This is a genomic window from Geomonas agri (assembly GCF_020179605.1).
Classification (GTDB): domain Bacteria; phylum Desulfobacterota; class Desulfuromonadia; order Geobacterales; family Geobacteraceae; genus Geomonas; species Geomonas agri.
In genome coordinates, this window is the sequence record NZ_JAINZO010000001.1 from 978,249 (window position 1) to 1,035,919 (window position 57,671).

Sequence of the window (57,671 nt, forward strand, 5' to 3'; positions counted from 1 at the left end):
GAAATGCAGCGGAGTCTGCTGGACACGAGGGCGAAACTGTTCGCGCTCATGGCCCTCCCGCCGACAGCGTCCCCGGATCTGAGCGGGACGTTGAACGGCAACGATGTTCGCCTCAAGGTGGTTGGGGACCTGAAGCAGGTCGCTATGCAGAACCGTCCCGACCTCAAGGCCCTGCATGCGGCGATGCAGAAGAGTGACGCCGAGGTCGAGCTCGCCAAGGCGGAAGGGATTCCCAGCCTTACCGTAGGGATCGCGTTGACCCGCGACACCTCATCCATGGAGATCGGTGGCGTCGAGGGGCGGGAAACCTCCTATACCATCGGGCTGAAGCTCTCGATGCCGATACCGGTGTTCGACCGGAACCAGGCCGGGCAGCAGGAGGCGCGGGCTAAACGCTCCAGCGCGGAGATCCGGCTGCAGGGTGCCACCGCGAGCGTGGAACGCGAGGTCGAGAGCGCCGATGCCAGCCTCGCTAACGCCGAAAAAGTGCTCTCTCTTTACCGTACTGACATCCTGCGCCAGCTCGATGAAAACCTGAAGCTGACCCAGGAAGCGTACCGGCTCGGTGAGGTCGGCATCCTGGCGGTGATCGAGGAGCAGAAGAAACATTTCGAGGTGAGCGACAGCTACCTGGCCGCGCTGCACGCCAGGCAGGTAGCTCTCAACAGACTGGAATCGGCCGTAGCCGCTGACATTAACGGAGGTGCGCAGTGAACAAGAAGGGAATCATCATAGGCTTAGTCCTCACCATCGCGCTCGGGGGCGGCGTCGCCTACCGGCTGATCAATACTCCCGGAGCGGGCGAGCATGCCGAGCATGCAGAAGCAGGACATGCAGAAGAGAAGGGCGCGCACGGCGAAGAGAAGGGCGGCCACGCCGAGGGCAAGGAAGAGAAAGGGCACGACGAGCACGGCGAGAAACTCGTGAAGATGGCCGTCGAGGTGCAGAAACAAAACGGGGTGACGCTCGCCGCGGCCAAGAAAGCGCAGATGCCTGGCGTCATCAGTGCGACCGGCAAGGTGGAGGCCAATGCCGACCGGATCGCGCACGTCTCCCCGCGCATTGCCGGGAAGATTGTGGCGGTGCGGGCATCGCTTGGCGACGGTGTAGGGGCAGGGCAGGTTCTGGCGACCCTCGACAGCGTGGAGTTGGGGGAGGCGTTAAGCCGCTACCACCAGTCCAAGACCAGGCTTGCCCTGGCCCAGTCCAACATGGAGCGCGTCAAGGCCCTGGTGGATAAGAAGATCGCCGCCAGAAAGGAGATCCTGCAGGCCGAGACCGACTACAAGACGGCCCAGACTGAACTGCATACCGACCAGGAGCGCCTTTCCCTCTACGGCGTGCCGGCCAGAGACCTGAAGGCGGACCGGAGGCCGCTGCTCCCGGTGCGCGCGCCGATAGCCGGCGTCATCACCGAGAAGCACGCCATCGTCGGCGAACTTTCCGACCCGGCCAAGAGCCTGTACACCATTGCCGACCTCTCGTCGGTCTGGGTGCTGGTGGACATCCACGAGAAGGACATCGCCAAGGTGCGCCGGGGGCAGAGTGCGACAGTTTCGGTTACCGCCTTTCCCGAGACCAAGTTCCGCGGCCGCATCACCTACCTGGCTGACGTGGTCGACGAGGCGACCCGCACCGTCAAGGCGAGGGTCGAGGTTGCCAACCCCGGCCGCAAGCTGAAGCCGGAGATGTTCGCAACCGTGGAGCTGGCTACCGCGGCGGATGCGGCGGCGGTGCTGGCCGTGCCCGAGGAGGCCGTCGTGGAACTGGAAGGGAAGAAGCTGATCTTCGTCGCGGAAGGGGACGCCGCGTTCGAGCCGCGCAAGGTGGAATTGGGGCGCGCTTCCGGCGGCATGGTTGAAATCCTCTCGGGCATCAAGGAAGGGGAGCGGCTTGCGGTGAAGGGGGGCTTCGTCCTTAAATCCGAACTGCAAAAGGGCGAAATCTCGGGGCACGACCACTAAGGAGACCAGCACCCATGCTTGAGAAAACAGTCGCATTCATGCTGAAGCAGAAGGGGATGGTCATCTTCCTTGCGCTGGCGATCGTCGTCTTCGGCTTCTATTCCTATCAGAAACTCCCCATCGATGCGTTCCCCGATGTCACCAACATCCAGGTCGAGGTGGTGAGCCACGCCGACGGCCTCTCCGCAGTCGAGATCGAGCGCAACGTTACCTATCCCATCGAGATGGCGATGCGTGGGCTCCCCGATATCGAGCAGCTACGTTCGGTGACCAAGTTCGGCCTTTCCATCGTGACGGTCGTGTTCAAGGACAACGTGGATATTTACTTCGCCAGGCAGCTGGTCTTCGAGCGCTTGGCCGAGGCGCGCGAGCAGGTCCCCAAAGGGGTCGAGGTTACCATGGGGCCGATCGGCACCGCCATGGGGGAGATTTACCAGTACACCTTGGAAGGGAAGGTGCCCCAGGAACCGGACGCAAAGCGGGCCTACCTGACCAACCTGCGCACCGTCCAGGAGTGGGTGGTGACCCCGCAGTTGAAGAGCGTCCCGGGCGTCAACGAGATCAACTCTTTCGGCGGCTACTTCAAGCAGTACCAGGTTGAGGTGTCCCCGGAGAAGCTGCTCAAATACCGCGTCACCGTGGCGGACGTGCACGACGCCATCGGCAGCAACAACAGCAACGTCGGCGGCAACGTGCTGGAGCGCGGCTCCGACCAGTACATCGTACGCGGCGTAGGGCTGATCCAGAGCACCGGCGACATCGAGAATATCGTCCTGAAATCCCAGGGGGGCACGCCGGTCTACCTGCGCGACGTGGCCCAGGTCAAGATCGGCGAGGCGGTACGCATGGGCGCCGCCGTCAAGGACGCCTCGGGCGAGGCGGTAGGGGGCATCGTGATGATGCTGCGCGGCGAGAATAGCCGCGATGTCGTCAAACGGGTGGCCGCGAAGGTGAAGGAGATCAACGAGAGCAACATGTTGCCCGAAGGCGTGAAGCTCGTGCCGTACTACGACCGCAGCGACATCGTCAAGGCGAGCGTGGGGACGGTGAACAAGGCGCTCGTCGAAGGCGCACTACTGGTCCTGGTGGTGCTCTACCTGCTGCTGAACAGTATCCGCGGCAGTATCGTGGTGCTCCTGGCGCTCCCCTTGTCCCTCCTGGCCACCTTCATCGTCATGAAGCTTACCGGCATCACCGCCAACCTCATGTCCCTGGGCGGTCTCGCCATCTCCATCGGCATGATCATCGACACCACCATCATCCAGGTGGAGAACGTGCAGCGCCACCTGAGTGAGGCGGGCGAGCGAGAGCCGAAACTGAAGACGGTGCTGAAGGCCGTGATGGAGGTGCGTAAGCCAAGCATCTTCGGGGAGTTGATCATCGCGCTCACCTTCATCCCCATCCTGACTCTGGAGGGGATCGAAGGGAAGATGTTCGGCCCCCTGGCCATCACCGTCGCCATCGCGCTGTTGGCGTCGCTGCTTCTCTCCATCTTCATAATCCCCGTGCTCTGCAGCATCATCCTGAAACCCCAGCCCGAGAAGGAGAGCCGCATCATGGCATGGGCTAAGGAACAGTACCTGCCGCTGCTGGAGTACGCGCTCAACCGCAGGAAGGTGGTGCTCGGCATCGCGGGGGGGCTGCTGGTCTTCTCGCTGTTCCTGGTCACCAGGCTCGGCACCGAATTCATGCCCATCATGGACGAGGGCTCCTTCGACATGGATATCGCCATGCTCCCCGGTGTCTCGCTGGCCAAGGCGCTGGAGGTGAACCAGCAGGCGACGGCGAAGCTGATGAAGTTCGACGAGTTGGATGTGGTGGTTGGGCGCATCGGCCAGACCGGCGTTGCCCTCGACACCCGCGGGCCCGACAAGACCGGTTACGTCGGCGTGTTCAAGCCCAAGGAGCAGTGGAAACGCGACATCTCCAAGGAGGAACTGACCAACGAGATGAGGGAGGCGCTGGAGACCATCCCCGGTATCAGCTTCGGCTTCAGCCAGCCGATCCAGTGCCGCATCGACGAACTGGTGGCCGGGACGAGAGCCCAGCTGATCGTGAAGCTGTTCGGCGACGACCTGGACGTGCTGCGCGACAAGTCGGCCCAGATCGCCAAGGTCCTCTCCACCGTGCGCGGGGGGACCGACCTCAACACGGAGAAGGTGTCCGGGCAGCCGTATCTCACCGTTGCCATCGACCGCGCCAGGATCGCCCGCTACGGGCTCAACATAAGCGACGTGCAGAACGTCATCGAGATCGCCGTGGCCGGCAAGGCCGCTTCCACCTTCTACGAGTCCAACCGCAGTTTCGACATCACGGTGCGCCTGCCCGAAGACAAGAGGAACTCGCTTGAAGCGATCCAGAACCTGCTTATCTCCACCAAGTCGGGGATGAACATCCCATTGGAGCAACTCGCCGAGGTGAAGATGGTGGAGGGACCGGTGCAGATCAGCCGCCAGGACGGGGTGAGAAGGATCGGCATCGAGATGAACGTGAGCGGCAGGGATATCGGGAGCTTCGTCGCCGAAGCCAAGCAGAAGATCAAGGACCAGGTCAAGCTCCCGTCCGGCTACTACCTCACCTGGGGCGGCCAATTCGAGAACCAGCAGCGCGCCATGAACAAGCTGATGATCATCGGCCCGGTGGCGGTCGGCCTCATCCTGCTGCTGCTCTACGTCACCTTCCGCTCGATCCGGTTGGCCCTGTTGGTGCTTTCGAACCTTCCCTTCGCGCTGATCGGCGGCATCTTCTCGCTGTTCCTGTCAGGCCAGTACCTGTCGGTGCCCGCCTCCGTGGGCTTCATCGTCCTCTTCGGCGTGGCGGTGCTGAACGGGCTTGTGTTGGTGTCGCGAATCGCGCAGTTGCGCGACGAGGGGCTCGGCCTAGGTGAGGCCGTGCGTCAGGGGGCGGTGGACCGGTTGCGGCCGGTGCTGATGACTGCATCGATTGCCATCTTCAGCCTCATGCCGATGCTCTTTGCCGGCGGGACCGGATCTGAAATTCAGAAACCCTTGGCTACGGTGGTGGTGGGGGGGCTGATTACCTCGACACTGCTTACCCTGCTGATCATTCCGGCGGTGTACGACTGGTTCGAGAAGAGATTGCCGGAAACAGAAATCTAGCTGGCAGTCGATAAGTTGAAAGATAGAAAGGGGACAGGCACCTGCGGAGCCAGTTCCTGTAGTAGCCGTATAAACAAGCTTATTGTCATGTAATTGTGCCGTGGACGACTCCTCCTCCGTCCACGGCACCTTTTTTTGTGCTCGCCAGATGTAATGATCGGAACTAGGCCCGCCTCGCGTATACGCTGCCCCTGCTACAAATTCAGCCGCTGTTTTAAAAATGACGACCTCAACGAAACATCCTCGGTCCCGCCGTAAAGTGGGGCCGTTTTTTGCCTTAATCAAAAGTTTAACGTTGCGAAACAGATTCAGCTGTTGTAAAGTGTCGCGCGGTCGAGGGTCAGGCCACTCATTAGAACCTCGGCTCTTGTTTTATTTTCGGCTTCGATTCCTTTTTACGAGAAGTAGCGCGTTTACCAATAGCTTGCTTATTTCCAAGTGCTTATGGTATACATCGTTAGCTATTCCTCTGTTTTATTTTGAGAAATTTTTAACCTTAGGTTTGCTCCCAGCAGCGGGATGCGGGCTTTTGGTCAGACAAATCCAGTCGGAAGGAAGTCGACATGTTCTTACAACAGCTAGTAAACGGCGTGGCCCTGGGGAGCGTCTACGCGCTCATCGCCCTCGGTTACACCATGGTCTACGGGATCATCACCCTGATCAACTTCGCCCACGGCGAGATCTTCATGGCGGGCGCCTTCATCGGCCTGCTGCTGGTCTCCGCTTTCAAGGTGAACGTGTTCGTCGCCATGGCAGGCGCCATGGTCTTCTGCATGATCATGGGTGTGATCATCGAACTTATCGCCTACCGCCCGCTGAGGAAGTCCTCCCGCCTTTCCGCGCTCATCTCCGCGATCGGCGTCTCGATCTTCCTCTCCTCGCTGGCGCTCATGGTGTTTGGCGCCGACGCCAAGGGTTTCCCCGACGGGGCTTTCCCTGTGCGGCAGATCAAGGTGGGTACCGCTGACATCTCCACCCTGCAGATCCTCATCATCGGCGTCTCCGCAGTCCTCATGATGGCCCTCGAGTTCATCGTCCAAAAGACCAAGATCGGCAAGGCGATGCGTGCTACTTCCGAGGACTACAACACCTCGGCCCTCATGGGTATCAACGTGAACCGCGTCATCTCCTTCACCTTCGCCCTTGGCTCCGCCCTCGCGGCCGCCGGCGGGGTGCTGGTCGGCGTACTCTTCAACGCGGTCTCCTTCAACATGGGCCTCATGGCCGGCCTCAAGGCCTTCGCCGCCGCCGTCCTGGGCGGGATCGGCTCCATCCCCGGCGCGATGCTGGGCGGCCTGCTGCTTGGCGTTTCCGAGGTCTTCGGCGTCGCCATCGGCTACTCGTCCTACCGTGACGCCATCGCCTTCACCATCCTGGTGCTGGTGCTCCTCGTCAAGCCGACCGGCCTCCTTGGTCAAAAAATCACAAAGAAGGTATAGATTCGATGGCAGACTTCCTGAACAGCTTGGTCGGCTCAGTCGACCCGTACATGTTGCAGATCCTCGTCAACGTCGGCATCGCTATCGTGCTGGCGCTGGGGCTTAACGTCATCACCGGCTTGACCGGCCAGCTCTCTCTTGGGCACGCCGCGTTCATGAGCATCGGCGCCTTCACCAGCGCCATGGTGACCATCAAGACCGGCCTTCCCTTCATCGCCAACCTCGCCGTTACCGGCGTGGTCACCGCCATCGTGGCCGCGGCGATCGGCTTCCCGATCCTGAGGCTCACCGGCGACTACCTGGCCATCTGCACCTTGGGCTTTGCGGAGATCGTCAAGGTCTTCTTCCTGAACTTCGAGCCTACCAACAAGGCGCTCGGCCTTACCGTGCCGCCGGCCAAGACCTCTATCCCGATGCCGATCTACGTCTGGGTGGTCGCCATCTTCGCTATCATCCTGGTCACCTTCGTGCAGAGCTCCCGTTTCGGGCGCGCGCTGAAGGCGATTCGCGAGGACGAGATCGCGGCCGACGCCATGGGTATTAACACGGCGCGCTACAAGATCCAGGCCTTCGCGCTGGGCTCCTTCATGGCAGGTATCGGTGGTGGTCTCTATGCCCACTTCCTGAGCTACATCAATCCCTCCGACTTTGGCTTCCTGAAATCGGTCGACATCCTGGCCATGGTGGTTCTGGGTGGCTTGGGCAGCGTCCCCGGCGCCGTGATCGGTTCCTCGGTGCTCGCCTCGGCTCCGGAGTTCCTGCGCTTCATGTCCCAGTACCGCATGCTGGTGTACGGCGCGTTGCTGGTGTTCCTGATGGTGTTCCGCCCCAACGGGCTCCTTGGTGGCGTCAACGTCACCGAACTGCTGCTGCGCGCGGTGGGCAGGAAGCCGGCTGGGAAGTAACTTACTCCAATAACTCACGAAACGAGAGTAACGCATGTCCATTCTGAAACTCGATAACGTCACCATCCGCTTCGGCGGTCTGGTCGCCGTAGACAAGGTAAACCTCGAGGTCGAGAAGGGGAGCATCATGGCCCTGATCGGGCCCAACGGTGCCGGCAAGAGCACCATGTTCAACCTGATCACCGGCATCTACACCCCGACCGAGGGGCAGATCTCCTTCATGGGTGAAAGCATCTCCGGCAAACCCGCTTTTAAAATTGCGGGTTCCGGCATCGGCAGGACCTTCCAGAACATCAGGCTCTTCACCCAGTTGACCGTGCTGGAGAACGTCCTGATCGGCGCCCATACCCAGGGGTCTTTCGACCTGACCGGTGCGGCCCTCAAGTTCCTCCCGTGGGTCCGTCGCGAGGAGAACGAGCTCAAGGAACTGGCCATGTCCTGCCTGAAGCAGGTGGACCTGACCCACAAGGCGTACGAACTGGCGGGGAACCTTCCCTACGGTGAGCAGCGTCGCCTCGAGATCGCCCGCGCCCTGGCCATCAAGCCGCAGATCATCCTCCTGGACGAGCCGGCTGCCGGCATGAACCCGCAGGAGAAGCAGGTCCTGGCCGAGATGGTCAAGGCGATCAGCGCCACCGGCGTCACGGTGTTCCTGGTCGAGCACGACATGAAGTTCGTCATGGGTATTTCGCACCGCATCGCCGTCCTCGACTACGGGGTCAAGATCGCCGAGGGCACTCCCGAGGAGATCAGGAAGAACCCGAAGGTCATCGAGGCATACCTCGGCAAAGGAGCAGCGGATGCTTAAGGTAGAGAATGTCAGCGTGAACTACGGCGCCATCAAGGCGCTGCAAAACGTTTCCTTCCAGATCAATCAGGGTGAGATCGTGGCGCTGATCGGTGCCAACGGTGCCGGCAAGACCACCATCCTGAACACCATCTCCAACATCGTCCCGTCCGTCGGCGGCAAGATCACCTACCTCGACAAGGAGATCACCAAGCTTCCGCCGCACGAGATCGTCAAGCTGGGCATCTCCCAGGTTCCCGAGGGGCGTCGCGTCTTCGCCAAGATGAGCGTGCTCGAGAACCTCGAGATGGGCGCCTACACGAGGAGCGACAACGAGGTCGCCTCCGACATGGAGAAGATCTTCCAGCGCTTCCCGCGTCTGAACGAGCGTAAGAAGCAGCCAGCCAAGACACTTTCCGGCGGCGAGCAGCAGATGCTGGCCATGGGCCGGGCGCTCATGTCCCGCCCGAAACTCCTCCTTCTGGACGAGCCCTCCATGGGTCTCGCCCCGATGCTGGTCGAGCAGATCTTCCAGATCATCCAGGAGATCAACGCCAGCGGCACCACCATCCTCCTGGTCGAGCAGAACGCCAACATGGCGCTCTCCATCGCCCACCGCGCCTACGTCCTCGAGACCGGCGAGGTGGTGCTGTCGGGCGATGCGAAGGAACTCGCCTCGAACCCCGAAGTGAGAAAGGCTTACCTGGGAGAGTAGGGTGTCTGACACCACAACCAAACCTTGGATCAACCCCTACCTGGCCATCCTGGTAGGGGTTTTTGCTGTCTCCTTCTCCTCCATCCTGGTGAGGGTCTGCACGGCTCCCCCCCTGGTGATAGCGGCCTACCGGCTCATCTTCACCTTCTGCTTCCTCGCGCCCTTCACGCTTTGGGGCGGCGCTCCTGCACTGCGCGGTATGACGGCGCGCCAGGTCGGCCTCTCCGCCGCCAGTGGCGTCTTTCTCGCGCTGCACTTCGTCACCTGGTTCATCTCGCTCAAGTACACCTCTATCGCCAGTTCCGTGGTGCTGGTCACCACTCAGCCGCTCTTTGTCGTGCTCGGTTCCTGGATCTTCTTCAAGGAGCGGGTGCCGCGCAAGGCGCTCTATGGATGCTTCCTCGCTTTCGTAGGAAGTGTCGTTATTGGTGCCACCGACTTCCAGGTGGGGGAGAAGGCTTTCATCGGCGACCTGCTGGCGCTTTTCGCGGCAGTCATGGTGTCCGGCTACCTGTTGATTGGCAGGAGACTGCGCCACGGCCTGCCGCTTACCGGCTATACCTTTGTCACCTACGGCGCCAGTGCCGTTACCCTAAGCGCCGCGGCTGCCGTCGGCGGTGTGCCGTTCTACCCGTACCCCGGGCAGGACTGGCTCATCTTTGTTGCACTGGCGCTGGTCTGCACCATCCTCGGGCACACCGTCTTCAATTGGGTGCTGCGCTACGTGCAGGCGTCCGTGGTTTCGGTGAGCATCCTGGGGGAGCCCTTGGGCGCCATCCTGTGGGCAGCGGTGTTCCTCGGCGAGAACCCGACCCTGCGCCAGACGATAGGTGGAACGATCATCTTCGCCGGGCTGTTCCTTTTCACGAGGGTGACAGCACAAGCTACAAACTTAAAACCTTTAGCCACGGAGAAAATCTGAGGACATCCGAGAGAAGCAAAACCTTTTAAGATTGCTCCAAACTTCTCAAATTTCTCGAACCTTCGCGCTGAGAGCGCTACGGCCCGCAAGCCTGGCCAATGGTTTGATTCTGACTTTGGAGGCAGCAATGGATTCATTTTTGAGTGGAAGCGCGAAACGGGTACAGGATGCACTGAACAGCTTCGGAATCGACTGCCGGGTCAAGGAGTTCGGCGAGAGCACCCGCACCGCGGTGGAGGCAGCGAACGCGGTCGGCTGCGAGGTCGGGCAGATCGTCAAGTCGCTGGTGTTCCGCGGCAAGGAGAGCGGTAAAGCGGTTTTCGTCGTGGCAAGCGGTGCCAACATGGTGAACGAGAAGGTGTTGGCTGCACTGATGGGCGAGAAGATCGAGCGGGCAACGCCGGACTTCGTGCGCGAGCAGACCGGCTACGCCATCGGCGGGGTTTCCCCGGTGGGACATCCGGCACCGCTCACCACCTTCATCGACGAGGACCTGCTCGGCTACCAGGAAGTATGGGCTGCCGCCGGCACACCTAACGCGGTCTTCGCGTTGACTCCGGAACAGCTCTGCCACATCACCGCAGGGCAGGTCGCCGCCATTAAAAAGTAGAGAGCAGTCGCGGCAATGCTGCCGCTAATTTACCAAGGGAAGTAGAGCAAAGGACACAGGCAACGACATGCAAAACGTAAAAGTAACCAAGGCACGGGACAGTTTCACCTCTGGTTTAGGAGTCATCGCTGCGACGCTCGGTTCGGCGGTAGGCTTGGGCAACATCTGGAAATTCCCCGCGCTGACAGGTCTCAACGGCGGGGCCGCATTCATCATCGTCTACCTGCTCTCGACCCTGATGGCGGGCCTCGTGGTCATGGTCGCCGAGCTCATGCTGGGCCGTCGCTCGAAGTCGGACGCGCTCACCACCTTCAAGGTGCTGCATCCCAAAAATGAGAGCTGGGCGCTGATCGGTGCGGCGGGCGTTCTTTCAGCTTTCCTGATCCTTGCCTTCTACACCGAGGTGGCCGGGTGGGTCTTCGCCTACATCTTCAAGGCGGCTTCCGGCAGTATCCTTTCCGCTGACCCGAAGGTCACCTCCGCCGGCTTCGAGAAGTTGATCACCGACCCGGTGCAGTCCGTATTCTGGCAGTGCCTGGTGCTGGTCTTCGTGGGCGCCATCATCATCGCCGGTGTTTCCAAGGGGATCGAGAAGACCACCAAGCGCCTCATGCCGGTGCTGTTCCTTATCCTGGTCATGATCGGCGTCAGGAGCCTGATGCTTCCCGGCGCCGCGGCCGGCCTTGAATTCCTGTTCCGCCCGGACTTCTCCAAGGTGACCGGGGCCGTCGTCCTGACTGCCATGGGACTTGCCTTCTTCAAGCTCTCCGTCGGCATGGGCACCATGATCACCTACGGCAGTTACTTCCGTGATGACCAGAACATCCCGATGACCGCGCTGCGCGTCATGCTGGCCGACCTCACCGTCTCCATCCTGGCCGGCATCGCCATCTTCCCGGCTGTCTTCACCTACGGCTTCAAGCCGGAAGCCGGGCCGTCGCTGCTCTTCATCACCATTCCGGCTGTGTTCTCCCAGATGCCGTTCGGCAACGTCTTCGTGGTGCTCTTCTTCGTGCTCGGCGCCATCGCCGCCACCGGCGCCATGCTTTCCATCCTCGAAGTTCCGGTTGCCTACCTGCACCAGCGCTTCGGCATGTCCCGTTTTAAATCCACCGTGCTCACCGTGGTCCTGCTGGCCCTGATTGGTTCCACCGCCGCGCTTTCCAACAGCACCCTGGCCAACTTCAAGTTGTTCGGCATGACCATGTTTGACCTCTATGACTTCGTGACCTCGAACTTCCTGATGCCGGTGGGCGGCCTGTTCATCTGCCTCTTCGTCGGCTGGGTCTGGGGCGAGGAGAAGGTGAGGGCGGCATTGTCCAACGACGGGCAGTTGCAAAACGGCGCCATCATCAGTATCTTCTTGTTCCTGGTGAAGTACGTGGCCCCCATTACCATTACCGTCATCCTGCTGCGTGGCCTCAAGGTCATCTAGGATCAAGTAGGTCACCCCTCGCCTCTGGTTCTAGTTCCCTTCCCTGGAGGGGGAGGGCTAGGGAGGGGGACGGGTGGCATCTTGCTAGCTTGGGTTTTCCCCCCTCCCAACCTCCCCCCTCCGGGGGGAGGAGTAGACGGTCCAAGGACATCTGGTACATGAGCAACCTTCCCGAAAATACTGAGCTCACTGCCGCACAAAAAAGCCGCCAGGGCGTCATCTACGGCCTGGCGGCTTACCTTTGCTGGGGCTTCTTCCCGGTCTACTTCAAGAGCGTCAAGATCGTCCCGCCCTTGGAGATGGTGTCGCACCGGATCGTCTGGTCGCTCGCTTTCCTCGTAATCCTCATTTCCTGGAAAGGCGCCTGGCCTGCGACCATCGAGGTGTTGAAACGCCCGAAGTCGCTGGCGGTTCTTTTTGTCACCACCATCCTCATTGCCACCAACTGGCTGGTCTTCATCTACGCCATCAGCGTAGGCGAGGTGCTTCAGTCGAGCCTCGGTTACTTCATCAACCCGCTGGTCAACGTGCTGCTCGGGTTTATTTTCCTGCGGGAGCGGCTGGAGCGCCCGCAGTGGATCAGTCTCGGCCTTGCCTTCACCGGCGTTCTCTATCTTGCCATCCAGTACGGCAGCATGCCGTGGATCTCGCTACTCCTTGCGCTCTCCTTCGGGCTCTACGGGCTGATCCGCAAGGTGCTGCACGTTGAACCGCTGGTCGGTCTCACCGTCGAGACGCTGCTCCTCATGCCGTTCGCGCTCTTCTACCTGGTGCAACTGAACCAGAAGGGGACCGGTATATTCCTCACTCACGGCCTTACGTTGGATATGCTGATCCCGATGTCCGGCGTGGTTACCGCTATTCCCTTGCTGCTCTTTGCCGCCGCCGGGAAGAAGCTGCGTCTGGCCACCATTGGCTTTCTGCAGTACATCACGCCCACCATGCATTTCCTGCTCGCCATCACCCTCTTCGGTGAGACCTTCACCCACACCCACCTGATCAGCTTCCTGTTCATCTGGGCCGGGCTGGCGCTGTATTCAGTTCACGCCTATCGCTCTATCAGGGGCTGATTCAGTACTCTGGTATTCCTTGTTGCATATTGAATGCATTTGTGCATAATGGTCGCCGGCGCTACTTTTGCCGGAGGTTTTTATGACTGAAGCTGTAACTGAGACGCTGGGATCACTCGATCTGGAGGAGATGGCGCGGCAGATGCGCGCTTTCCAGGACCTGACGCGGGAACTCGATGCCATCATCGACTCGTCCTCGGACGGGCTCTGGATCTGCAACGCTGACGCCGTGGTAATCCGCATCAATCCTGCGTCGGAAAGGATCAACAACATTACCGCTGCCGAGGTTATCGGCAAAAATATGCACGAGCTGCTGGACCAGGGCTTCATCGACCGCTCCGCTGCACTCGAGGCTTTGACCACGGGCAAGGTGGTGAGCCAGTTACAGAACCGGCAGGGGCGCAAGCTGATCTCCACCGGTACGCCGGTGCTGGATGCCAACGGCCAGGTGATCCGGGTCGTGGTCAGCGAGCGGGACGTCACGGAAATCGACAACTTGCAGCGCGAGCTGGAGGAGCAGGAGGCGCTTCGGGACCAGTTCCGCAGCCATATGCTGGAGATGCAGCAGGCGGATCTCGCCTCGCGCAGCGTCATCGCCCGCAGCCCGCTCATGGTCAACGCGTTGAAGCAGGCGCTCAAGGTGAGTGCAGTCAATTCGACCGTTTTGATCCTGGGTGAGTCCGGCGTCGGTAAGGGGCTCATCGCGGAGCTGATTCACAAGAATTCCAGTCGTGCCGATAAGCCGCTCATCGAGATCAACTGCGGAGCTATACCAGAATCCCTTATAGAATCCGAGCTGTTCGGCTACGAGAAGGGGGCTTTCACCGGTGCCCAGGTTAGCGGTAAACCGGGCTATCTCGAACTTGCTGACGGCGGGATCCTGTTTCTCGACGAGATCGCGGAGCTGCCGCAGGCCGCCCAGGTTAAGTTGCTCAGGTTCCTGGAAAACGGCCGCGTGGTGCGGCTCGGGGGGACCAAGGCCCGCACGCTCGATGTCAGGATCCTGGCGGCAACGCACCGTAATCTTGACCAGATGGTCAAAGAGGGTACCTTCCGGCTCGACCTGTACTACCGGCTGAACGTCATTCCGATCCACGTGCCGGCCCTCAGGGAGCGGCGCGACTGCATCCTGCCGCTGGTCCGGCATTACGTCGATCTGTTCGGCGCGCGCGATTCCATCCGCAAGCGTCTGACCCGCGCCGCCTCGGACGCGCTCCTTGCCTACGATTACCCCGGCAATGTCAGGCAGTTGATGAACATCTGTGAGAGGCTGGTGGTCATGACGGAAACAGACCTTATCGATGTCAAGGATCTGCCTGCCGAGATCGCCGCGGGCGGGGTGCAGGCTGTCGTGGCCGGCGGTATGTGGCACGATGAGGTGACCTTGCAGGAGACACTGGATAAGGTGGAAAAGGCTGTCCTCGAAAAAGCGCTCGCCACGCACGGCAACCAGGTGCGCATGGCGGAGGCGCTGGGGGTAAATCAGTCGACCATCGCCAGGAAGCTGAAAAAGCACGGCATTGCCTAGTAGTTAACTCCTCCCCCTTCACTAAACCTTCCCTCCCTCACCCTCCGGGAAGGGGATGTACTAGTTGAGTATGCATTGCTGCATAAAACTCTCTTGGCTCTCCGCTCGCAGGTCCCTTCGATCATCTACCTCCCATTTCCCCTCCTTTAAATCCTTTTGTCTCACTCATTACCTTCCCTTCCATCAATGTTATAATACTTCCGGCTGTTTAGCCGGTTAACACGCATTTTCTGACTGCTGTTCCGATCCTGCCGGCCGCCATCACGTCTCCAGCAAGAACGAAATCGTATACTAGATGGCACAGCTTGTGCTCTAGCTTTACACGTTTATGATTTCCTCTTGGAACAACCTGTAATAAAGGAGCCTTTGGATGAACAACACCGAACTGAACAACAGAGTTATTGCACGGGGCAAGGAGTTCTTCTCCACCATCTCCGGTGAAAAGCCGTCCCTCTTCAACAAGGGGGCCTGGATGGGCAAGGTGATGGACTGGAGCATGCAGAACGAAACCTTCAAGATCCAGATGTTCCGCTTTGTCGACGTCTTCCCGTCTCTTACCACCGGCAAGCTCCTTACCGACCACATTCGCGAATACTTCGGCGAAGAGAAGGATATGCCGCCGGTTCTCTCCACCGGCGCCAAGGTTGCCGGCATGCTCGGCTCCTTCGGTGGGGCCGTGCTGAACAAGTTCCTCACCACCAACATCCAGGAGATGGCCCGCCAGTTCATCGTGGGCGAGAACACCAAGGAAGCCATCAAGAACATGGAGCGCCTGAGGAAGGACGGCTTCGCGTTCGTCGTGGACGTGCTGGGTGAGGCGACGCTTTCCGAGAAGGAAGCGGACATCTACATGAACACCTACCTTGAGCTGCTCGACTCGCTCAAGAAGGAATACAAAGACTGGAAACCGCTGCCGGGCAAGGGTGGCGACAGCAACCTCGATTGGGGCCACGCACCGAAGGTCAACGTCGCCGTCAAGCCGACCGCACTCTTCTGCCTTGCCAACCCGCAGGACTTCGAAGGCTCCGTAGTGGCCATCCTGGACCGCGTCAGGAAGATCGCCCAGAAGGTCATGGAGCTGGACGGCTTCCTCTGCATCGACATGGAGTCCTACCGCCACAAGGACATCATCATCGAGGTGTACAAGCGCCTTAAGCTGGAGTTCCCCAACTACGACCAGTTCGGCATCGTACTCCAGGCTTACCTGGTGGACACCGACAAGGATCTCCCGGAACTCCTCACCTGGGCGCGCCAGAAAAATGTGAAGATCTCCATCCGCCTGGTGAAGGGCGCCTACTGGGATATGGAAACCGTCAAGGCCAAGCAGAACGACTGGGCGATCCCGGTCTGGACCATCAAGGCAGAGTCCGACGCCGCGTACGAGCGCCAGGCCAAGATGATCCTGGAGAGCTTCGACATCTGCCACTTCGCCTGCGCTTCCCACAACATCAGGACCATCTCCGCGGTCATGGAGATGGCCAAGGAACTGAACGTTCCCGACGAGCGTTACGAGTTCCAGGTGCTCTACGGTATGGCCGAGCCGGTCAGAAGGGGCATTCTCAAGGTTGCTGGCCGTATCCGTCTCTACTGCCCGTACGGCGACATGGTGCCGGGCATGGGTTACCTGGTGCGCCGCCTGCTGGAGAACACCGCCAACGAATCCTTCCTGCGCCAGAGCTTCGCTGAGGACGCGCAGATCGAGCGCCTGCTCGAGGACCCGGAGGTCACCGTCCAGCGCGAGCGCGCTGCACGCGCCGCCGCCAAGAAGCCGGAAGCCAAGGGGCCTGGCGGTCTGAAGCCGTTCTACAACGAGGCCATGGTCGACTTCACCCGCGCCGATCACCGCGCCGCGTTCCCGAAAGAGATCGCCGACGTGAGGAAACAGCTCGGCAAGACTTATCCGCTCTTCATCAACGGTAAGGAAGTGAAGACCGCCGACACCATCCCGTCGGTGAACCCGAACAAGCCGTCCGAGACCGTCGGTGTTATCTGCCAGGCCGGCACCAAGGAAGTAGGCGATGCCATCTCGGCAGCCAAGAAAGCCTTCCCGGCATGGCGCGACACCGAGCCGAAAGACCGCGCCCAGTACCTGATCAAGGCTGCCGCCATTGCCCGCCGCCGCATCTTCGAACTCTCCGCATGGCAGGTGCTCGAAGTCGGCAAGCAGTGGGACCAGGCTTATGCCGACGTCTGCGAGGCGATCGACTTCCTCGAGTACTACGCCCGCGAGATGATCACCCTGGGCACCCCGAAACGCGTGGGCAACGCTCCGGGCGAACTGAACCACTACTTCTACGAGCCAAAAGGCGTCGCCGCGGTCATCGCACCGTGGAACTTCCCGCTGGCCATCAGCCTCGGCATGACCTCCGCCGCCATCGTGGCCGGGAACTGCGTCGTGTTCAAGCCCTCCGGCCTCACCTCGGTCATCGGCTACCACATCGTGGAACTGTTCCGCGAGGCGGGCCTGCCGGAAGGCGTCTTCAACTACACCCCGGGCCGCGGCTCGGTCATGGGCGACTTCCTGGTGGACAGCCCCGACGTCTCTCTGATCGCCTTCACCGGTTCCATGGAAGTCGGCCTCAGGATCATCGACCGCGCCGCCAAGGTCTACCCGGGCCAGGAGAACGTCAAGAAGATCGTCTGCGAGATGGGCGGCAAGAACGCCATCATCATCGACGACGATGCCGACCTGGACGAGGCGGTACCGCACGTGCTGTACTCCGCCTTTGGCTTCCAGGGGCAGAAGTGCTCGGCCTGCTCCCGCGTCATCGTGCTCGACGCAGTGTACGACAAATTCGTCGAGCGCCTGGTCTCCATGGCTCAGGCGACCCTGGTCGGCCCCTCCGAGGACCCGGCCAACTACATGGGCGCAGTCGCTGACGACAAGGCGATGAAGACCATCAAGGAATACGCCGAGATCGGCAAGAAGGAAGGGCACGTGCTCTACGAGAGCAAGGTGCCCAGCGACGGCGGCTACTACGTCCCGATGACCATCATCGGCGGCATCAAGCCGGAGCACAGGCTCGCCCAGGAGGAGATCTTCGGACCGGTCCTGGCCGTGATGCGCGCGAAAGACTTCGACCAGGCCATCGAGTGGGCCAACTCCACCAAGTTCGCCCTGACCGGCGGCGTCTTCTCCAGGAGCCCGGAGCACTTGGCCCAGGCCCGTCGCCAGTTCCGCGTCGGCAACCTGTACCTGAACCGCAACAACACCGGTGCTCTCGTCGGCCGCCAGCCCTTCGGCGGCTCCAAGATGTCCGGTGTCGGCACCAAGGCGGGCGGGCACGACTACCTGCTGCACTTCATGGACCCGAGGGTGGTCACCGAGAACACCATGCGTCGCGGCTTCGCACCGGTCGAGGAGGACGACGACTGGGTCGCATAAGCTGGCAGGGAAGGGCGAATGATTATTCGCCTCTACAGAAGCAACTGAGGTAACCATGGCGCCTGCACTTTTTATGAGTGCAGGCGCTTTTTAATGTCCGGACTCACCCTCACAATTTCTCCTAAATTTGCACAGCGTGAGCGTGGGAACTCATAACCTATTGCTCTCACTATGTGGTCAATTTTGTTTACCAAGTGGCCTCTTCAGGTTTACCGATTTCACCCTTTTTTTGCTTGATTTGTCCCCTTTTTTGACATACTCTACCGGGTCGTAAAATAATTTTAATTTAATCTTGGAGGGACCTATGCCTGCTGCACCGGGAACGTCGAAATTCCAGATTGAACTGCGCCGTCATCTGCGCGGTCAGAACATCAGCGACAACCTCGTCCACCTCATCTGTGAGATAGCTGAGGCCAGCAAATACGTCATCAACGCGGTGCGCACCGGTGACCTGGGCGTCGCCGGTACCTCGAACCTGTACGGCGAGGAGCAACTCGCCCTCGATGTGCTCTCCGACCGCATCATGAGGAAGCGCCTGATCCACTCCGGCGTGGTCTGCAACATCGCCTCCGAGGAGATGGACGAGATCTACCAGGCCCAGGCGAGCGCCGACGGCCTCTACTCCGTCGCCTACGATCCCTTGGATGGTTCCTCCCTTGTGGACGTGAACCTCGCCGTCGGCACCATCGTCTCCATCTACGAGGGGTGTGATCTGCTCCAGCCGGGCCGCAACCAGGTCGCCGCCATGTACATCCTCTACGGACCGAGGGTCTCCCTGGTCTATACCGTGGGCGACGGCGTGCACGAGTTCACCATGAACAACCTGATGGAGTTCACCCTGACCCGCGAGAACATCAGGATGCAGGAAGAAGGGAACATCTACGCCCCCGGCGGCTTGAGGAACAAGTACAACGACGGCGACGAGAAGTTCATCCGCCACCTGGAAGCCAAGGGGTGCAAGCTGCGTTACTCCGGTGGCTTCGTGCCCGACATCAACCAGGTGTTGATGAAAGGGAAGGGACTCTTCATGTACCCCGCGCTCAAGGGCTCGCCCAACGGCAAGCTGCGCGTGCTGTTCGAGCTCAATCCGATGGCGTTCATCGTCGAGCACGCCGGCGGCGCCGCCAGCAACGGTAAAATCCCTATTCTCGACATCGTTCCCGAGTCGCTGGACCAGAGGGCGCCGATCTACATCGGCTGCAAGGCCGACGTCAAGATTGCCACCGACTTCCTGGTCGAATCGGCGTAGGAACAGATCGCTGCTGCATCATTTGTCAACGGGTAGTTTTTTGTTGTAGGATTAATCGCCCTGAAAGTAATTTCTGCTAAAGTTGTCACGCGCCAGGGCGATAAAAGTATTGACCGCAATTCTTAGAGGTAAGAAATGGATACTAGTACCAAAAGGTTGTGCAGCGAGATTCAGCTCTTCGATCTGTGCGATCTCGACACGTGCACCTGCAAGGAAGGGCGTTTCTGCACCAACCCCGTCATCCTGTCTCGCTTCGAGGCCATTAAGGAAGAGGATGACCGCCCGCAGTACCTTGCGGACGAGTTTGATGAGGAAGACGAGGAAGCTGACGACCTTGACGCATTCGGTGATGACGATTACGAAGACGACGACCAGTAATCGTTTCGATCTTTTGAAGTAAACCAAGAGAACCGCTTCTCCAAAAAGGGCGGTTCTTTTGCTATCATCTTGCGTAACTGGTAGAGACTTTACTACGCCCGCCTTGGCAAAAGGTCGGTGCGGATTATAATAGCCCATCGGGAGGGCGGCCATGCCTGCTAAACTGCTTATTCTGGATGACGATCACGACATCCTGCTCATGCTGAAGACTATCTTCACGGGCGAGGAATACGAACTGCTGCTGGAAAGCGACAGCGAAGGAGCATTGAAGCGCGTCATCGCTGATCGTCCCAACGTGGCTATCATGGATATCAGCCTCCCCCAGAAGTCCGGCATCGAGGTGCTCAAGGAAGCCAAGAAAATCGATCCCGGCCTCGCCGTGATCATGGCAACCGGCTACAAGACCACCCAGAATGCCATCGAGGCTATGAAACACGGTGCCTTCGACTACGTGACCAAGCCTTTCGACATGAACAAGCTGAAGGGGGCGGTCAAGAAGGCGCTGGAGTGCAACCTCCTGAGCCGCAAGGTGCGCTACACCAAGGAACGCCCCCAGGCCGAGGAGGATCTCACCGAGGACCTGATGATCGGTTCCTCCCCGGAGATGATCGAGATCTGGAAAATGGTGGGGACCGTTGCCGATTCCGACGCCGCCGTGCTTATCCAGGGCGAATCGGGGACCGGCAAGGAACTGCTGGCCCGTGCCATCTACAACAACTCCCGCCGCAAGAACCGCCCCTTTCTGGCGGTCAACTGCGCGGCGCTCCCCGAGGCACTGCTCGAGTCCGAACTGTTCGGCCACGAGAAGGGGGCCTTCACTGACGCCCATTCCCGCCGCATCGGTAAATTCGAACAATGCAACGGCGGCACCATCTTCCTCGATGAAGTCGGCGAGATGAGCCCCGCCAACCAAGGCAAGTTCCTGCGCGTTCTCGAGAACCAGGAGTTCGAGCGGGTAGGGGGGAACGAGACCATCAAGGTCGACGTCCGGGTCATTGCCGCCACCAACCGTTCGCTGTTGACCTCCGTCAAGGAGAAGTCCTTCCGGATGGACCTCTTCTACCGTCTGCGCGTGGTGAACTTTTTCCTGCCGCCGCTGCGGGACCGGATCGAGGACATACCGCTCCTGGTCGACCTCTTCGTCAAGAAGTTCGCTAAGAAGTACGGCAAAAACGTAAAGGGGGTGGCCCCCGAAACCATGGCACTCTTGATGAACCACCAGTTCGAGGGGAACATCAGGGAACTGAAGAACGTCATCAACTCGGCCGTGGTCTTCTGCCGTGGCGACATCCTCGTGCCCGGCGACTTCGAGTCGTTCCTGACTGCCAAGGCCGGTTTCAAAGAAGTGGACCTCGATGTGGTAGGGGATGATTACTACGAGGTATTCTGGAGCATGCTGGAACCTGTTTTTGATGGCATCTGCCAGAAAAACAAGGGCGCCATCTACGAGAGCGTCAACATGGGGCTTGAGAAGGCGCTGATCCACATGGCGATGGAGAAGAGCAACAACAACCAGGTTTTCGCTGCCAAGCTGCTCGGCATCAGCCGCAACACGCTGCGCGACCGACTGGAGCGCTACCGGATCGGGACGGGCGAGCAGGCCTAGAAGCCTGGTGGTAAGAAATGAATAAGAAGAGCCGGCGACCTGATGGTCCGCCGGCTCTTTTTATTTCTTCCTCCCCCTGGAGAGGGGATGTCAACGGGAAATCCCCCTCCCTACCCCTCCCCCTCCGGGGGAGGGGTTGAGGTTCCAAATGGGTTTTGTTACAGTGTCTTACCGGCCGCCATTTCCCAATCCTCCTTGGGTATGGAGAGGAACACGTCCACCAGCTTCGGGTCGAACTGCTGGCCCGAGCAGCGCACCACTTCGTCCAGCACCGCCTGGAAGGTGAGGGCCTTGCGGTAGGGACGGTCGGAGGTCATGGCGTCCAGGGTGTCTACCAGCGAGAAGATGCGGGCGCTGATGGGGATGGCGTCGCCGGCGACGCGGTGGGGGTAGCCGGCGCCGTCGTAACGCTCGTGATGGAACAGCACCAGTTCGGCGGCGTCGGTGAAGTACTTGATCCCGGCGAGAATGTCGTAGCCGATCTTGGGGTGCTGGCGCATGACCTTCCATTCCTCGTCATCGAGTTTTCCTGGCTTCAGGAGGATGTTGTCCGATACGCCGATCTTGCCGATGTCGTGCAAAAGGGCTCCCTTGCCCATGATGATCCGTTCTTCCGGCCCGATACCGGCCCGCTCAGCAAGCAGGCAGGTGTACGCCATTACCCGTTCCGAGTGCGACCCGACCTCCTTTTCCCTCGCGTCCAGCGCCCGAATCAGCGCTGCCAGGGTGTGCTCGTAGGCGAGGTTGATCTCGCCCATGACGGCCCGGATCACCTCGGTCTGCTCGCGGACCTTGAGTTCCAGGTTGGCCTGGTACTCTTTGTTCTCCATGATCAGGCGCCGTTTCTCCAGCGTGTTCTTAACGGTCAAAAGCACCCGGTCCAGGTTGAAGGGCTTGGTGATGTAGTCCTCGGCACCGTTGTGGATGCAGGAAAGCGCGGTGTCCATGTCGTTCATCGCGGTGATCATCAGCACCGTGGTGTCCGGGGAGACCTGCTTGATATCCTTCAAGAGGTCGATACCCGAGCGCCCTGGCATCATGATGTCCAAAAGCGCCAGGTCCAACTGCTGGCTGTTGATTATGTCCAGGCCTTCTTCGGCACTGCCGGCCTGGAAACACGTGAAACCTTCCTTGGACAGAGTGATGTTGATCAGTTCTCTGATCATGTCCTCGTCGTCGGCTATCAGTATGTTCCCTTTCAATTGCTACCTCCTGGAATCGCCCGCGTCGCTTCTTGCGACCCGGTCCCCTGCAATGTGTCCCTGACCTTTCTGATCAGGGCGTCACTTGCAAAAGGCTTGGGCAGGAACTGCATTCCTCTCTCCAGCGTTTTCTCAAAGCTGGTCCTGTTGTCTGTGTGACCAGACATAAAAAGTACCTTCAGCCCGGGCTTCTTGGCTAGCAGTCGCTCGGCCAGGGTGGGGCCGCTCATGAACGGCATGACTACGTCGGTCAGGAGCATGTCGATCTCATCGGCGTGCTTGTCGAACAAGACGATGCCCTGTTCGGGGTCCGTCGTCTCAAGCACCCGGAATCCGCGCATCCTCAGGGTGTGCACCACCAGGTTCAGCACGCCGGGCTCATCCTCGACCACCAAAATGGTGTGGTCGGTATCGATTTCCTCGTCGAGGTGATGTTTGGCCTGCGATTCCGCCTCTTGCAAGGTGCGCGGCAGGTAGATGTCGAAGCGGGCCCCTTGTCCGGGTTCGCTGATCACTTCGATGTAGCCGCCGCACTGCTTGACGATGCCGTACACGGTGGCAAGCCCCAGTCCCGTGCCGCGCCCCATCTCCTTGGTGGTGAAAAACGGCTCGAAAAGACGCTGCTTCACTTCCGCCGTCATCCCTTGGCCCCGGTCGGTAACGCTCAGGCGGACGAAGCTCCCCAGTTGGGAGCCCGGGTGCAGATGCGTGTAACTTTCGTCCAACTCGCAGTTTCCTGTTTCCACCGTGATCACCCCACCGGTATCGGAGGCGTCGCGAGCGTTTACCACCAGGTTCATGACGATCTGTTCCAACTGCGCGGGGTCCATCTTGATCAGCCCGGCGTCGGGGGCGAGATCGGTGATGAGCCGGATGTTCTCGCCGATGAGCCGCTCGAGCATCTTCTGGACCGCCTTCACCTGGCGGTTGATGTCCAGCACCCGCGGCTCCATGATCTGGCGGCGGCTGAAACTCAAGAGCTGCCTGGTCAGGTCGGCGGCCCGCTCGCCGGCGCGTAGGATTTGTTCCGCCTCCTTGTGCATGGGCGACTTCTCGTCCAGGGACCGGATCAACAGCGTGCTGTACCCGTTAATCACCGTAAGCAGGTTGTTGAAGTCGTGGGCGATACCACCCGCCAACTGCCCCACGGCCTCCATTTTCTGGACCTGACGCAACTGGTCCACGACCAGCTTTCTCTCGGTGATGTCTTCCTTCACACCGACGAAATGGGTGATCTGTCCCTCCGGGTTCTTCACCGCAGATATGGAGCAGCTCTCCCAGTAGAGGTCGCCGTTTTTCTTTCGGTTGTGCAGTTCGCCGTGCCACTCCTTGCCGGAGCAGATGGTCTGCCACAGATCGCGGTAGAAGTCGTCGGCCATGTTGCCCGACTTGAGGATACTGGTCTTCACGCCGATCAGTTCCGGCTCCGAGTAGCCGCAGACCTCGATGAATTTCGGGTTCACGTACTCGATGCAGCCACGCAGGTCGGTGATCACCACCGACACGGGGCTCTGTTCGACGGCTTGCCACAGTTTGCTCAATTCGGCCTCGGCGCGTCTGCGCTCGGTGATGTCGAGCAGGGTGCCGATTACGGCGTCAGAGCCGTTGATCAGGGTCCTGGTGCCGTTGACCTCCAGGTCTATGGCGGCTCCGTCCTGCCGCTTGCCCCTGAAGAAGAAGTGCAGCGGTTCGCTCCCTTCCTTGAGCGGGCGCAGGAACTGGGTCAGGACCCGGATCTGGTCCTCGGCCACGACCAGGTCCACGAGGCTGCGCTTTTCGATCAGGTCGTCGGGCGCGTAGCCGAAAATGTCCCCGAGCTTAGGGTTGGCGTAGATGAAGATGTCTTCCTGCAGCATGAAAATGCCAACCAGGGACTGCTCCACCAGGCTCTGAAAGCGCGCCTCGGTTGCGGAAAGGGCTTCCTCCGCCATGCGCCGTTCGCGGCGCACCACCGCTTCCCTCAGTTCCCGCTTGATGGCAGGGATGAACCGGGAAAGGCGATCCTTGATCAGGTAGTCGTGAGCGCCGGCGCGCATCGCCTCAACGGCCGCGTCCTCCCCCATCTGGCCGGATACCATGATGAAGGGGAGGTCGATGCAGCGCTCGTGCATGAGCTGCAGCGCTCCCAAGCCGCTGAAACGGGGCATGACATAGTCGGAGACGACCAGGTGCCACCCCCCGCGGTCCAGCGCGTCATTCATCTCGTCCGGGGTCTCGACCCGCTCGTAGATGGGCGAGAACTCCTTCTGCAGGTGTCGGACGATGAGGACGGCATCCTCGGGGGAATCGTCTACGATCAGGATGCGCAGTGGATGTTTCATCTGGGCCAAGCCCCCTCGCGTCGGTGCATCTGATACGTAACCTTCCTTCACATCCTTATCGGCTGGCTGTTCCGATAGGTTTAGCTGTGCTGTGATTTTTATGAAAAAAAGGAAAGAGTGTGAATGCTGCTTTCTTGGCTACTAATTACCGGCGGAGTGTGCTATGAATCGTGCAGCCTCCCCGCCGCAAAGGAGAAAACAGCGTGCCCGTCCCTTCTTTTGCCCATTTCTTTCCCAAGATCCTGTTGTTTGTACTTTTGTCCGCACCCCTGGTCGCCGGCTGCTCAAAGCAGACCGACAAGCCGAAGGCCAAAGCTGCCGCACCGGTGACCGTGGCCCGCGCTTCCCAGAAAGACGTCCCCATCGAGCTGCGCGCCATCGGCAACGTCGAAGCGTACGCCAACGTGGCCCTCAAGTCCCGCGTCGCCGGAATGATCACCGGAGTGCAGTTCAAGGAGGGGGACGACGTCGCCAAAGGGGCGCTGCTGTTCACCGTCGACCCGCGCCCGTTCCAGGCGCAACTGGCGCAGGCCCAGGCGAACCTGGCCCGCGACGTCGCCAGTGCCAACAACGCCAGGGAACAGGCGAAGCGCTACGCCTCGCTCTGGCAGGAAGGGATCGTGACCCGCGAGCAGTATGACCAGCTCCAGGCCAATGCCGATTCCCTCTCTGCCTCGGTGGCCTCGCTGCGCGCCGCGGTGGACAACGCCAAGCTGCAGCTCGAATACTGCTTTATCCGCTCCCCCATGTCCGGGCGCACCGGTGGACTCACCACCCACGCCGGCAATCTGGTCAAGGAAAACGACACCCCCCTGGTCACCATCAACCAGATCACCCCGCTCTACGTCACCTTCTCGGTGCCGGAAAAGGACCTGGCCACCATCAAGGGCAAGATGGGCGGCAAGCTCCCGGTCCATGCGCGCGTGGCCGGCAGTGCCGTCGCGGAGCAGGGGACGGTGACCTTCCTCGATAACGGGGTCGATCCCGCAACCGGAACCATCAAGGTCAAGGCCACCTTCGCCAATGCCCGCAAGACGCTCTGGCCGGGCCAGTTCGTCAACGTCGCCATCACCCTCGACACCAGGAAGGGCGCCACCGTCGTCCCCACCCGAGCCGTCCAGACCGGGCAGCAGGGTGAATTCGTCTACGTTGTCAAGCCGGACTCAACGGCCGAGGTGCGTCCGGTCAGCACCGGGCCGTCACTCGACGGCCTGACCGTGATCGAGAAGGGGCTTGCCCCCGGTGAGACGGTGGTTACCGACGGGCAGGTGAAACTGGTACCCGGAGGCAAGGTCGCTGTGAAGGGCGGGGCTCCCGCATGAACCTTGCGGAACTCTTCATCCGGCGCCCGGTAATGACCAGCCTGGTCATGCTCGCCATCGTGCTGGCGGGCCTGATCGGTTACCAGCTGCTCCCGGTGAACGACCTCCCCAACGTCGACTACCCCACCATCCAGGTCACCGCGAACCTGCCGGGGGCGAGCCCGGAGACCATGGCCAGCGCCGTCGCCACCCCGCTGGAGCGTCAGCTCTCCACCATTGCCGGCATCGAGACCATGAACTCCACCAGCGGCCAGGGGATCACCCGCATCACGCTGCGCTTCGCACTGGAGCGCGACATAGATGCCGCGGCCCAGGACGTGCAGTCCGCCATCACCAAGGCGAGCCGCCAGCTCCCCCAGGACATGCCGTCGCCTCCCTCGTACCAGAAGGTCAATCCCGCAGACCAGCCGGTGCTCTACCTGGTGCTCAGCTCGAAGACCCTGCCGCTGTCCCAGGTGAACGAGTACGCCGACACCATGATTGCGCAGCGCATCTCCATGGTGAGCGGCGTGGCCCAGGTGCAGGTCTACGGCGCACAGAAGTACGCGGTCCGGGCGCGGTTGAACCCGATGGCACTCGCCTCCAGGAAGATCGGCATCGACGAGGTGTCCCAGGCGCTCGCCGGTGGCAACGTCAACCTCCCCACCGGCACCCTGCAGGACGCCAGCAAGTCCTTCGCGATACAGTCGCAGGGGGAACTGCTGGACGCGGCTGCCTACCGCCCGCTGATCGTCGCCTACCGTGGCGGTTCGCCGGTGCGGCTTTCCGACCTGGGCAGCGTGGTCGATTCGGTGGAGAACGACAAGATCGCCGGCTGGTACAACGGCAGCGAGCGGGCCATTATCCTCGCCGTGCAGCGCCAGCCTGGGACAAACACCATCGAGGTGGTGGACTCCATCAAGAAACTCCTGCCCGGCTTCCGCGACCAACTGCCCGGGTCGGTCACCCTGCACGAACTCTACGACCGCTCCCAGGCCATCCGACACTCGGTGGCCGACGTCAAGTTCACCCTGGTGCTCACCATCGCGCTGGTAATCATGGTGATCTTCCTGTTCCTCAGGAACCTCTCCGCCACGGTCATTCCGAGCCTTGCGCTCCCCATCTCGCTCATCGGCACCTTCGCCGCCATGTACGCCATGCATTTCTCGGTGAACAACATCACCCTGATGGCGCTCACCCTCTCGGTCGGCTTCGTCGTCGACGACGCCATCGTCATGCTGGAAAACATCGTGCGCCACATGGAACAAGGGGAGCGTCCCATGGAAGCCGCGCTCAAGGGGGCCAAGGAGATCGGCTTCACCATCGTCTCCATGACCATCTCGCTGGTCGCGGTCTTCATCCCGGTGCTCTTCATGGGCGGTATGCTGGGGCGGCTCTTGCACGAGTTCGCGGTCACCATCACCTGTGCCATCCTGATCTCCGGCGTGGTCTCGTTGACCCTCACCCCCATGCTCTGCAGCCGTTTCTTGCATCCTCCCGCGGAGGAGCGCCACGGCAGACTCTACCTCCTGCTGGAGCGTGGTTTCGACGCGCTGCTCGCCGCTTACAGCAGGACCCTCAGCACGGTGCTCAGGTACCGCCGCGCCACCCTTGTCGTTACCCTGGTGATGACCGCGGTCATTGTGTACCTGTTCAAGGTGATGCCGATGGGGCTGCTCCCTAGCGAGGACCTCGACTCTTTTTATTGCACCACCGAAGGGGCGCAGGGGGCCTCCTTCGACGAGATGGTGACCCACCAGCAGGAACTCGCCAAGCGGATTGCCGCCAATAAGAACATCAAGGGGTTCATGTCCACGGCCGGCGCCTCGGGGTCGCGGGTCGGCTCCAATTCTGGCTTCATGTTTGTCACGTTGAAGCCGAGAAGTGAAAGGAAGGATTCGGTCGACCAGGTGATCCAGCAGTTGCGCCCGAAACTGGCCGAGGTGCCGGGGATCCAGGCATTCATGCAGAACCCGCCGCCGATCCGGCTGGAAGCCCAGCTTTCCAAGAGCCAGTACCAGTTCGTGCTGCAAAGCCCGGACACCCAGGTTCTCTATGAAAGTGCGGCCGCCTTCGAGCAGAAGCTGAAGCAGGTGCCGCAACTGCTCGACGTTACCAGCGACCTGCAGCTCAAGAACCCGCAGGTCGACCTGAAGATCGACCGGGACAAGGCAACGGCGCTCGGGGTGACGGCGCAGCAGATCGAGGACGCGCTTTACTACGCCTACGGCTCCCGGCAGGTCTCCACCATTTTCGCCCCGACCAACCAGTACCAGGTGATCCTGGAACTGGAGCCGCAGTACCGGCTCGATCCCTCGGCGCTGGGGCTGCTCTACGTGAGGTCGTCGTCCGGCGCGCTGGTGCCGCTCTCGACCATGACCACGCTCAGTAAGTCTTTGGGGCCGTTGTCGGTGAACCACCTGGGGCAGATCACCAGCGTCACGGTCTCCTTCAATGTGAAGCCCGGGGTCCCCCTGGGCGAGGCGGTGGCGGCGGTCGAGAAGATGGCGGCGAGCACGCTCCCGCCCGGGATCAACACCGGCTTCCAGGGAGCGGCGCAGGCATTCCAGTCCTCGACCAAGGGGCTCACGCTCCTCTTGCTGGCCGCCGTGGTGGTGATCTATCTGGTGCTCGGGATCCTGTACGAGAGCTACGTGCATCCGATCACCATCCTGTCCGGGCTCCCTTCCGCCGGGCTGGGGGCACTGTTGACGCTGATGCTGTTTCACAAGGAGCTGGACCTGTACGCCTTCGTCGGCATCATCATGCTGGTGGGGATCGTGAAGAAGAACGCCATCATGATGATCGACTTCGCGCTCGACGCACAGAGGCGCGAGCGGAAGAGCCCTCTGGACGCGATCCACCAGGGATGCCTGGTCCGTTTCCGTCCCATCATGATGACCACCATGGCGGCGCTCATGGGGACGCTCCCCATTGCGCTTGCCATCGGGGCCAGTTCGGAAGGGCGCCGCCCCTTGGGTCTGGCGGTGGTGGGGGGACTCCTGGTGTCGCAGCTGTTGACGCTCTACATCACGCCGGTGGTTTACTACTACATGGACCGCGCCGTGCATCGTGGGCGGGAGTTTTTCCGGAGAAAAGCGCCGGCGACGGAACTCGTGCCGTGATCGAATCTTTCACCCGGCATCCGGCCCCCTTGCCCCTGGTTTAGGAACGTAGAACGTAGAAGTAGAATGCAGCACGTCTTTCGTCTTTTGCCTTTCTGGGGGCGGACATGTTGATCAACGACGACGCTCAAAAACAGGTACTGACCATCCTCGCCAAGACGGCGGTCACCCCGGCTGCCGACGTGCAGGAGCGCGCCAGTTCCCTGCTGCAGCTGAACCCCGGTCAGCAGGTCAAGGCGGAGATCATCGCCAACCTCCCCAACAGCTTGTACATGGCACGCGTGGCCGGCGAACTCTACAAGCTTGAGATCCCGCTTAACGTGCAGCCAGGGGAAACCCTGGACCTCACCTTCGTCACCGCCGATCCCCGCGTCACCTTCCAGATGCTGCGCCCCCAGACCGAGTCCGTGCAGCTGAGTTCGATGGGGAAGTGGCTTGCCGACGTCGTTGAGAACGCGCCTGGGCTGCCGCCGGCAACCGAACCGCTGGTCGAGCATCCGGAACAGGCCGCCGCCCAGCTGGCGGGGAGGCTGAAGGCGAGCCTGACCCAAAACGGACTATTTTACGAGTCGCACCTGGCCCAGTGGGCGCTGGGCGGGCTTCCCCTCAAAGAAATACTCAAGGAGCCACAGGGAAAGCTGTCCCGTCTGCTGTCCGAGGGGGAGGGTGGTGCGCCAGGTGAGGAGGGTGGCGGCGCCATTGCCGACGGCCGTACCTTGCCGCTCATCAAGGAGCAGCTGCACCTGCTCAATACCGGCGTGCTCGCCTGGCAGGGAGAGGCATGGCCCGGGCAGCAGATGAGCCTGGTGGTGGGGGAGGGGAGCGAGGAGCCGTGGGAGCAGGGGATCGAGGCGAACCTCTCACTGGAACTGCCGCGCCTGGGCGGGGTGAAGGCGAGGCTTCGTTTCACGCCGGAGGGGATTAACGTGGAACTGGTCTGCGACCGTCCCGGCGCCTCCGAAATGATGCGCCAGGCCAGCGGCGAGCTGCGTACCGCGTTGGCTGCACAAGGTCTGCACCTGAACAAGATGGCGGCCAAGGATGACTAGGAAAACGTCCGACATGAAGCGCGCGGTGGCCATGGCCTACAACCCCGCTGAAGGAGGAGCCCCCAGGGTCGTCGCCAAGGGTGCCGGCATCAGTGCCGAAGCGATCATCTCGGTCGCCAAGGAGCACGGCGTCTACGTGCACCAATCTCCCGAACTGGTCGCCATGCTAATGCAGATTGACCTGGACGCCGAAATCCCGCCTGAACTGTACCAGGCAGTTGCCGAGTTGCTGGCCTGGCTCTATTTGCTGGACCAGCAACTGGATCGGCAGCTTTAACCTTCCTTGCGTGTGGTCAACTTCTGCCACTAGCGAACTGTGGCGCTAGAAACCATCATCCAGCAGGTAGTCCGCGTCCTCCAGCGTGGCGCATGGGCGAGGTTACAGCCGAAAGGCAGACAAACAAAAAGCCCCCTGGCGTGGCCAGGGGGCTTCGATGTTCTGTTGGGTGCGGGCTTATGCTGATATGGTGACTACCCTGCCGTCTACCTGTAACAGCCCTTCGGAGAAGAGCCGGACCGCTTCCGGGTAGATCCGGTGTTCTTCTTTCTGGATGCGGGCGCACAGGGTTTCCTCGGTGTCGCCCTCCAGAACCGGTACCGCCGCCTGGAGGATGATGGGGCCGGTGTCGGTGCCACAGTCCACGAAGTGGACGGTGCAGCCGGCGACCTTGGCGCCGTATTCCAGTGCCTGGCGCTGAGCGTGCAGCCCGGGGAACGCGGGGAGGAGCGCCGGGTGGATGTTCATGACCCGCATCGGGAAGGCGTCCAAGAGTACCGTGGTGATGATGCGCATGAAGCCCGCCAGCACCACCAGTTCCACGTCAAGCTCGCGCAGGGTCGCCACCAGCGCCTCGTCATAGGCCTCGCGGCCGGAGTAGGCACGGTGGTCCAGGTGCAGCGCCGGGATGCCCGCCTTCCTGGCTCTTTCCAGGCCGTATGCGTCCGCCTTGTTGCTGATTACGCAGACCACGCGCCCGTTGACGGCGCCGGCCGAGCAGGCGTCCATGATCGACTGCAGGTTGCTGCCGCTGCCTGAGATCAGTACCCCTATTTTGAGTTCTTTTCCCATAGAGGTTTCCCGCGGACTAGACCAGCTCCACGCACTCCTTGCCGGCTTCGCACTTGACCACGTCGCCAATGATGAAGGCGTTTTCGTTCAGGCCGGTGAGCCTGATCATGATGTCGTCTGCTTCCTGCTCCGGCACCACGAGCACCATGCCGATGCCGCAGTTGAAGGTGCGGTACATCTCGTTTTCCTCGATGTTGCCGCCTTTCTGGATGATCTTGAAGATCTCCGGCATTTCCCAGGTGTCCTTCTTGATGACGGCCTTGCAGCCGTTGGGGAGCACGCGGGGGACGTTCTCCAGCAGACCGCCGCCGGTGATGTGGGCGAGGCCGCTGATGTTGAAATCCCTGAGCAGGTTCAATACGGAGCGGACGTAGATACGGGTCGGGGTGAGCAGTTCCTCGGCAACGGTCTTGCCCAGGCCCGGGAGTTCGTCGTTGATGTTCAGCCCCATGTGCTCCAGGATGACCTTGCGGGCCAGCGAGTAGCCGTTGGAATGCAGGCCGGAGGAGGTGAGGCCGATCAGCTTGTTGCCCACGGTGATGGAGGAGCCGTCGATGATCTTCTCGCGCTCGACCACACCGACTGCGAAGCCGGCCATGTCGTACTCGTCGCCGGTGTAGAAGCCGGGCATCTCGGCGGTCTCACCGCCGATCAGGGCGCAGCCGGCCTGAACGCAGCCCTCGGAAACACCCTTGATGATCGAGGCGCCTTTCGCGGGGTCGAGTTTGGCGGTCGCCAGGTAATCCAGGAAGAAGAGGGGCTCGGCACCCTGGACGATGATGTCGTTGACGCACATCGCCACCAGGTCGATGCCGATGGTGTCATGGCGGTCGGCCAGGAAGGCAAGTTTCAACTTGGTGCCGACGCCGTCGGTGCCGGAGACCAGCACGGGGTGTTTGTACTTGCCGGTGTTGAGCGAGAAGAGGCCGCCAAAACCACCGATGTCGGCGAGGACTTCCGGGCGGGAAGTGGCCTTAACCAACGGCTTGATCATCTTGACGAAAGTATTGCCGGCGTCTATGTCTACCCCGGCGTCTTTATATGTGATTTTCTTCTCTTTCAAGGTGAAACCTCCGATAAAGTAAAGACGAAATCTATCCCATTCCCCCGTAAAAGTCAAAGTGAAAAAGTTGTTTACTTCGACAGGTCCTTTGCTTAATATGCCTTGCTGTGCCAGCCTCGGGGATGAAAATAACACTGCGTGCCATGTGTGACGGGGACTTAGACAGTGTCCTTCGGATCGAGGCGGCATCGTTTCCCCGCCCCTGGACCCGGCGTCATTTTCTGGACGAGATCGAGCATCCCGACAGCCACCCGATGGTGGCCGTGACCGGTTCAGGAACGGTCGCCGGATACCTCTGCCTGAAACAGGTGCTGGACGAGGCGGAGATCCTCGACGTCGCCGTCGACCCCGCTTGTCGTGGGGGCGGCATCGGCCGCGCGCTGGTCGACTGGGCCATCGCCTTTTGCCGGGACCACACGTTGCGCCTGCTTTGCCTGGAAGTCCGGGTGGGCAACCACGAGGCGATCTCTCTGTACCGGCGCCTGGGCTTTGCCGAGGTGGGGCGCCGCAAGAACTACTACGAAAATGGCGACGATGCCATTCTGATGGACCTATCCATAGCTCAAGTAGAGGAATGCGATGCAGTTTAAATCCATGGTTATCTCCAACGTCGAGGTGTCGCCCAATTACTTCAGGATGCGGATGACGGCTCCCCAGGAACTTTCCTCCTCGGTACCCGGCCAGTTCGTCATGCTGAAGGTGAACGACGCCATCGATCCGCTGCTTAGGCGTCCCTTCGGCCTCTTCGACGTGGGCAGCTTCGTTCCCGAGTACGCCGGTTGCGGCGCGCAGGTCTACTGCGAGATTCTGTACAAGGTGGTGGGCAAGGGGACCAAGCTCCTCTCAACGCTGCACCACGGCGACCTGGTCGACCTCCTGGTCCCGCTGGGCAAGGGGTTCCAGATGGGGCCCGCCGGCGAGGAGAAGGTGCTGGTAGGGGGCGGTGTGGGACTCGCCCCGCTGTACTACCTCGCCAAGCAACTCAAGGAGCGTGGCGAGAAGGTGCGCCTGTTCGCCGGGGGGCGCAACCGCGACGACGTCCTGTGCATCACCGAGTTCGAGAGGCTTGGCGTGGAGACCTACGTGGCGACCGACGACGGCACCCTGGGCGAGCGCGGTTTCGTGACCCAGGTGCTGGAGCGCCACCTTGCCTCCGGCATGCGCATCTTCGCCTGCGGACCGACGCCGATGCTGAACGCGGTGGCCAAGATGTCCGAGAAGCACGGTGTTCCCTGCCAGGTTTCCATGGAGGCATACATGGCCTGCGGCGTGGGTGCCTGCCTGGGCTGCGTCATGAAGGGGGCCAACCACAGCGACGAGACCCCGGACTACCGCTGCGTCTGCAAGGACGGTCCCGTTTTCGACAGCTTTGAACTGCAATGGAGTTAGCAATGCAACGACCTGACATGTCCGTGGTCCTCGCCGGGATCACGATGCGCAACCCCGTGATGACCGCCTCCGGCACCTTCGGCTACGGCGCCGAGTTCGCCGACTACCTCGACCTGGAAAGTATTGGCGCCATGGTAACCAAGGGGCTCTCCCTGAAACCCAAGGCCGGCAACCCTACCCCGCGCATCGTGGAGACGCCGGGCGGGATGCTCAACGCCATCGGCCTGCAGAACGTGGGCATCGACACCTTCATCGAGCAGAAGCTCCCCTACCTGAAGGACGTGAACACCCCGGTGATCGCGAACCTCTACGGCAACACACTGGAGGAGTACGGCGAAGTCGCCAGCCGCCTGGACGGCTTGGCCGGCGTGGCCGGCATCGAGGTCAACATTTCCTGCCCCAACGTGAAGCAGGGGGGGATCGTGTTCGGCACCGACCCGGGCGCAGCCAAGGAGGTAGTCTCCCTGGTGAAGCGCAATACCTCAAAGCCGCTCATCGTGAAGCTCTCCCCCAACGTGACCGACGTGGTACTCATGGCCAAGGCCTGTGCCGACGCCGGCGCCGACGCGCTCTCGCTTATCAACACGCTGACCGGGATGGCCATCGACCTGGAGCGTCGCCGTCCGGTGCTAGCCAACGTCACTGGCGGCCTCTCCGGCCCGGCCATCAAGCCGGTCGCGCTCCGGATGGTCTGGCAGGTGGCCAAAGCGGTCAAGCTGCCGCTGATCGGCATCGGCGGCATCATGAACGGCCGTGACGCCCTGGAGTTCATGCTGGCCGGCGCCACTGCCGTCCAGGTGGGCACCGCCAGCTTCCTCGATCCCTCCGCTGCCCAGCGCATCGCCCAGGAGATGGAGCAGTATCTGGTCGACAACGGCATCGACAGCGTTCGTTCCCTGATCGGAGCCCTCGAAGTCTAATGGAAGCCTGGGAACACAGCCTCAAGAAATGCATCACCAGCCCGGAGGAGCTTGCCGGGCTTTTTCATGCGCAAGGGGATGATCTCGCCCAGGTGGTACGGCGCTACCCGATGCGCATCACCCCGTACTACCTCGGCTTGATTCGCGAGCCGGGTGACCCGATCTGGCGCCAGTGCGTCCCGGACCCGGCCGAACTGCTCGACCTGACCCAGTCCCCGGACCCGCTGGACGAGGAGCGCCTTTCTCCGGTACCGGGCCTGATCCACCGCTACCCGGACCGGGTGGTGTTCCTGGTCTCCACCGCGTGTGCCGTCTACTGCCGCTTCTGCATGAGGAAGCGGGGGGTAGGGTGCCAGGGGATGAGTCCGGCGCCAGTGGACGAGGCCGTGGCCTACATCGCCTCCCAACCGCAGATCCGGGACGTCATCCTTTCCGGTGGCGACCCGCTGCTCCTTTCCGACGACCGCCTGGACCAGATCCTCGCCGCGCTGCGCCGCATCCCCCACGTCGAAATCATCAGGATCGGCACCCGCGTGCCGGTGACCCTGCCGGAGCGGGTGACCGCGAAGCTCGCGCGCATGCTGAAGCGCCACCAGCCGCTCTACGTCAATACCCACTTCAACCACCCGAGTGAGATCACGGAAGAGTCGGCCCGGGCCTGCGCCCGACTGGCCGACGCCGGCATCCAGCTCGGCAACCAGAGCGTGCTCCTGAAGGGGGTCAACGACGATCCGCAGGTGATGCGCGAGCTGATGCAGCGCCTGTTGGCCATCCGGGTGCGCCCGTACTACATCCACCAGATGGACCTGGTCCAAGGAACCGCTCACTTCCGGACCCGGGTCGCGGACGGTATCACCGTGGTGGCGGCACTGCGCGGCCACACCTCCGGCCTTGCCGTGCCGCACTACGTCATCGACCTCCCGGGTGGCAAGGGGAAGGTCGAGGTCGCCTCGGCTCGCTTCAGTCCCGACGGCAGCCGCCTTTTGGTGCGCAACTACCTTGGCGAAGAGATCGAGTACCGGGAGACCTGACTCCTGCCCGCCAGCTACGTCCCGAGCCGGATGATTCCCCCCATCCGGCTTTTTTGTGCCCTCAATATATTTACCCTCAAGTTGTGTGACAATTGCGTCGATAATTTAGACAGTTGCTTCCCCTGTTGTGCTTTTCCTGGAAAGGGGCCTTGCCTTGCCCGTATGCCGCGTGTTATAAGGGTATGCTTGAATCAGAATTATTATATATAGGTCGAATTGAATGCAGACAGAGTATCTGAAAACGCTGGTGGTGTTAGGCCAGGTGGGAAGCTTTTCCAAGGCTGCGACCGATCTCTCGATCACCCAGTCGGCGGTATCGCAGCGCATCAAGTACTTGGAGGACCATTACGGCTGCCAGTTGGTGGACCGCTCCGGGAAGCTGTTGTTGTTGACCGAGGCCGGCCGGCTCGTGGTGCAACGGGCCGGGCAGATCCTGCTCCTGGAGGCGCAGCTCGCCAACGACCTGAAACTCCGTGGAGAGAAGACGCGTCTCGCTATCTGCTGCACGCCGACCTTCGGCGTGGGCTTCCTGCCGCAGGTGATGGAAAAATTCATGTCCCGCAAGGCCGACAACGTCGATCTCCGTTTCATGTTCCACTCGCTGGATCGCGCCGTAAAGGAGCTCCAGGAAAACGAATTCGACCTGGCGGTGATCGAGCATTGCGAGGCGATAGACGTCCCCGGCTTCGACGTCGTGGAACTTCCGAGTGACCAACTGGTCTTCGTCAGCGCACCCTCCCTGGCAATCCCCGCGGGCGAGGTGGAGCTGGAGCGGCTGTTACACTGCTGCCTCATCGCCCGTAAACCTGAGTGCACCTCGCGACGCCTGCTGGATCTGAACCTTTCGCGCTGTGGCCGCAGCGTCGATGATTTCAAGGCGGTGGTCGTGGTCGACGACCTTCGCCTGGCGCTGGAGACCGTGCTTTCCGGTGGCGGTGTCTCCTTCCTTTCGCGCAGCATCGCCGCCCGCGAACTGGAGGCCGGTCAATTGCTGGCGCACGTCGTTGCCGGATTCGAACAGTCGCGCCGTCGCAGCGTCATCGTGAAGAGTGAGCGCAGGCAGGATCCCGCGGTCATGGAATTTATGAACTGCATCGCCGCCGGTTTTACTGTGGGAGGAGGCTGCTGATCCCTGGCACGTTCCACGGTTGACACACAAAGAATTTCGGGCTTGATTTACCTTGTCAAAAAGAGGGTATTTCAAGCCCTTTTTCGTTTTTACGATATACTTGGGCCTGTTTTGGTCGCAGTCGAACAACCAGAGGAGGCCTTATGAGAAGGGTAGGCGTGGAAGAAGACATCCTGAAGGACAGGCCGGTGGTGGTAAAAGATGCGACGGAGGTGTGTGCCATTTGCGGGTCGCCGCTGCAAAGGGACAAGGAGAGCGGAGAACTTTTCTGTCCGCTGTGCGATATCGAGGATGTTCCCTGATGCTGTAAAATGACCCCTCATGTGGCAGGGCGCCGGTGGCCCCGCAAGGCTTCCCGGTTCTAGGAGGATGACATGCAGGAAAAACTGGAAGGCGATCAGCTTGAATTCAGGAACCTGCTGGCGGAGTACAAGCGCCGGCTTTGGGCCGACCTGCGCGACGAGGTCTTTGCCCAGGCCGGCGAAAATCTGTCGACCCAGTACGACATACCGCAGGATCCCGGTGAGAAGAGCATGCTGGACGTGTTGTCCGATGCCGGCCTTGCCGTGGCCGATATCAGGCGGCAGCAGCTTACCGCGCTTGAGGAGGCACAGCAGCGCGTGGAACTAGGGACCTACGGCACATGCGAGGGGTGCGGGCAGCCGATTGGTTTGCCGCGGCTGAAGCTGATGCCCTTTACCGCGTACTGTGTCGAGTGCCAGAAGGAGCAGGAGCTGCCGGGGAGGCCACCGGGAACCAAGATCTAGAGACAGCGACTAGAAGGGACTATGGGCTAGGGAAAGGCGTAAAGGTGAGGGCGTAGGGGACTGGTACAGGCAGGGGCGGGGACTAGGGACGTGGGCTTGTGATTACTAGCCCCCAGCCTCTAGCCCCTGGCCCCTTTTTTTATAACAGTGCGTCGATGGCCTCGAAGTCCACGTCGCGCTCGGCGTTGGCCATGATCCAGTTCAATTTCTCCTGGTCCTCGTAGGTGATCTTGGCAACGTCGTCGGAAAGCGCGGTGAAAACTTCGGCCGTGGTTTCCTCCACCCGGATGTAGGGGATGTGCGAGTCGTGCAGGATCTGCTGGGTCACCTCGGAGACCGGCGCATGGCCGGAAATGACCAGGCCGGCGATCTTCTCATTGTACGCGGGGATGTGGTACAGCGAGGACAGCGTCACGATCAGTTCGTCGCGGGAACTGGTCACGATCATCAATGTGGAGTCGAGCAACCCGTCGACTACGCGCTGTGACGAGGCGGCACCCAATTGGATGTTGTGAATGATCCGGCTCTTCTGGTTCATGTCACCCTGCAGCGGCAGGTCAAAAAGCTTGGATATGTGGCTGAGGGTCGGGTTGGCCAGGATGGGGGAATAGTTGAAACCGGCGATCACCTTGACCTGCGGTTCAAAGGCCCTTTTAAGGTACTTGGTGGTGACGTCCTTCTTGTTCGGGAGCATCTTGTTGACGATGATCCCTCTCACGTCGGCCCCTTCGCGTTCGTACAGGGCCAGGTTCAGATGCACCGCATCGATGACCTTGCCGATGCCGCTTTCGCTGACGATCACGACCGGCGCGCCGATCAGCTTGGCCACCTTGGCGTTGGACAACCCGATGACCGCCCCTACGCCGCCATGGCCGGCCCCCTCTATGATCAGGAAGTCGTATTTCGTTTCCAGTTCCCGGAGCGCATCGAGGATGCAGTCCGACAGGGAGAGATCGTCCAGCTTTCCCGTGAGGTAATCCTTGGTGAAATCCCGGTACAGCGCCACCGGCGACATTAGCGCGATGTCCTCTTCCAGACCGAAAGCCTTGGCCATGAGCAGGGCATCCATGTCCACCATGAAATCGTCGTAGAGCAGCACCTTGGGGCCGAACGGCTTTACGAAGCCGACCCGCTGGTACTTCTTCCTGGCCTGGTGCATGAGCGAAATGCTGATGGTCGTCTTGCCACAGTTTTGTCCGGTCGCCGCAACGAAGATCTTTTTCGCCATGTGCACCCCTTTGTTTGGAATGGCGTATGTTTACACCATCTCGGAGCGTGCCGTCAAGAAAAGTAATACGGGGAGGGGGTGTGGGTCACGGGAGGAATTTGAGCAGGAGCATCGAGATGTCGTCGTCGAAGGTGGTATTGCCGGTAAAGGCACGTAGTGCGTCGAGCACGGCGTCGATGATGGCTGCCGAGGTCTTGCGGTGTTCGCGGGCCAGCACCCCCTTGAGTCGCTGCACTCCGAAGAGTTCCCCGGAGGGGCTCTGGGTCTCGGTGATGCCGTCGGTGTAGAGCAGCAGCAGGTCACCCCTTTCCACCTGCATGGCCGGTTCGTCGAAGGCGACCCGGCGCTGTACCCCAAGGATCAGCCCCTCTGCGTCCAACTCGAAGAAGCGCTCCTCCTCGGGGCGGTAGAGCAGGGGCGGAGGATGGCCGGCATTACTGTAGCGCAGTCTCCCCGAGGTCCTGTGGTAGCTCAGGTAGGACATGGTGATGAACAGTTCGGCGCGGGAGAGGTCGTCGTGCAGGATCTCGTTCAGGGCGGCGACCACCTGGGCCGGGCCGTCCAGGGCCGGCATCTGGGCCCGCAGCACGCTGCGCGTCTCGACCATGATCAGGGCCGCCCCGACGCTGTGTCCTGAGACGTCCGCGATGACTAGGTCGAGCCGTTCGCCGTGGAGCAGGATGTCGTAGTAGTCGCCGCCGATGTGGCTGGCGGGGACGCAGCGCCCGGCGCAGTCGATGCCGGTCAGAAGCGGCGGGGCGGCGGGAAGCAGCGACAGTTGGATCTGCCTGGCGATCTCCATCTCCTTGTGCATGCTGGTGTTTTGCAAAAGGGCGTGTTCCGCGTGCTTGCGCTCGGTGATGTCCTGCTTGATGCAGATGAAGTGCCTGATCTGGCCGTCCTGGTCCAGGACCGGCGTGATGGTCTGCTCCTCCGGGTAGAGTTCGCCGTTTTTGCGCCGGTTCACCAACTCGCCGTGCCAGATCTTGCCCGCCATGATGGTGGCCCAAAGGTCCTGGTACAGCCCCGGGTCCTGCCGGTCGGATTTCAGAAAGCTTAAATCGCGGCCGACTGCTTCCTCCGGCGAGTAGCCGGTCATCCTGGTGAAGGCTTCGTTGACCGAGAGCACCACGCCGTTGTTGTCGGTGATGACGATGGCGTTGGCCGCCGCTTCCAGGGCGGCGCTTTGCACCCGCAGCGATTCCTCGGCCTGCTTGCGCTCCGAGATGTCGGAGATCAGGCCGTCGTAGGCGATCAGATCCCCCTGTTCGCTGTAACGCGGCACCACCGTGTTGATGACCCAGCGCAGCGAGCCGTCCTTGTGCCGGATTCGGTGCTCGACCGAGGGGATTTCCTTGCCGGCGCGCAACTCCTCGGTCAGGCTGGTCACGGCGGGGCGGTCCTCCTCGTGGATCATCTGGTACCACAGGAAGGGGTTTTGCTGGTATTCCTCGTCGCTGTAGCCGGTGACCGAGAGGCAGCCCGGCCCGTGCGAGGTGCGGGTCACGTTGCCTTCGCTGATGGTGACCGTGTAGATGTAGTCGGTGACTGCGGCCACGAGCCGCTTGTAGCGCCGCTCGCTTCTCACCAGCGCCGCTTCCGCCTCGCGCTTCTTGCGCCGCACCTGCGCTTCCTGCATCTCGCGCTCGATGGCCGGGATCAGGCGCGAGGTATTCCCCTTGATCAGGTAGTCGTTGGCCCCTTCCTTCATGGCTCCCACTGCTGTGTCTTCGCCGATCTTGCCGGAGACGATGATGAAGGGAATGTCCAGACCGGATTCGCGCAGCACCTGCAGGGCTTCCAGTCCGGTGAAGCCGGGGAGCACGTAGTCGGAGACCACCAGGTCCCAGTTCTCCTCCTCCAGCGCCTTGCGCATGGCCTCGGCGGTCTCGACCCGTCTGGAGACCGGCGCGTAGTTGCCGCGGCGCAACTCGAAGATGAGGAGCAGGGCGTCGTCCTCGGAGTCTTCCACAATAAGCACGCGGAGCGGTTTACCCATGAAAACACCTACCGTGGCAAGCACATGATCGGTCGGGGGGGGAGTCTGTGCCCTATGCCTGAAAATGCTTAGTGAGGCTGGGCGCTTACAGTATAGCACACTTCGTTGGCCGGAAAGGGACGGGGAGCTAATTAGATGGGGCGGGGGAGACGTCGTCCAGGCTGAAGTCGCGCAGCCAGCTCTCGAAGATGCGCACCTTCTCCTGCCCGAAGCGCAGCAGGTCGGACCGGACCTGGTCCGTGCTCTTCTCCCGGTCCAGTTCGCCACCTTTCTTGGAGTAGAACAGGTCAGCCAGGGCCACGATGCGCTCGCAGTCAGTGACCGGGGTCATCTCGCGCAGCGGCAGGCGCAGCTTCTGGTCAATTATGTCGCGGGCGGTAAGGCCGACGCCGATGTGGCGCTCGCAGACCAGGGCGTGCTGCGGCAGTCCCTCGGAGTCCAGCATTTGCCGACCGATGACGCCGTGGCAGATGTAGGGTGCCTTGCCGAAGCAGTTAAGTTTGGGGGAATAGGTGCGGGCGACGCCAATGTCGTGCAAGAGGGCAGCCTCCTCGATGAAGGCTAACTCCACATCACTGCGGCCGGCGCGCTCGGCAATGGCCAGCGCCTTGTCGGCGACCCTGCGGCTGTGCCGGTAGACGATCTCCAGCCCCTGTTCGTTGTTGTGGTAGTACTTCTCAAGGAGAACTCTCGGGTTCAAGACATGCCTCCAATGCATGGTGTCGGATCAAGGGTATAGATTATGCCGATTCTTGCCCTGATTGCAACAGTTCCCATTTCAGCATTTTTGAACCCCGTCCAAGAAACAGTTGAATATCGGCACGCGAATGGCTATGATGTGAATCCTTTAAGTAGACACTTCTATTCCGGATGGTGCGATGACAGCCACAATGACCACACAACAACACACGCTGCTCGTGGACGACGAGCCGGGGATCCTCACCGAGGTGTCACTGCTGCTCGCTTCGAGCGACATACCCGGGGTCGCTACCATCTCCGACAGTCGGCAGGTGCTCCGCTACGTACGGGAGCACAAGGTGAACGCGGTGATCCTGGACTGGGTCATGCCCAACGTTACCGGCGCGGAGATCCTGCAGAGCCTGACCGTGGAGCATCCGGAAATACCTGTCATCGTGATGACCGCCATGGGCGACGTGGAGACGGCGGTGACCTGCATGCGCCAGGGGGCCTTCGACTTCCTCACCAAGCCGGTCGACCCCAACCGCCTGGTGGCCAGCGTCAAGAAGGCGCTCCAGGTAAGCGAACTGGGGCAGCAAAACAGAAAGCTCAAGGACTACCTGCTGGCGGACACCCTGGGCAACCCGGACGCCTTCGCCGGGATCATCACCACCTCCAAGAAGATGCGCGGCATCTTCCAGTACATCGAAGCCATCGCGAGTTCGAGGCTCCCGGTCCTGATCACCGGCGAGACCGGTGTGGGCAAGGAGTTGCTGGCGCGCGCGGTGCACGACGTTTCCGGCGTCCCCGGGCCGTTCATCTCGCTTAACGCCGCGGGGCTCGACGACTTCATGTTCTCCGACACCCTCTTCGGCCACAAGAAGGGGGCCTTCACCGGCGCAGACAGCAAGCGCGACGGCCTGATCAGCGCCGCCGCCGGCGGGACCCTGTTCCTGGACGAGATCGGTGACCTGAACCTCGCCTCCCAGATCAAGCTATTGCGGCTTTTGCAGGAGAGGGAGTACTACCGGCTCGGTTCAGACCTCCTGCTCAAAAGCGACGCCCGCATCGTGGCTGCCTCTAACATGGACTTCTCCGCCCTGCGCACCGCGGGTAGCTTCAGAAACGACCTTTACTTCCGCCTGTGCGCCCACGAGTTCCGGGTGCCCCCCTTGCGGGAGCGCCTGGAGGACATGGAGGCGCTGGTGGATTACTTCGTGGAGCAGATCGCGGCGCAGCAGGGAAAGCCTGCCCCCAAGGTGCCGCAGACGGTGATCGACGCACTGCAGCAGTGCCGTTTCCCGGGCAACGTGCGCGAGCTGTACAACATGGTGCACCACGCCGTTACCTGCAACGAGGGGGCACCGCTGTCGGTGGCCGACTTCCCCGGAGTGGCCGCGGTGCCGGTGCGGGGGGCGCAGCCGGTCGACTGCGGCGGCAACCCGTTATTTGGACTGTTCGGGAAATTTCCGACCGTGGTGCAAGTGGAGGAGTACCTGATTGCCGAGGCCATGAAACTGACCAGCGGCAACCAGACCCAGGCGGCGGAACTGTTGGGGCTCACCAGGCCGACGCTGAACAAGAGGCTGAAGCAGGAGCGTCAGTAGGGGGGCGGTGCTGCCTGGGTGGGAGCGCCTTGTGCGGCACCCTGTTTCCTACGGGCGAGGTAGGTGAGATCTTGCAGCACGGTCTGTTCCAGGACGGCGTCGTAGAATTTGCGGCGGCAGTCCACCTCGGTCAGCTCCTTGCTCTCCAGCTTGGTCATCATGCGGCAGCCGCCGAAACAAAGCGGCAGGTAGCTGCACTCCAGGCAGGCATCGATCTGTCAGTTACCGATGCCGTGGGAACTGCGGAAGTCCTGCAACCCCTCAGTCAGGCTGCCCACGCTCATCCCTTCCCACCCCATGAATGCCGGACACTTGTAGAACTTCCCGGTGCAGTCGATCACCAACGAGTTATCCAGTTCCACGATGCAGGCTGACGGTTTGAGGGTAGGGACACGGTATCCCCGGGCCAAGGTGGCTTCGCGCAGGTAGGGGGCCGCCTCCATGAGCCACGGTTCCTCGGACATGGCGCAGCCGGAGTTGAAGTCCGAACATCCGGACGCGGCGACCACGGGCGTGAACATGACCACGGCGAGCTTGTCGGGCGTAATGCCGTAAAGGGGGAGCTGGTCCAGCATGCGGGGGAATTCACGGTAGTTTTCTTGCTTGAAGTTGCCTCCGAGCTGGATTGAGATGAGGCTGCAAACCTGGGCCAAGTTGCTGGCTATGACGTCGAAACTTCCAGCCCCGGAGGCGTAGGGACGCTGGGCGTCGTGAATCTCCGGGGGGCCGTCCAGGGTGAACTTGGCGCCCTGCAGCCCGAGGGGGAGCAACTGCAGCGCGACGTCGCGGGTCAGTAAGGTGCCGTTGGTGACCAGGCTGAAGGCGTACCTGACGCCGTGGCTTTGGGCCGCGGCACCCAGTTGCTGGGAGATGCGCACGATCAGGTCCAGCGACAGCAGCGGTTCGCCGCCGTAGAAGGAAACTGTGACATCCCATCCCCGCGCCATCCTGTCCCGCACCAGGGTCTCTACCAAGAGGTCCGCAGTGTCTTCCGACATGTAGTGCCCGCAGCGGAATTCCCCTTCGAAGCAGTAGCCGCAGTCGAGGTTGCAGTCCAGGTTCAGCACCACCGAGACCTTGAAGTGGCGCGTCTCACCGTTGACGCGCTCGATGAGGCTGCGCATCTGTTCCTTTTCCGCGTCGGGATCCTCCACCAGCATGCCCAGACGCTGCAGCGCCTCGCCCCCCCCAAGGGGCACGATACCCTCACGCAGTGCAGCCAGCGTTTCCGCGGAGACGGCCACGACTGAGCCGCGCAGGGTGGAATAGAGAATAAAATGATCGGGACGGTCGGGGGAGGGGAAGATCTTCAGGTAGCGTGAGAGTTGCATGGAGCTGTTACCTTTTCTTTGCTGTCATTGCGGCAGGACTGACGTCTGAACGGTGGCACCGGGCGACTCGCCTTCCTCAGTGAGGAAGGCGAGACATGTCAGGTGTTAGAGGGTACCGATATACATGTACATGTAGAAGCAGCACCCAAACGACTCAGTTACCGCCATGTTGTTGCCCTCGTCAAGAATCTCAACTGCCAAATTTTCCTGTGTCATTGCGATCTCCCCCTTTGGTGTGTTTTAATTGTTTGGACATTTCTAATCGGCTGTGTTAAGTTAACACATGTTTAATTGGACCGCAATAATAAATTTGATTTTTTTTATGAAGGGGGCATAGTGAGAAAGAGGTCGGCATTCTTGTCAGTGTGCACCGCAGTCCTGCCGATGCTGCTGACTGTGACACTCTGCCTGCTGACAGTAACTCCTGCACGAGGTGATGATGACCTGACCTCTTTGGAGCTATTCAACGGCGCGGAGGGCGAACTCGTTTCAGCGACCCGTTCGCCGCGCCCCGCCTCGCAAACGGCGGAAAACATTACCGTGGTTACGGGGGACGAAATCGCGGCCCTCAACGCCCATACCCTGCCCGACATTCTCTATGCTGTCACCGGGATCCAACTGGAAACCAACCGCACCCCCGGGACCAGCACCAACATCGAAATACAGGGCTCCGACTTTGACCACGTGCTGGTCCTGGTCGATAACGTCCCCATCAACAACCTCTCCGATAATTTCCCCGACCTGAGCTCGATACCGGCGCGCATCATAGACCGGATCGAGATCGTCAAGGGCGCCGCTTCCAGCTCCTGGGGGAGTTCACTGGGCGGCGTCATCAACGTGATCACCAAGTTGCCGCAGCAAGACCGCCCCATCGACGGCACCGTCTCGGCCTCCTACGGGACCAGGGACACCGTTGACGGGCGGGTCGAAGTTACCGGTACGGTGGACCGGTTCGGCTACTACCTCACCGGAGGCAAATTGCGCTCCGACGGGCTGCGGCGCAACAACCAGTCCGATCTTGAGAGCCTGTACGGCAAGCTGCGCTATGAGCTTCCGGTTCGCGGCGCGCTCACCCTTTCCACCCTCTACACCGCCAGGGCATCCGGCATGTTCAGCGTCCCCGGCGGTGGGGGGAGCCCCAGCGTCGACGTCAGCGATCGCAACCGGGAGCTGATATCCTCGCTTGCCCTGCTGTTGCCCCTGGATAACCGGTTTGTCTTGGACGCTTCCCTGAGAACCCGTCAGAGCAACGCGGAAATGGTCGGCAGAATCGGCCTGCCGTCGGGGCCCCTGCAGCAAACCACCCAGGAGGATGACGATAGCACCGGAGGGAGCCTGAAAGTCTCCTGGCAGGGTGGCTGGCAGCTCATCGTGGCAGGGATGGACTACGATCACGTCAAGGTGGCCCTGCGCTCCGGGCAGTTCCCCGGCGAGGAAGTCAGGAGCGCCGACCGGCGTGGTGTCTACCTGAACGACACCTTCACTGTCGGTAACGTCGCCATAACTCCGAGTGCCCGCTTCGACTGGACCGGATTCGGCGGCAACCGCTTCAGTCCCAGCTTCGGCATCACCTACGCATTGACCGAGAACAGCCTTGTGCGCGGCTATACCGCACGTGGCTACAGTCTCACCTCCTTGAATCGTGCTGATTCGACGGAGAAGGTGTGGACCTCTCAGGTGGGTTTCGAGTCGGGGGACGTTCCCTACCTGTGGCTCAAAGCCACCCTGTTCAGGAACGATACCTGGGACGTTCTCACCAACGAGGCCCCGGTGATCAAAAAGCGGCAGCTCAAGCACGGTGCCGAATTCGAGCTGCGCACGGTGCCCGTCTACAACACCTCCTTTACCACCGGCTACACCTATATTCGCAGCAACGAGGCCGGGACCGTTCTCCAGTCGGTGCCCAGACACACCCTAAAACTCGGGGTGCATTACAGGGATCCGTCACGGTTACAGGCGCAGCTGGTCGGCAACTATATCGACTGGCAAGGCGGTCAGGGCAGGAGCAACGGGATACTGTGGGATCTGCACCTCAGTAAGACCTTCGAGTACTCCGAGTTCGGCTCGATAGAACTCTTTGGCTCAGTAAGGAACATCTTCGACAACAAGCAGTACGTCCTCGACTTCTACGAGAACGCCGGGCGCTGGGCTGAGGTGGGGGTAAGATGTCACTTCTGAGACTCCTGCTCCTGGTGTTCTTCACTCTGGCGCCCACGCTGGCCCTGGCCTACGACGTGCTGCTGCTGCAGTCCATGCACGATAAGGGATACGACGAGGCGGTACGCGGCTTCAAGCGCGATTACCGCGGCTCGGTGCGGCGCATCGTGCTAACCGACTACGTCGAACTTGACCTGACCCGAATCAACCGCGAGGAACACCCGAAACTGATCGTCGCGGTCGGCGACCGCGCCCTGGACCTGGCGCAAAAGCAGCACGCCACGCCGGTGATTTACATGATGGCCCTGAACGCCAAGCCGCACCGCGTCGCGGGCGGGGTCACCATGCTGCTTGACCCGGGCAAGTACCTCTCGGTTTTGGAGGCATTGGGGTGCGAACGGGTGGGCGTGCTCTACGACCCGGCCCGAAGCGGCGCCTACGTCAAGCGCGCCGTTACCCTGGCCGCACGCAGCCGGGTCAAGCTGGTGCTGCGCGAGGTGCACGCTCCAAAGGAGACGCCGGCCATGCTCGCCTCGCTGAAGGGGAAGGTGGACGCGCTCTGGATGCTTCCGGACACGACGGCGGTGTCCCCGGTTTCCACCGAGGCCTTCTTCCTCTTTTCCCAGGCGGAACGGGTGCCGGTGGTCACCTTCGCCGACGTCTACCTCTCCATGGGGGGAGCGGTCGCGCTGACCATCGACCGCCACGACATAGGCAGACAGCTGGCCGAACTGGCCCAGAACGTGCTGGACGGGGGGCAGCTGGAAGAGTCGGGGGCCCCCCCGCGCAAGGTGGTCACCAGGACCAACGAGGGGGTGGTGCGCCAGTTGAAACTGAACCCCCTGGCGGGGCACTGACATGAAAAGAAGAAAACTGCGACTGCCTCCCTACACCAAGAGCTTCCGGTTCCGGCTCTACCTGATCTTCACCGGTACCATAGCGCTATTGACCGCCGCCTTCGTCACCTTCTATGTTTTGACCGAGTTGAACGCCTACCGCTCCAACATGGAGCGGGAGGGAAAGCTTCTGGCGACCATCTTGGCCCAGAACGCGCGCCTGCCGCTCTTCGCGGAGAACCGCGACGCGCTGGGCGTACTGGCCGAGGGGACGGCACGCTACCCCTCGGTACTTTCTGTCTCGATCGTGGACCGGGAAGGGAGGCTCTTGGCCCAGCAGGTAAAGTCGCAGTCGGTCGACGGTGACGTGATCGACATGCAGGTCCCCATCAGTTCCCCAAGCGGTGTCCTTTCGCCGGAGTCGGCGCTTTTGGGGCAGCCCCAGGGGAGCGAGCAGCGCGTCATCGGCGAGGTGCGCCTGAAGCTGGACACGACCGGGGCGCGGGAGCGGCTGGTCACCTTGGTGGTTGCCTCGCTGGCCATCGGAACCCTGTTCTGGATCCTGGTTTCCCTGTTGTGCTACCAGATCCTGAAAAGGGTCACCAACTCCTTCAACCTGCTCCTGGGCGGCATCGAGAAGATCGGCAACGGCACCCTCTCCGCTCGGGTGGATCTGGATGGAGACGACGAACTGGGGCGCGCCGCCAACGCCATCAACGCCATGGCCGCCTCACTGGAGCTGCGCGAACTGGAAAACCAGGCGTTGCAGGATGAACTACTGCGCGCCATGCGGCTGGAGGTGCAGGAGGAGAAGAAACGGGTCATGGCGCGGTTGATCCAGACCAACAAGATGACCTCGCTGGGGCTGCTCCTTTCCTCCATGGCGCACGAGATAAACAACCCCAACGCCTCGATTCGTTTTTCGGGGCACATGATCGGCAAGATGCTCACCGATGCTCTGCCCCTTCTGGATGGTGTATGGCAGGAAGAAGGAGAGTTCTACCTGGGTGGGGTGCCGTACCAGAAGGCGCGGCTGGTGCTCACGGAAAATGCCGGAAAGATCGTCGAGAATTCTGAGCGCATCGCCCAGGTAGTGCAGGGACTGCGCGATTACGGGGTGGGGGGAGGGGGACAGTTGCGCCAGCGGCTGGAGATCAACAGCGCCGTCTCGGCGGCCCTGTCGGTGCTGGCCTGCCAGATGAAACGGGACGTTCAGCTACACACATCCCTGGGGACCTCGATCCCTACCGTCGCCGGGAGCCAGCAGCAGATCGAGCAGGTGCTCATCAACCTGATCCTCAACGCCATGCAGTCCTGTGCCGGCCGCAGCGGCGAGGTTCATCTCAGCACCCGCCACGACGTCGCCACGGGGGAGGTGCTGGTCGAGGTGCGCGATAACGGGGTCGGCATCGCTCCGGAGACCAAGGAGCGGTTGTTCGAGCCTTTTTATTCCACCAAGCTGGAACTGGGCGGCAGCGGGCTTGGGCTGTACATTTCGCAGTTCATCGTGTCCGAGCACGGTGGCCGGCTACAGCTCGACTCCACGCTCGGCAAGGGGACCGTGGCGACCGTGGTGCTGCCGGTCGCCCCTGCCTCAGTGGTGGACATGCTCCCCGCCCAGCTCGGTCAGCATCCCGCCGATTCTCTCCATCAGGTCCGTTAGCGCATCCCCCTGAGACCCTTCACCGCAGATCCTGCGCATCTGGTTCAATAGCCCCTCGAAGACATCCTCCCCGCACGCCCCCGTAACCATGTCGTTGGTTAAGCGGTCGTTCAAAAGCAGGCGCTTCATTTGGATCAGCTGTATCTCCACGCGCAGTTTCTTGATGGTGGGCAGGTCGCTTTGCTTGAGCAGTTGGAGACACTGGTTGATGATGCTGTACTGGTGGTCCATGGTTTTCTCCCCATTGCATTGACATTGAAACACCAGACGGTATTCCAATATCCGTGCCAAGGATGCCGGGAAAAAATCGTTATAAAACGGCTGCTTGTGTGGTAGGTGATTTCGGGGAAGGGCGGCGCCGGGTGTGCGTTTTTTTACACCTGTCCGGCGCCGTCGCGGAAAACATCGGTAAAACGGTGGCTTGTTTGACCGCTGTAAAAAAAGGAACTGTTCGTTTTTTTACAGCGTAGGTTCCTCTATCGGCCCAGCACCTCGCTCACCGCCGTAGTGATCTGCGCCGGCGTGAACGGCTTGAGGATGTAGCCGTTGGCCTTGGCCTCGTCAACCAGTTGGCGCATCTCGGCCTCGTTCTTGGAAGAGAGGAGCAGGATCGGGATGTCCCGGCTCACCTCGTTCTCCTTGAGCAGCTTGGCCTTCTTGTTGCCGTCCAGCATGGGCATCATGATGTCCATGATGATCAGGTCGGGGCGGTCCTTGGAGAAGATGAAGCGGTTGGCCTCGATGCCGTTGGTGGCGGTGAGCACCTGGTAGCCGGCTGAATCAAGGGCGTCCTTGGCCATGGCAAGCACCAGTTCGCTGTCGTCGATGATGAGGATCTTTTCGTTCAAGGCGCGTCTCCTATCTGGTTGTGGTTCACGGCGCGGAGGCACCGGTCGTTGCCGTTTCGTGGCGCTCGGCCACGAAGAGTTTATCCAAGGCGGCGGGAATGAGGTCCAGGGGGACCACCTGGTCCGCCGCGTCTAAGGTTATAGCGGCCTTGGGCATGCCGAATACCGCGCAGGAGGGTTCGTCCTGGACAATGGTGGTGCCGCCTGCTTCCTTGATGTGCAGCATCCCCTGGGCGCCGTCGCGTCCCATCCCGGTCAAGAGCACCGCCACCACCTGGTCGCAGCGCTGCCGGGCCAGAGAGTCGAAGAAGACGTCGATGGAGGGGCGGCAGCAGTTGACCGGGGGGGCGTCGGTGAGCCGGATGATCCCCTCGATCACGGTCAGGTGCCTGCCGTCGGGTGCCACGAGCGCCTCGCCGCTGCGGAAGGGGGCGCCGTCGCGGGCGAGCCGGACCGGCAGAGCGCATTCCCGGTCCAGCCAGTTGGCGAAGCCGGCCGCGAACCCCTGGGCTATGTGCTGCACCACGAATACCGCGGCCGGGAAGTCCGCCGGGAGTGACTTTAAAAGGCGCATCACCGCCTTGGGACCGCCGGTTGAGGCACCGATGGCGAGCAGGTTGTGCCCGCAACCGCCGGGGAGAAGGGGGAACTGCTCTACGGCGCGCAGTTTGCGCCGGGGGTGTCTGATCACCCGGATCCCGGAGAGGAACTGGACCTTCTCCCGCAGTACCGCCGCGAATCCTTCCAGAGTCGCGTCGCCGTCCAGCCTCGGCTTCTCCATGACGTCCAGCGCCCCCCTCTTGATGGCGATGAAGGCGCGGTCCACCTCGCTTGCCTCGACCGCCGCGGAGAGGACCAGCACCGGGGTAGGGCAGACGGCCATGATCTCCTCGATGGCGTCCAGACCGTCCAGTACCGGCATCAGGAGGTCCATGATCACCAGGTCCGGGTGCAGCGCCTGGGTCAGTTGCATCGCCTCCCTGCCGTCGCACGCCTCGCCGACCACGCGTATGTCGCCCCCTGCCTGCAGCATGTCCTTGAGCAACTGGCGTGCAAGCAGGGAGTCGTCGGCCAGCAGTACTCTCGTGGTCATAGTCGTTCCTTCCTTGGCAGCGGCGCGTGCGCGCGCGACCACCGTTTCATCAGCCAATCAGCATTTGCACCGTTTCCAGCAAAAGCCCTTGGTCGAAGGCCCCCTTGACGATGTAGGCCTGGGCGCCGGACTGCAGCGCCTGGCGTTTGTCCTCGTCGCGCGACAGCGAGGAGACGATGATGACTGGGGTTTCCCGGTACTGTTCCGACTCCCTGAGCGCCCGGGTCAGCTCGAACCCGTTGATCCCCGGCATCTCCACGTCGGAAATGACCAGGTCGAACTGTTCGGCGGTGCTCTTCTCCAAGGCGTCCTCGCCGGAGACCGCGGTGGTCACCGCGTACCCTTGGCTCGCCAGGATGCTCTGCTCCATGGTGCGCGTGGTGATGGAGTCGTCCACCACCAGCACCTTGAGGCGGCGCTGGGCCGCCTGCATCTCTTCGGCAGAAAGCGGCGCGCGCTGTACCCCGCGCCCGGACTCGAACAAGTCGGGGACGTTCAGGATCAGGGCCGGGTTGCCATCGCCGAGGATGGTTGCGCCGAACAGGAACCTGACGTTCCTAAACTGCTTGCCCAACCCCTTGACCACGACCTCGCTATAGCCCAGGTGCGCCTCGACGATGCAGGCAATGCGCTGGTCGCAGTGCTTCAGTACCACCGCCGACAGCGGCGCGTCACCGGCCGTGCGGTGCTCGGGGAGCCCGAGCATCCCCGACAGGCTGTACAGCGGCGTGGTTGCTCCGCGCACCTTGATCACCTCGCCGCTGCCCATGGTGTCGATCTCGATGGCGCGCACCTTGACGATCTCCTGCAGGTAGGTGGTAGGGATGGCGAAGGTCTCACCGCTGCATGCGACGATCAGGGCGTCCAGGACAGAAAGGGTGAGCGGGAGCTGCAGTGTGACCTGGGTGAAGCTCCCGGGCTCGCTGGAGAGGGTGACGCTCCCCTTGACCCGCTCGATGTTCTTCTTGACCACGTCCATGCCGACCCCGCGCCCCGAGATATCGGTGACGATCTCGGCGGTGGAGAAGCCGGGCCGGAAGGTGAGGTAGAGCGCCTCTTCGTCGCTGATGGCGTCTGCCTCGCGCTGGTCGAGCACGCCGCGGGCGACCGCGGCCGCCTTTATTGAAGTGGGGTTCATGCCGCGACCGTCGTCGCGCACCTCCACCAGCACCGAATTGCCCTGGTGACGGGCCGACAAAAGCACCGTGCCGCGGCGCTGCTTGCCGGCGGCGGTGCGCACCTCGGGCGCCTCGATACCGTGGCTGAGCGCGTTGGTCAACAGGTGGATCAGGATCGGCTTGAGCCCCTCCAGGAGCACCCGGTCCATCTCGATGGCCTGCCCGACGATCTGGAACTGCACCTCGCGCCCCAACTGCTGGGCCAGGTCCCGGACCAGGCGCTCCAGGCCGTCGGAGATGGTCCGCAGCGGTAGCATGCGCAGCCCCATCGCCTTGCCGTGCAGCTCCTGGATCAGGTAGTCGAGGTAGAGGACGTCCTCCTCGAGATCGCGGCGGAAGGAGGCCAGCTCGGCGGCGTGCGGGTCGGGAAGGGCGTAGCCGATTTCCTTGAGGCGCTCCAGCTTCGCCTCTAGGCGCTTCTTGTTGATGATCAGCTCTCCCACCAGGTTCACCAGGTGGTCCAGGGTCTTCACGTCGGCCCGCACCGTGTCCGCGAGGGTTTCGGGCTGGGCCTCCTTGGGTTCGGCGCTCAGGTGTTGCCCCAGCTCCCCCCGCTCGTACTCCGCAACGAAACGCTCCACGTCCAGCTCGGGCGTGGTGCCGCGCATCAGGGCCGAGGTGATCAGCGCCACCGCATCGGCGCCGCGCAGCAGGAGGTCTATGGCCTGCGCGTCCACCGTGCGCTCGCCGCGCTCCATCCCCTTTAACTGCTCCTCCATGGTGTGGGTGATGGCGCTGATGTCAGCGAGTCCCACCATGCGCGCCGACCCCTTCAGGGTGTGCGCGTTGCGCAAGAGCTCGTGCAAAAGGTCGGTCCGGGCCGGGTTCTTCTCCAGCACCAGGAGGCCGCTTTGCAGCGAGGCCAGGTGCTCCTCCGCCTCGCGGCAGAAGATCTCCAGGTAACGGTTTGCCATCTAGGCCTCTTCCTCGGTGATCTCCTTGAGGCGTTCGGCCAGTTCCAGGATCTCGGCGATGGCCTTCTCGGTCTCGTGTGCCGAGAGTGCCACCTGCTGCGCCACATCACGCACCTCGGACATGGTCTCCGCCATCTGTTCGCAGGCCGAGGTCTGCTGCTGGGTGGAGAGGGTGATCTCCTTGGCGGTGCGGGCCGTTTCGTGGGCGGTGGACATGATGGAGGCAAAGGAGAACTGCACCTTGTCCACCAGCTGCGAAGCGGCGTCGACGGCCTTGGTCCCTTCCTCGGTGACCATGATGGTGTTGTTGGTGGCGCGCTGGATCTCGCCTATGAGCCCCTTGATCTGGCGGGTCGCCTCCACGGTACGGTCGGCGAGCCGCTTCACTTCCTGGGCCACGATGGCGAAGCGCTTGCCCGCCTCGCCGGCGCCGGCAGCCTCGATGGCGGCGTTCAGTGCCAGGAGGTTGGTCTGGTCACTGATTTCGTCGATGATCTCCACGATCCCGCCGATCTTCTGGCTGTTGTCGCCCAGCTCCAGCATGCTCTTGGCGATGCTCTGCACCTGGCTTCTGACCTGACCCATACCCTCGATGGCGTTGGTGACGTCCTCGCGCCCGTTGTTGCAGTTCCTGGTGGTGTCCTCGGCGACTGCCTCGACGCTCTTGGAGTTGCCGGTGATCATCTTGGCGGTGATGGCAATCTCCTCGCTGGTGGTGGTCACCTCCTGGACCGCGCTCGCCTGCTGGGTCGAGCCGGAGGCTTGCTGGGCGCTGATGGCCATCATCTCGTTGGCTGCGCTGGAAAGCTGGATCACCGCCTCCTTCACCGAGGCGATCAGGCGCCCGGAGCGGCCGATCTCGTCTTTCAGGTCCCGGACGATGACCGTGGTCATCACGTTGAAAGCCTCGGCCAGTTCGCCGATCTCGTCGTTACTCTCCACCGGGATGGTCTCGTCCAGATCGCCGCCCGTGATCTTGTGCGCCTTCTCGGTCAGCTTACGCAGGGGCTGCACCGCGCGGCTCACCACCACCAGGATAGTGATGCTGGCGACGAGCAGCATGACCGCCATGCTCCCCACGATCTGGTTCCTGAGCTCGGCCCCTTTCTGCTCGGTCTTCACCATGGAGAAGCCGATCCGGAATGAGCCCCAGTGCTTCCCTTTTACGTAGACCGGGGCGGAGAGGTCCCACATGGTCTCGCCGGTGTCACGCTGGTAGACCTGCTTCAGTATCGGCTCCGTGTTTTTCGCCGCTGCGAGCCCCACCGGGTCGTTGAACATGCGCTTGGTGCGGTTGTTGAGCTTGTCCTTGTCGCGGTCGCCGGTAAGGGGGGCGGAGTACTTGGTGTTATGGGTCGGGATGTAGCCGTTTTTATCGGTGAGGACAGCGAAGACGATCTGGTCGTCCTTCAGGAACTCGTCCTCGAGCGCCTGCACCGACTGATCGGTAAAGCGGTCGAACTGGGTGTGGAACTTCTGTGGTTCCGTGTTCGGGATAGGGACGTAGTGCTCGTCGAAGAGCTGCTCCTGGGTCAGGGTGCCGTTGGCCACCGCCTCCTCGAGGATCCGTTCCATGGAGCGGGCGCCGGTCTGCGCCAGGATGCGCCCCTTGGAGAGGAGTTCCTCCTCCATGTTGGCGCGCCGCGAACGGACGAAGTAGACCGAGAAGGCAGTCATGATGACCACCATGACCATGATGAGGACGCTGACGATCTTTACCGATAGCTTGTTGGACATGTCATAACCCCAAGTTCAAAGTAAATTGCAGATGGTAATGGTTGTGTGCTGGTAAAAGTCCCCGTGGCGAGAGGGGGCGCCTCAGGCCTCGCCCGCGAGCAACTCGGGGTCAGCCAGGAGCGTCTCCATGTCGATCAGGATCACCTTGCCGTCCTCGACGTTGAAGTGTCCCCTGAGAAACTGCGCCTTGATGCCGCTCCCCGCGGCGATCGGCTCGAAGTTTTCGAAGGAGAGCCCTTGGACGCCGTGCGCTGCCTCGGCAAGGATACCGGTGGCGAAATTCTCCCCCCGCACCACCAGGATCCTCCCGGTCGCGCCGATCTCGGGCTGGGGCAGCCCCAGCATGGGGCGGATGTCGATTGCGGCCGTTATCTCGCCGCGCAGGTTGAAGATGCCCCTGATCAAGCTTTGCACGGCCGGAACCCGCACCAGCTTGGGGACCCGGATCACCTCAGAGGCGTAATGAGTCTCGAATGCGTAGCGCTTCCCTCCCAGGGTGAACACCAGGCACTCCAGCATCTCCTTCGCCTCGCTCTCCTCCTCGGCGAGCGCCTGCCAGTATTCTTCCCGCATCTGGGTCAGGATAGTGCGGATGTCGTAGCTGTTGTCGTCTCCCATTCAAATCCCTCTCATGGCGTCAGCGGCGGTCAGGCCACCCGCGCCAGCGTGTTCTGCAGCTGCAGCATGCACACCGCCCGGGTGAGTCCCCCTGAGAAGGGGACCGTCTCGTGGTCGCCGCAGCGCGACAGGATCCTGATGCTGTTCCTGATCTCGCGCGTCCCCTCGGCGATGCGCCCCTGGCGCAGGTGCAGCCGCCCCATGTGGAAGCGCGGCATGATGAAGTCGTGGTCCAGAAGGAGTGCTTTGCGGTACTCACGGGCAGCTTCGTCCAGCCGGTCTGCTGCGTCCAGGAGCACCCCTTTCAGGAAGTACCCCTCCGGCAGGAGGTCGTTCAGGGCGAGAACCCGTTCGCTGGTGGCAAACGCCTGCTCGAGCGCACCTTTGCCGGCCAGGATGAACCCCTTGAGCACCAGCGCCTCAGGGTGGTCCGGGGCGGCCTGCAGTACCAGTTCCAGGACCTCCAAGGCGGGGTCGAACTCCTCCCGGTCGAACAGTTCACGCGCCGCCCGCAACAGGTCGTCGCCGTTCGCCGGCGCCTGCTGGGCAGCCTCGTCCCGGGCCGAAGGCTCTGCTGGCGACGGTTCTCCCCCGCTCTCTCCGGAAGAGGGCAGAGGAAAGGGAAGTGCCGGTTCACTCTCTCGCCCTCCGGGAGAGGGTCGGGGTGAGGGGAGCGCCGGATCATCGGTACCCTCAGTCCCATGCGGCTCGCTTTCCTCCTGCCACGGCTTGTGTTCGCTGAGCCACGCCGCCGCCAGGCGGAGCTGCTCCTCGGTGAGTCCATCGTCGTCCTCCCCCTGCGCCGGCGTGGGGAGTGGACAGGTTGCGCCCGCTGCAGCGGCACTACCGCTTTTAACGTAATAAAAGCTGCGCTCCTTGCGCCGCAACTCGAGCTCCAGGCCCCGCTGCAGCAGGGTCTCTGAGTGACCGAGAAAGAGCAGTCCCGAGGGTTTAAGCGCCCGCGTGAAACGCTCCAGCATGCCGGCGGCGGTTTCCGGGGTGAAGTAGATCAGTACGTTGCGGCAGAAGATGGCGTCCAAGTCGTGCAGTTCGTCGCAGACCGGCTCCCGGCATGGGACGGAGAGGTTCAGGTGCGAGAACTGCACCAGCTGCTTCACTTCGTCCCTGATCAGGAAGCTTTCGCCGACCCGCCTGAAGTAGCGCGCCGACTGCTCCGTGGTGGTGATCCTCATGGACCAGGGGGAGTAGACTCCCTCGCGCGCCCTTTTCAGGGAGCGGTTGTTGATGTCGGTGGCAATGATCGTGATGTCGCGCTGCCGCCAGTCCGGGAGCACCTCCATGAGTGCCATGGCGATGGAGTAGGGCTCTTCCCCGGTTGAGCACCCGGCCGACCAGATCCGGATCGGGGCGGAAGAGCCGGCAAGCCCGGTGAAGCGTTCCTTGAGCACCTCGAAGTGAGCGGGGTAGCGGTAGAAGTAGGTTTCGCCGACGGTCAGAAACTGCAACAGCTTCTGCAGTTCGTGTCGGTCCTCGCCGTGCTCCTTGAGGTACTGCAGGTACTCCTTGAAATCGGTCAGCCGCAGCGCTGCCATCCGCTTGAGCAGTCCCCGCGTCAGGGCCGGCTGGTTGCGCCGGTCGAAGTGCAGCCCACTGTGGGAGAGGATGTGCCGGGAGAACGAGGCGGCCAGGCGCGCGTCGAGCTCCTGGTCCTGGGGCGGGACCGCCTTTCTCAGCGCCACCGCGGCGACGTCGTCCAGCAAGCGCTTCACGTCCAGTGGCTTGCCGATGAAGTCGAAAACCTGCAGGAGCTCCGCTTCCAGCCTCAGGCACTCCGAGATGACGATGACCGGAACCGAGCGTGGGCCCGACGGCGTCTGAACCCGGTGCTCGATGGCGAGGGGGGCGATCTTGGACGCCTCCACGGCGAGAATGATCAAATCCGGTTTCTGCCGCCTGATGGCTGGAAAAGCTTCCTTTTCCAGGGCAACGCTATGGGTGACGTGCCCGGCGCGCTGCAGCAGCTCACCGAGGAAGGTGGTTAAAGATTCGTTGTCGCTGATGATGAGAATTTGAAGTGGCAAGCGGCTGTCCCTCTTCCTGCATATCTTGGTAACAGGCTCTAGGTATGGTGGTGGTAAAGCCTGTGTACATCAAAATAAAACGATCTGGTAAAAGGTAATCAGCCGAAATCACATAAATACTAGTGCTTTAATGTTGACAGGTCAACTAAAATTAATTTCACATAAAATAATGTTTTGATGGTTTTGTGGTTGTTAGTGCCCTTGGTTATTTGCAATCACTGGTGTCAATGTTAAAAACTTACAATATTGTTTGTACCTCAATAC

The 57,671-nt window shown here is 61.6% G+C and carries 47 protein-coding genes (1 of these 47 only partly in view); 31 read left to right on the plus strand and 16 right to left on the minus strand.

All coding sequences use genetic code 11. The features are described from left to right. The 16 genes from K7R21_RS04245 to K7R21_RS04320 all read left to right on the plus strand — a co-directional run. Positions 1 to 714, plus strand: the 3' portion of a protein-coding gene (locus K7R21_RS04245) for a TolC family protein (protein ID WP_224982039.1). It extends 582 nt beyond the left edge of the window; only the last 714 of its 1,296 coding nucleotides appear in the window; its start codon lies beyond the left edge, outside the window; the stop codon is at positions 712 to 714. Then, positions 711 to 1,964, plus strand: coding sequence for an efflux RND transporter periplasmic adaptor subunit (locus K7R21_RS04250; protein ID WP_224982040.1), 1,254 nt, complete (start codon positions 711 to 713; stop codon positions 1,962 to 1,964). The genes K7R21_RS04245 and K7R21_RS04250 overlap by 4 nt, the downstream gene beginning before the upstream one ends. A gap of 14 nt (positions 1,965 to 1,978) precedes the next feature. Further along, complete coding sequence (locus K7R21_RS04255) at positions 1,979 to 5,083, plus strand: efflux RND transporter permease subunit (RefSeq protein ID WP_224982041.1); 3,105 nt, start codon at positions 1,979 to 1,981, stop codon at positions 5,081 to 5,083. Positions 5,084 to 5,646: 563 nt separating this feature from the next. Next, a complete protein-coding gene (locus tag K7R21_RS04260) occupies positions 5,647 to 6,522 on the plus strand; it encodes a branched-chain amino acid ABC transporter permease (RefSeq protein ID WP_224982042.1) in 876 nt (291 codons plus the stop codon). A gap of 5 nt (positions 6,523 to 6,527) precedes the next feature. Beyond that, complete coding sequence (locus tag K7R21_RS04265; RefSeq protein WP_224982043.1) at positions 6,528 to 7,427, plus strand: branched-chain amino acid ABC transporter permease; 900 nt, start codon at positions 6,528 to 6,530, stop codon at positions 7,425 to 7,427. Between the two features lie 34 nt (positions 7,428 to 7,461). Beyond that, complete coding sequence (locus K7R21_RS04270) at positions 7,462 to 8,235, plus strand: ABC transporter ATP-binding protein (protein WP_224982044.1); 774 nt, start codon at positions 7,462 to 7,464, stop codon at positions 8,233 to 8,235. Further along, a complete protein-coding gene (locus K7R21_RS04275; RefSeq protein WP_224982045.1) occupies positions 8,228 to 8,929 on the plus strand; it encodes an ABC transporter ATP-binding protein in 702 nt (233 codons plus the stop codon). The genes K7R21_RS04270 and K7R21_RS04275 overlap by 8 nt, the downstream gene beginning before the upstream one ends. Position 8,930: 1 nt before the next feature. Next, positions 8,931 to 9,851, plus strand: a complete 921-nt coding sequence (locus K7R21_RS04280) for a DMT family transporter (protein ID WP_224982046.1) — start codon at positions 8,931 to 8,933, stop codon at positions 9,849 to 9,851. Positions 9,852 to 9,978: 127 nt separating this feature from the next. Continuing rightward, complete coding sequence (locus K7R21_RS04285; protein ID WP_224982047.1) at positions 9,979 to 10,461, plus strand: YbaK/EbsC family protein; 483 nt, start codon at positions 9,979 to 9,981, stop codon at positions 10,459 to 10,461. Between the two features lie 67 nt (positions 10,462 to 10,528). Further along, positions 10,529 to 11,896, plus strand: a complete 1,368-nt coding sequence (locus K7R21_RS04290) for a sodium-dependent transporter (protein WP_224982048.1) — start codon at positions 10,529 to 10,531, stop codon at positions 11,894 to 11,896. Positions 11,897 to 12,054: 158 nt separating this feature from the next. Continuing rightward, the gene (gene rarD, locus K7R21_RS04295; protein WP_224982049.1) at positions 12,055 to 12,966 is read left to right on the plus strand and encodes an EamA family transporter RarD; all 912 of its coding nucleotides are present in this window, start codon (positions 12,055 to 12,057) and stop codon (positions 12,964 to 12,966) included. Between the two features lie 82 nt (positions 12,967 to 13,048). Continuing rightward, the gene (locus K7R21_RS04300) at positions 13,049 to 14,494 is read left to right on the plus strand and encodes a sigma-54 interaction domain-containing protein (RefSeq protein ID WP_224982050.1); all 1,446 of its coding nucleotides are present in this window, start codon (positions 13,049 to 13,051) and stop codon (positions 14,492 to 14,494) included. A 370-nt stretch (positions 14,495 to 14,864) separates the two neighbouring features. Further along, a complete protein-coding gene (pruA, locus tag K7R21_RS04305) occupies positions 14,865 to 17,879 on the plus strand; it encodes an L-glutamate gamma-semialdehyde dehydrogenase (RefSeq protein ID WP_224982051.1) in 3,015 nt (1,004 codons plus the stop codon). Positions 17,880 to 18,183: 304 nt separating this feature from the next. Beyond that, the gene (locus tag K7R21_RS04310; RefSeq protein ID WP_224982052.1) at positions 18,184 to 19,128 is read left to right on the plus strand and encodes a class 1 fructose-bisphosphatase; all 945 of its coding nucleotides are present in this window, start codon (positions 18,184 to 18,186) and stop codon (positions 19,126 to 19,128) included. A 135-nt stretch (positions 19,129 to 19,263) separates the two neighbouring features. Continuing rightward, positions 19,264 to 19,506 (plus strand): hypothetical protein, encoded by a 243-nt coding sequence (locus K7R21_RS04315; RefSeq protein ID WP_224982053.1) that lies wholly within the window; start codon positions 19,264 to 19,266, stop codon positions 19,504 to 19,506. A gap of 151 nt (positions 19,507 to 19,657) precedes the next feature. Beyond that, a complete protein-coding gene (locus K7R21_RS04320; protein ID WP_224982054.1) occupies positions 19,658 to 21,112 on the plus strand; it encodes a sigma-54-dependent transcriptional regulator in 1,455 nt (484 codons plus the stop codon). A gap of 158 nt (positions 21,113 to 21,270) precedes the next feature. Here the strand turns inward: K7R21_RS04320 and K7R21_RS04325 are convergent, their stop codons facing one another. Next, positions 21,271 to 22,314, minus strand: a complete 1,044-nt coding sequence (locus K7R21_RS04325) for a response regulator (protein WP_224982055.1) — start codon at positions 22,312 to 22,314, stop codon at positions 21,271 to 21,273. Next, complete coding sequence (locus K7R21_RS04330; RefSeq protein ID WP_224982056.1) at positions 22,311 to 24,635, minus strand: PAS domain S-box protein; 2,325 nt, start codon at positions 24,633 to 24,635, stop codon at positions 22,311 to 22,313. Before K7R21_RS04330 ends, K7R21_RS04325 begins: the two co-directional genes overlap by 4 nt. Before the next feature lie 203 nt (positions 24,636 to 24,838). Here K7R21_RS04330 and K7R21_RS04335 point away from each other — a divergent pair, with 203 nt between their 5' ends. From K7R21_RS04335 to K7R21_RS04350, 4 genes are all read left to right on the plus strand, one after another. Continuing rightward, positions 24,839 to 25,957 (plus strand): efflux RND transporter periplasmic adaptor subunit, encoded by a 1,119-nt coding sequence (locus K7R21_RS04335; protein WP_224982057.1) that lies wholly within the window; start codon positions 24,839 to 24,841, stop codon positions 25,955 to 25,957. Then, complete coding sequence (locus K7R21_RS04340; RefSeq protein ID WP_224982058.1) at positions 25,954 to 29,061, plus strand: efflux RND transporter permease subunit; 3,108 nt, start codon at positions 25,954 to 25,956, stop codon at positions 29,059 to 29,061. The genes K7R21_RS04335 and K7R21_RS04340 overlap by 4 nt, the downstream gene beginning before the upstream one ends. A 107-nt stretch (positions 29,062 to 29,168) precedes the next feature. Then, positions 29,169 to 30,110 carry a flagellar hook-length control protein FliK gene (gene fliK, locus K7R21_RS04345; RefSeq protein WP_224982059.1) on the plus strand — a complete coding sequence of 314 codons (942 nt, stop codon included), beginning with the start codon at positions 29,169 to 29,171 and terminating at the stop codon, positions 30,108 to 30,110. Next, on the plus strand, positions 30,103 to 30,387 hold the full coding sequence (locus tag K7R21_RS04350) for an EscU/YscU/HrcU family type III secretion system export apparatus switch protein (protein ID WP_224982060.1): 285 nt from the start codon (positions 30,103 to 30,105) through the stop codon (positions 30,385 to 30,387). Before fliK ends, K7R21_RS04350 begins: the two co-directional genes overlap by 8 nt. Positions 30,388 to 30,564: 177 nt before the next feature. On the opposite strand, the gene purN is transcribed toward K7R21_RS04350, so the two are convergent. Beyond that, on the minus strand, positions 30,565 to 31,179 hold the full coding sequence (gene purN / locus K7R21_RS04355) for a phosphoribosylglycinamide formyltransferase (RefSeq protein WP_224982061.1): 615 nt from the start codon (positions 31,177 to 31,179) through the stop codon (positions 30,565 to 30,567). Positions 31,180 to 31,195: 16 nt separating this feature from the next. After that, positions 31,196 to 32,242 carry a phosphoribosylformylglycinamidine cyclo-ligase gene (purM, locus tag K7R21_RS04360; RefSeq protein WP_224982062.1) on the minus strand — a complete coding sequence of 349 codons (1,047 nt, stop codon included), beginning with the start codon at positions 32,240 to 32,242 and terminating at the stop codon, positions 31,196 to 31,198. A gap of 122 nt (positions 32,243 to 32,364) precedes the next feature. On the opposite strand from purM, the gene rimI reads away from it, so the two are divergent. The 7 genes from rimI (at position 32,365) to K7R21_RS04395 (ending at position 37,478) form a co-directional block, all read left to right on the plus strand. Continuing rightward, on the plus strand, positions 32,365 to 32,832 hold the full coding sequence (gene rimI / locus K7R21_RS04365) for a ribosomal protein S18-alanine N-acetyltransferase (RefSeq protein ID WP_224982063.1): 468 nt from the start codon (positions 32,365 to 32,367) through the stop codon (positions 32,830 to 32,832). After that, positions 32,822 to 33,631, plus strand: coding sequence for a dihydroorotate dehydrogenase electron transfer subunit (locus K7R21_RS04370; RefSeq protein ID WP_224982064.1), 810 nt, complete (start codon positions 32,822 to 32,824; stop codon positions 33,629 to 33,631). The genes rimI and K7R21_RS04370 overlap by 11 nt, the downstream gene beginning before the upstream one ends. Positions 33,632 to 33,633: 2 nt before the next feature. Beyond that, complete coding sequence (locus tag K7R21_RS04375) at positions 33,634 to 34,551, plus strand: dihydroorotate dehydrogenase (protein ID WP_224982065.1); 918 nt, start codon at positions 33,634 to 33,636, stop codon at positions 34,549 to 34,551. Further along, positions 34,551 to 35,582, plus strand: coding sequence for a KamA family radical SAM protein (locus tag K7R21_RS04380; protein WP_224982066.1), 1,032 nt, complete (start codon positions 34,551 to 34,553; stop codon positions 35,580 to 35,582). The genes K7R21_RS04375 and K7R21_RS04380 overlap by 1 nt, the downstream gene beginning before the upstream one ends. A 220-nt stretch (positions 35,583 to 35,802) precedes the next feature. Continuing rightward, the gene (locus K7R21_RS04385) at positions 35,803 to 36,711 is read left to right on the plus strand and encodes a LysR family transcriptional regulator (RefSeq protein WP_224982067.1); all 909 of its coding nucleotides are present in this window, start codon (positions 35,803 to 35,805) and stop codon (positions 36,709 to 36,711) included. Positions 36,712 to 36,854: 143 nt separating this feature from the next. Next, positions 36,855 to 37,013, plus strand: a complete 159-nt coding sequence (locus tag K7R21_RS04390) for an Sjogren's syndrome/scleroderma autoantigen 1 family protein (RefSeq protein ID WP_224982068.1) — start codon at positions 36,855 to 36,857, stop codon at positions 37,011 to 37,013. Positions 37,014 to 37,085: 72 nt separating this feature from the next. Then, a complete protein-coding gene (locus K7R21_RS04395; RefSeq protein WP_224982069.1) occupies positions 37,086 to 37,478 on the plus strand; it encodes a TraR/DksA family transcriptional regulator in 393 nt (130 codons plus the stop codon). 139 nt (positions 37,479 to 37,617) lie between these two features. On the opposite strand, the gene K7R21_RS04400 is transcribed toward K7R21_RS04395, so the two are convergent. From K7R21_RS04400 to K7R21_RS04410, 3 genes are all read right to left on the minus strand, one after another. Next, positions 37,618 to 38,706 (minus strand): AAA family ATPase, encoded by a 1,089-nt coding sequence (locus K7R21_RS04400; RefSeq protein ID WP_224982070.1) that lies wholly within the window; start codon positions 38,704 to 38,706, stop codon positions 37,618 to 37,620. Between the two features lie 85 nt (positions 38,707 to 38,791). Continuing rightward, positions 38,792 to 40,705: a SpoIIE family protein phosphatase gene (locus K7R21_RS04405; RefSeq protein WP_224982071.1), complete on the minus strand. Its 1,914-nt coding sequence runs from the start codon at positions 40,703 to 40,705 to the stop codon at positions 38,792 to 38,794. Between the two features lie 127 nt (positions 40,706 to 40,832). After that, positions 40,833 to 41,405, minus strand: a complete 573-nt coding sequence (locus tag K7R21_RS04410) for an HD domain-containing protein (RefSeq protein WP_224982072.1) — start codon at positions 41,403 to 41,405, stop codon at positions 40,833 to 40,835. Between the two features lie 178 nt (positions 41,406 to 41,583). Here K7R21_RS04410 and K7R21_RS04415 point away from each other — a divergent pair, with 178 nt between their 5' ends. Continuing rightward, positions 41,584 to 42,990, plus strand: a complete 1,407-nt coding sequence (locus tag K7R21_RS04415; RefSeq protein WP_224982073.1) for a sigma-54-dependent transcriptional regulator — start codon at positions 41,584 to 41,586, stop codon at positions 42,988 to 42,990. On the opposite strand, the gene K7R21_RS04420 is transcribed toward K7R21_RS04415, so the two are convergent. Together K7R21_RS04420 and gptM are read right to left on the minus strand one after the other, a co-directional pair. Next, positions 42,984 to 43,151 carry a hypothetical protein gene (locus K7R21_RS04420; RefSeq protein WP_224982074.1) on the minus strand — a complete coding sequence of 56 codons (168 nt, stop codon included), beginning with the start codon at positions 43,149 to 43,151 and terminating at the stop codon, positions 42,984 to 42,986. The genes K7R21_RS04415 and K7R21_RS04420 overlap by 7 nt on opposite strands. 57 nt (positions 43,152 to 43,208) lie before the next feature. Next, positions 43,209 to 44,321 (minus strand): geopeptide radical SAM maturase, encoded by a 1,113-nt coding sequence (gene gptM, locus K7R21_RS04425; RefSeq protein WP_224982075.1) that lies wholly within the window; start codon positions 44,319 to 44,321, stop codon positions 43,209 to 43,211. A 363-nt stretch (positions 44,322 to 44,684) separates the two neighbouring features. Here gptM and K7R21_RS04430 point away from each other — a divergent pair, with 363 nt between their 5' ends. The 3 genes from K7R21_RS04430 to K7R21_RS04440 are packed head-to-tail and all read left to right on the plus strand — an operon-like array spanning position 44,685 to position 48,977. Continuing rightward, entirely contained in the window at positions 44,685 to 46,499 is a 1,815-nt protein-coding gene (locus K7R21_RS04430; protein ID WP_224983411.1) for a TonB-dependent receptor plug domain-containing protein, read from the plus strand. Further along, a complete protein-coding gene (locus K7R21_RS04435; protein ID WP_224982076.1) occupies positions 46,487 to 47,335 on the plus strand; it encodes an ABC transporter substrate-binding protein in 849 nt (282 codons plus the stop codon). The genes K7R21_RS04430 and K7R21_RS04435 overlap by 13 nt, the downstream gene beginning before the upstream one ends. A gap of 1 nt (position 47,336) precedes the next feature. After that, positions 47,337 to 48,977 carry a sensor histidine kinase gene (locus K7R21_RS04440; RefSeq protein ID WP_224982077.1) on the plus strand — a complete coding sequence of 547 codons (1,641 nt, stop codon included), beginning with the start codon at positions 47,337 to 47,339 and terminating at the stop codon, positions 48,975 to 48,977. On the opposite strand, the gene K7R21_RS04445 is transcribed toward K7R21_RS04440, so the two are convergent. The 7 genes from K7R21_RS04445 to K7R21_RS04475 all read right to left on the minus strand — a co-directional run bounded on the left by K7R21_RS04445 (position 48,909) and on the right by K7R21_RS04475 (position 57,407). Then, on the minus strand, positions 48,909 to 49,208 hold the full coding sequence (locus tag K7R21_RS04445; protein ID WP_224982078.1) for a hypothetical protein: 300 nt from the start codon (positions 49,206 to 49,208) through the stop codon (positions 48,909 to 48,911). The two genes, K7R21_RS04440 and K7R21_RS04445, sit on opposite strands and share 69 nt — an antisense overlap. Before the next feature lie 245 nt (positions 49,209 to 49,453). Further along, positions 49,454 to 49,825 (minus strand): response regulator, encoded by a 372-nt coding sequence (locus tag K7R21_RS04450; RefSeq protein ID WP_224982079.1) that lies wholly within the window; start codon positions 49,823 to 49,825, stop codon positions 49,454 to 49,456. 25 nt (positions 49,826 to 49,850) lie between these two features. After that, a complete protein-coding gene (gene cheB / locus K7R21_RS04455) occupies positions 49,851 to 50,918 on the minus strand; it encodes a chemotaxis-specific protein-glutamate methyltransferase CheB (RefSeq protein ID WP_224982080.1) in 1,068 nt (355 codons plus the stop codon). Between the two features lie 49 nt (positions 50,919 to 50,967). After that, positions 50,968 to 53,010, minus strand: a complete 2,043-nt coding sequence (locus K7R21_RS04460; RefSeq protein WP_224982081.1) for a hybrid sensor histidine kinase/response regulator — start codon at positions 53,008 to 53,010, stop codon at positions 50,968 to 50,970. After that, complete coding sequence (locus tag K7R21_RS04465; RefSeq protein ID WP_224982082.1) at positions 53,011 to 54,747, minus strand: methyl-accepting chemotaxis protein; 1,737 nt, start codon at positions 54,745 to 54,747, stop codon at positions 53,011 to 53,013. Positions 54,748 to 54,828: 81 nt separating this feature from the next. Then, complete coding sequence (locus tag K7R21_RS04470) at positions 54,829 to 55,365, minus strand: chemotaxis protein CheW (RefSeq protein WP_224982083.1); 537 nt, start codon at positions 55,363 to 55,365, stop codon at positions 54,829 to 54,831. Between the two features lie 29 nt (positions 55,366 to 55,394). Then, complete coding sequence (locus tag K7R21_RS04475) at positions 55,395 to 57,407, minus strand: CheR family methyltransferase (RefSeq protein ID WP_224982084.1); 2,013 nt, start codon at positions 57,405 to 57,407, stop codon at positions 55,395 to 55,397. Between the last annotated feature and the right edge of the window lie 264 nt (positions 57,408 to 57,671).

Coding starts and splice junctions, on each gene's coding strand:
- K7R21_RS04255 (WP_224982041.1), top strand. CDS start 1,979: ATGCTTGAGAAAACAGTCGCATTCATGCTGAAGCAGAAGGGGATGGTC.
- K7R21_RS04260 (WP_224982042.1), top strand. CDS start 5,647: ATGTTCTTACAACAGCTAGTAAACGGCGTGGCCCTGGGGAGCGTCTAC.
- K7R21_RS04265 (WP_224982043.1), top strand. CDS start 6,528: ATGGCAGACTTCCTGAACAGCTTGGTCGGCTCAGTCGACCCGTACATG.
- K7R21_RS04270 (WP_224982044.1), top strand. CDS start 7,462: ATGTCCATTCTGAAACTCGATAACGTCACCATCCGCTTCGGCGGTCTG.
- K7R21_RS04275 (WP_224982045.1), top strand. CDS start 8,228: ATGCTTAAGGTAGAGAATGTCAGCGTGAACTACGGCGCCATCAAGGCG.
- K7R21_RS04285 (WP_224982047.1), top strand. CDS start 9,979: ATGGATTCATTTTTGAGTGGAAGCGCGAAACGGGTACAGGATGCACTG.
- K7R21_RS04290 (WP_224982048.1), top strand. CDS start 10,529: ATGCAAAACGTAAAAGTAACCAAGGCACGGGACAGTTTCACCTCTGGT.
- rarD (WP_224982049.1), top strand. CDS start 12,055: ATGAGCAACCTTCCCGAAAATACTGAGCTCACTGCCGCACAAAAAAGC.
- K7R21_RS04300 (WP_224982050.1), top strand. CDS start 13,049: ATGACTGAAGCTGTAACTGAGACGCTGGGATCACTCGATCTGGAGGAG.
- pruA (WP_224982051.1), top strand. CDS start 14,865: ATGAACAACACCGAACTGAACAACAGAGTTATTGCACGGGGCAAGGAG.
- K7R21_RS04310 (WP_224982052.1), top strand. CDS start 18,184: ATGCCTGCTGCACCGGGAACGTCGAAATTCCAGATTGAACTGCGCCGT.
- K7R21_RS04315 (WP_224982053.1), top strand. CDS start 19,264: ATGGATACTAGTACCAAAAGGTTGTGCAGCGAGATTCAGCTCTTCGAT.
- K7R21_RS04320 (WP_224982054.1), top strand. CDS start 19,658: ATGCCTGCTAAACTGCTTATTCTGGATGACGATCACGACATCCTGCTC.
- K7R21_RS04330 (WP_224982056.1), bottom strand. CDS start 24,635: ATGAAACATCCACTGCGCATCCTGATCGTAGACGATTCCCCCGAGGAT.
- K7R21_RS04340 (WP_224982058.1), top strand. CDS start 25,954: ATGAACCTTGCGGAACTCTTCATCCGGCGCCCGGTAATGACCAGCCTG.
- fliK (WP_224982059.1), top strand. CDS start 29,169: ATGTTGATCAACGACGACGCTCAAAAACAGGTACTGACCATCCTCGCC.
- K7R21_RS04350 (WP_224982060.1), top strand. CDS start 30,103: ATGACTAGGAAAACGTCCGACATGAAGCGCGCGGTGGCCATGGCCTAC.
- purN (WP_224982061.1), bottom strand. CDS start 31,179: ATGGGAAAAGAACTCAAAATAGGGGTACTGATCTCAGGCAGCGGCAGC.
- rimI (WP_224982063.1), top strand. CDS start 32,365: ATGAAAATAACACTGCGTGCCATGTGTGACGGGGACTTAGACAGTGTC.
- K7R21_RS04370 (WP_224982064.1), top strand. CDS start 32,822: ATGCAGTTTAAATCCATGGTTATCTCCAACGTCGAGGTGTCGCCCAAT.
- K7R21_RS04375 (WP_224982065.1), top strand. CDS start 33,634: ATGCAACGACCTGACATGTCCGTGGTCCTCGCCGGGATCACGATGCGC.
- K7R21_RS04380 (WP_224982066.1), top strand. CDS start 34,551: ATGGAAGCCTGGGAACACAGCCTCAAGAAATGCATCACCAGCCCGGAG.
- K7R21_RS04385 (WP_224982067.1), top strand. CDS start 35,803: ATGCAGACAGAGTATCTGAAAACGCTGGTGGTGTTAGGCCAGGTGGGA.
- K7R21_RS04390 (WP_224982068.1), top strand. CDS start 36,855: ATGAGAAGGGTAGGCGTGGAAGAAGACATCCTGAAGGACAGGCCGGTG.
- K7R21_RS04395 (WP_224982069.1), top strand. CDS start 37,086: ATGCAGGAAAAACTGGAAGGCGATCAGCTTGAATTCAGGAACCTGCTG.
- K7R21_RS04400 (WP_224982070.1), bottom strand. CDS start 38,706: ATGGCGAAAAAGATCTTCGTTGCGGCGACCGGACAAAACTGTGGCAAG.
- K7R21_RS04405 (WP_224982071.1), bottom strand. CDS start 40,705: ATGGGTAAACCGCTCCGCGTGCTTATTGTGGAAGACTCCGAGGACGAC.
- K7R21_RS04415 (WP_224982073.1), top strand. CDS start 41,584: ATGACAGCCACAATGACCACACAACAACACACGCTGCTCGTGGACGAC.
- K7R21_RS04420 (WP_224982074.1), bottom strand. CDS start 43,151: ATGATGACCAAGCTGGAGAGCAAGGAGCTGACCGAGGTGGACTGCCGC.
- gptM (WP_224982075.1), bottom strand. CDS start 44,321: ATGCAACTCTCACGCTACCTGAAGATCTTCCCCTCCCCCGACCGTCCC.
- K7R21_RS04435 (WP_224982076.1), top strand. CDS start 46,487: ATGTCACTTCTGAGACTCCTGCTCCTGGTGTTCTTCACTCTGGCGCCC.
- K7R21_RS04440 (WP_224982077.1), top strand. CDS start 47,337: ATGAAAAGAAGAAAACTGCGACTGCCTCCCTACACCAAGAGCTTCCGG.
- K7R21_RS04445 (WP_224982078.1), bottom strand. CDS start 49,208: ATGGACCACCAGTACAGCATCATCAACCAGTGTCTCCAACTGCTCAAG.
- cheB (WP_224982080.1), bottom strand. CDS start 50,918: ATGACCACGAGAGTACTGCTGGCCGACGACTCCCTGCTTGCACGCCAG.
- K7R21_RS04460 (WP_224982081.1), bottom strand. CDS start 53,010: ATGGCAAACCGTTACCTGGAGATCTTCTGCCGCGAGGCGGAGGAGCAC.
- K7R21_RS04465 (WP_224982082.1), bottom strand. CDS start 54,747: ATGTCCAACAAGCTATCGGTAAAGATCGTCAGCGTCCTCATCATGGTC.
- K7R21_RS04470 (WP_224982083.1), bottom strand. CDS start 55,365: ATGGGAGACGACAACAGCTACGACATCCGCACTATCCTGACCCAGATG.